We start from the raw sequence: 57,012 nt of genomic DNA, 5'->3' as shown, positions 1-57,012 counted from the left end.
GAGTTGCTGTTGCAGATCGATCAGCAGCCGCTGCGCATTCAACGTGGCACCAACGGGCTGATCTATACCGCGCCGCTCAGCGCGGCCTGGCGTGGCGACGATGAAAGCCTGGCCGCCGCGCTGCGGTTGTCGGGCCCCAGCATTCGACGGTTCAGCGCGGCGCTGGCACTGGACCCGCAAAGCCATCGGCTCTGTCTGGTGCAGTTCCAGTCGTTCCAGGGTACTTCGCCGGTCATCAGCATCATTGAGGCGCTGGTCAACCAGCGTGACGTGTGGGAGTCGATGCTCGAAGCGGCAGCATCGCCTGTAAAACGCCCGGTTCGTCCTCTGTCTCTGGGGAATTCGTATGTTTAAGCAGTGCCTGAAACGTTTTTTCTGGATTTCAGTGTTGTGCGTGCAGGCTAAAGCCGCCACCGCTGGCGTGCCTGAAGAGTGGCGCCAGTCCGCCTATGCGTATGAGGCGTCGCAAACGCCCTTGACCACCGTGTTGTCTGATTTCGCCAGCTCGTACGGGGTGGGTATCGACAGCCGGGGTATCACCGGTGTGGTGGATGCGAAGATCCGCGCGGGCAACGCTCAGGAATTTCTTGATCGTCTGGCGCTGGAACATCAGTTCCAGTGGTTTTTGTACAACGGCAAGCTTTACGTGAGCCCGCAATCGAGCCAGGTGTCCCAGCGCCTTGAAGTGTCGGCTGATGCCGCGCCGGATCTGAAGCAGGCGCTTACCGATATCGGCCTGCTGGACAAGCGTTTCGGCTGGGGCGAGTTGCCGGATGAAGGCGTGGTGCTGGTCAGCGGACCGGCTCGCTATGTGGAACTGATTCGCGGTTTCAGCAAGGAGAAGGTCAAGGCACAGGACAAGCATCAGGTCATGATGTTTTCGTTGCGCTACGCCGCCGTGGCCGATCGCGAGATTCAATACCGCGAGCAGAGCATCACCATTCCGGGTGTCGCGACCCTGCTGGACGGCTTGCTGGAAAGTCAGCGCAGGCCTCCGTTGCCGCAGGACCCGGCCGCCAACATTCGCGCCATGCAGGACATGGCCGAGATGGGCCAGAGCAAGATCATGAACCTGGCCAGCAGCCGCAAGGCCGCACCCGCACGCAGCGGTGAGAGCAAGTCCAACGGCAACCGCCGTGTGGTGGCGGACGTGCGCAACAACGCCGTGCTGATCTACGATGATCCCGAAAAGCGCGACACCTATCAGCAACTGGTACAGCAGCTCGATCAGCCCAGTAATCTGGTGGAAATCGACGCGGTCATCCTCGACATCGATCGCAGTCAGCTGAGCAGCCTGGAATCCCGATGGTCTGCACGTGCAGGCTCGGTCAACTTCGGCAGTTCCTTGCTGACCGGAGGTTCCTCTACCCTGTTCATCAACGATTTCGACCGTTTCTTTGCCGATATACAGGCACTCGAAGGGCAGGGGGTTGCCTCGGTCATTGCCCGACCTTCGGTGCTGACGCTGGAAAACCAGCCAGCGGTGATTGATTTCAGCCGCACCGCTTATATCACCACCACCGGAGAGCGGGTCGCGAACGTTCAGCCAGTGACGGCGGGCACCAGTCTGCGGGTCATTCCAAGAACCATCGCCGGTGAACAGCCCAACCGGTTTCAGTTGATCGTCGATATCGAAGACGGCCAGCTCGAGCGCACCCGCGATAACGATACGCCGGATGTGAAGCGTGGCACGGTCAGTACCCAGGCGGTCATCGGAGAAAACCGTTCGCTGGTCATCGGCGGTTTTCATGTCGACGAGAGTGGAGAGCGCCAGGACAAAGTACCGATTCTCGGAAGCCTGCCTGTGATCGGTGCGCTGTTCACGTCAAAGCGTCATGAAGTCTCTCGACGTGAACGTTTATTCATCCTCACGCCCCGGCTGGTGGGCGATCAGCTCGACCCGTCGCGCTACATCGCCAGAGAAAACCGCCCGCAACTCGACAGAGCCCTTGCGCTGAGCGGCTCTCCCAGTACCCGGCAGCAAAAGAGGGACCTGGTGGGCAAGACATTTTCGGAACTGGCCAATGGACGACTGCCACCTGATGTCAAAGAGTCATCATCTGGCGTGGCGCTGAAGGACCTGTGTAGAGTGGATCAGGGTCTTTCGATCGATGCGTCTCGGGGACAATGGTTCAGAGGCGACACCTTCGATGTCACCGTCGGGGTGGTTCGCAACGACAGTGCCCGTGCCAAGGCTTTTTCACTGGCGTCCTGTGCCGGTGCTCGGACACTTGCAGTAACAATGTTACCCGTAACGGAGTTGCAGCCGGGCCAGTCCACCGAAGTGTTCGTGGCCACCCGATCTGCCGCCTCCACTGCGGTTCCCGCAGCCCCTGTGAGAGTTTCAATATTGCCGCCTTGATGCCGATGTTGATACATGGATATACCGTGCCTGACGGTGCAATCGTTCATATCCGGCACTCGTAATACGCGTTAACGGTCATTTCAATACAGTCCTTTTGTCGGGAGATTCCTAAATGAAGTGGGTGCGTGTGGGTACCTTGTTTGTCGTCGCGGTATTGTTGAGCGCCTGTGCGACAATGCAACCATCTTGTTTTTCCAGTGATTGCCAGCAACTTGGCGCCAACAATTCCAGCCTTAAAGTTTGGTGGTCGCCGGAATTGCGCAACGATTCATCTGAATACAGCCTGGTACATCTGAATGACTGAAACGATTTTGCGCAGTAATGATCAGCGGGATTTCTTCGTCAGTATCGGCCAGCAGCGGCCGAGTACCTGGCAATGGGCTCCGGGGATCGACTTCGTTCATCGCAAGGATAGCGTGGGCTGGGGGCTGTCGCTCATGATCGAGCGCAGAGCCCAACGGCCGGATCTGTTTTCCGACGCGCTCAAGCGTCGATTCGAGAATATCGAGTCTTATGATGGTTACTATATTTGCCTGGACAGCCAGCAACGGTTTGTCGTTTGGCATGAATTGGATCCTGACTATCGGCGTGAGGACGCCCTTCAGGAACTGGTTGGCGAGTTTCTGATGCTGGCAGGGTTCAACAACTGAATTCGGAATATTTGTTCCAGCCGGAACCGGACGCCATTAATTTTCCACTCACTTGTCGCCGCGGTCTGTTTACCGCAATGACTAACTTGAGGATTATTCAATGGCGAACTCCCAACGCGACATGCAACGTTTTATTGCCCGCCTAAGTGCCACACTCGGTACACCGTTAACCCTGCAGAATGGCGTGTGCGCGCTCTACGACGGTCAGCAGCGTCAGGCGGCCGTTATTGAAGTCGCTGCGCACAGCGACCATGTGGTTATTCATAGCCGGCTTGGCCATTTGCGCAAGAGCCCGGAAAACCTGCAACGCCTCCTTGCCACGAACTTCGACACCGCGAAACTGCGCGGCTGCTGGCTCGCCCTTGATCAGCAGGATGTGCGTCTGTGCACCCAGCGTGAGCTGGCGGGTCTTGACGAGGACACTTTCTGTGATCTGGTAAACGGCTTCATTGCCCAGACCCAGCAGACCCGCACCGCTGTGGTTTCCCTGCTCAATTGACCGAAACGTCGGGAACCGCAGTGCGCTGCGGGCCACACAGCGATGAGTGTCATGGCGGTCATACCTGCCCGTGACACCGACGGATCGGCGGAATCGACTGTCGTTTTCCGACACATTCACTGATGGAGCGGGGTAAGCAATGTCTGATTTAACAAGCCTTTCAGGTTCGATGGGCAACCTGTCCAGCCTTCCCGGCGTGGGCGGCACGAGTATGGGCATCGGGGCGTCGCTGGCCGGTGCAGGTCAGGGCGCGCAGGGCGGCCAGTCCGCGCTGCAGGAGCTGGCTGGCATGCTGGCGGAGATGCTGCTGGGTTCCGGTTCCGGTTCCGGGGCAGGCTCAGGTGCAGGCGGTGGACAGTCGGCCGGCAAAAGCGGTCAGGGCGGGCAAAGCGATCTGGACTCGCTGCTGCAGTCGCTTCAGGGCAACGGTCAGGGCGGTGACAAGCAGACCAGGGATTCCGGCGCTGCCGGCGGCGGCGAAAAGGAACTGCTGACTCAGGTCTTGATGGCCCTGTTCGAGAAGATCCTTGGCGGTTCGGATTCTTCATCCGGCGCAGGCAACGGCTCCGGTGGTGGTTCGGGCGGTGCCAGTGGCATTGGCGGTGGCGGAACCGGTGCAAGCAAAGATGCCGGTGCTCTCGGTCAAGGGCAGGGACTCGGCGGCACTCAGGGCGCTGCGGGCGGATCGAGCACTGAGGATCTGGTCAACACGCTGATGCAGAAACTGGGTGGTGGGTCGCTGGATAACGCGATTCAGCCGACTGCCGATGGCGGCGGTGAGGTGTCCCAGAACGGCAAGCTCAAAGAGCTGCTGGAAATGATCGCTCAGTTCATGGACAGCCATCCGGAAACCTTCAATCAGCCGTCTGATGCTGCTGGCAAAGGTGGTGGCGGTGGCGGAACACCTTCCGTAGGCGGTGGCGGTGGCGGTGGCGGAACACCTTCCGTGGGCGGTGGCGGTGGCGGAGATGGTGGCGGTACACCTTCCGTGGGCGGCGGCGGTGGCGGAACACCTTCCATAGGCGGCGGTGGCGGTGGTACGCCTGCACCGACCGGCCCGACGGGAACACCTTCACCCACCGGTCCGACCGGCACAGGCACCAGCGGCTCGGCCACTCCGGTCTCTTTCCCGACGGCCTCGGGCACTCCGACCATCGTCAACGAGACCATCAAAGTGGGGCCTGGCGAGACGTTCGACGGCGGCGGCAAGACCTTCACCGCAGGCAAGGCTCTGGGAGATGGCGGACAGGGCGAGGGACAGAAGCCGATGTTCGAACTGGCTGAGGGCGCCACCCTGAAAAACGTGGTGTTGGGTGACAACGCTGCCGATGGTGTGCATGTCCGTGCTGCCAGCGAAAAAGCCGTGAACGTGGATAACGTGCATTGGACCAACGTCGGCGAGGACGCGCTGACCGTTAAGGGGGAGGGCGGTGCCAAGGTCACCAACCTGAACATCACCAACAGCAGTGCCCAGGGTGCCAATGACAAGGTGTTCCAGCTCAACGCCGATGCGAACGTGAACGTGGACAACTTCAAGGTCAAGGATTTCGGCACCTTCATGCGCACCAATGGCGGGCAGCAGGGTGACTGGAACCTGGACCTGAAAAACATCAGCGCTGAAGACGGCAAGTTCTCCTTCGTGAAAAGTGACAGCGAAGGCTTGAACCTGACCACCAGCGGCATTGATCTGAAGAACGTCGAGAACGCCTACAGCAAGCTGCCAGGCTCGACCAACCACAAGGAGGCTTGAGATGACGGTCACGCGACAACCGCAACCGCTGCAAGTGGCGCAGGACACCCCTGAAGAGCGCTCCTGGGCAGCGCTGGTGCGTGCCGGGGGCTACCTGTCTCCGGCGCAGCGCCAGGCCTTCGAGAAAGCCATCGCACTGGTCACCGACCGGATGCGCGACACCCTTGAAAAGCCGGCCACTCAGGTGGGCGATCGCTTCAGTCTGGATCATTACGTCGACAGCCTTGAACCGGGCTTCAAGCGTGATGCAGGACAAGGCGAACTGCAGGGCGATGCGGCGCTGACAGCGTTCTGGATCGTACGCCTGATGGCAGACCGTCTGCTTGAAGCGGCGGGTGGCAAACCGAACGTGCATTGAAGCGCTGATCGTGGAAAACAAAACGGGCTCCTGTGAGCCCGTTTTTTTATGGGTGGGTTTTGTCGAATCGGCTTCTGGCCTGAATCCGCCAGCAACACTGTCGCGCAGCAAACACCGGACGGTGTGAGGCGGCATGCCGGCGATCTGTCGGGTAGCGGGCGCGGTGTATCTCATGCAACCTGGGGCTGCTGCGCTGCCCATCGCTACCTTGGTGGCCTGCGAGAGTGCCCACGCCCTCCAGGCAGACAGGGCTGGCTTGCAGTTTCAGAAGGTCACGGAGTGTCTGATAAGCGCGGAGAAGTCCGCTTACGAAAAACAGAGGGAGAAACGGCTGTCGTCAGACAGCCGTCGTTGCCGGGCGGGAGGTGTCAGTGGGTGGCGGGCTTCATGAAACGCTCTTTTTCGAACTCCATGTAGATGATCGTTCTGGGGACCGGCGTTGCGTTGACCGCGAAGTGATCCAGCGCGCCGTCGAAGATCGCGCCTGTTCCCGGTTGCTGGTGATAGAACTCGCCTGCCACATTCAGGTACGAGAAGTTCGCTTCGTCCGCAGCACTCAGGGTGATGTGCATCTGCAGCAGACCTTCGTCGGTCAGTTCCGGGTGGCGATGAATGCTCAACAGGGTGTGCGGAGCCAGGCGCGCCAGCGCCAGCACCTTGATGCCCTTGAGCGGTGCGAACAGGGCCAGGGTGCGCGGCAGGGCCGCCTGGGCCGGACCGATAGGCGTGTCCCGGAACAGCAGTGCGTACTGCGTCCAGTCGCTGTTGCCGCCTGCGGCGCCCCAGCCTTTGAGCCAGCCGTAATCACCCCCTTGCCGCAGGTGTTCGCTGATTTCGGTATGAACCTGCTGATGGGACTTGTCGGTACGATCGATGTCGAGCAGCGGCGCGTCCATGGCGGCGACCTCTTGCTGGATCACGGAGCAATTGGCAACCAGATGGGCGAGTGCGGGAAAGTCGTCGAGCGAATAAAAGGCCGTGGTCATTTTCGGTATTCCTTGAGAACGCAAAAGAGAGCTCGTGGTGCAGTCAGGACTGCACCACGAGGGTGTTCAACAGACGTTTGACTGACACCCAGGCGCGTCAGGCCCTGAATTCCATCCCGTCTTTTTTCAAGGCTTGCGCCGTGGCGATAACCTCTTTGGTCGGGCGAGACATCTCACCGTCCACGCTGAAGCTGCTCGGCCTGTTCTGATCTTCCCCGTAGTTGAAGTTGATCTTGGCCAGCGTCTTGTTGACGTTGACTGCCGCCGAGCTGCTGGCGCTCAGCAGAGGCGTCGGGGTCGTGAAACCGTCGGACTGACCCGCCAGCTTGAACACCGTGATGGCCTTGATCCGCAGGTTGTCACGGTCATTGAGCATGCCGATGATTTCCTTTTGGGTGATGCTGCCGTCGCGGGTGCCTTGGTCGACTTTCTGCATCATCTCGTCCTTGGGCTCCAGACGAACCCGTGCCATGGTGCCGGGGCTGGCTTTCATCTGGCCGATCAATGACTTCAGGTTGGGCTCCTCGGCAATCAGTTGGGCAATGTTCTCGGCGTTGCTCGGAGAGTGCAGACTGCCCAGCATGCTCATGATTTTCGAGGCGACACTTTGCTCATCCAGACGCGAAAGGTTGGTGTAGTTGCTTTCATGACGGGCGTTATCGAGCACCGAATGTTTATCGATGGCCGAATCGTGTTTGGTCGTTGCACGGCTCAGGGCCAGCAGCGCAGCTTTTTGCGCGCTGTTATTCGAAGGGCGGTCCTTGAAAAGCGTGTTGAGCCCATCCAGGTGTGCCTGGATTTTCTCTTTCGGTGTTTTGTCTGCGTACTCGGGTTGTTTCGCGTCCGCCAGTCGCGTCAGCTCTTTTTGCGTTGGCTTGTCCTTGAACGCGCCGTCCAGCTGTTTGCTCAGCTTCGTCAGTTCCGCAGTGGTCATGGCCACCCCTTCCTTGGTCTGGAACTTGGTGCGTTTGGTGGTTCTGGAATCGATTGAGGCAGTGATCGTCGCGTTGGGACCAAATGCAGAGGCCTGTGCGCCCGGCTGTGCCACCGCAGCAGGCGTCGGGGCTGCAGCTGAAGGCTGTGTGGTCGTTGCCGGCTGCGCTGCAGCGGTCTGGTTGGTATGGCCAAGGTTGATCTGCGCACGAGCGTAAGCGGTGGCGCCGGCGGAGTTGGCAAGGCGGACTCGGTTATTGGATTTCTCGTCCAGCAGGCCTTTGTCATTTTCCTGGGTCGCCGAGTATTTGGTAAACGTGGCCAGGTTAAGGTTGATGTTGGCACCGATGCCTGCCCGGGCGCCCGCAGTCCACTCTTTTTCATTGGGATCGCTCAGCCCCAGTTCGACGCGAAGCTCAACACCCACGCCCCCGGTTGCATCTGCATTGAAGCGCTTCATCGAGTGGGCTTCGTGAGCCGTTCCGTTCTTGAGCACGTCCAGCGCATTGACCTTGCCGCCGAACAGGTCATCGACAAACTGGTCGATTTTTTCGTCAGGCACGGTGAAGGCTGTGCCGCTGCGCGACATGCCGGTTCCTTGTAAGGTGCCGTCGCCGCCGAGGCGAAGGGCCACAAAACCCCGTTGATCATTGATGTTGTACTCACCGAAGTTGGGCACCAGTCTCTGACCACCGCCCAGGCCCGCGCTGCCGCTGACACCACCTTCGTGGAACATGTAGACCGTCACGCCCTTGTCACCGCGCTCGGCATTGAACGCGTAGTTGCGTGCCACGCCGAGAGAGGCGCTGGGCCAGGGGCCTGCACCCATGTTGGCAAGGCTGATGAACGGGGTCGCCGCAGTGACGCCATAGCTGCGTGAAATGGCAATTTCATCGTCAGGGTGCTCAAGGTGTTTCAGCGCGCTTTTCATTTTGTCGGCCAGATCCGCCTGGCTCGTCGCACCCATCGCCGCACGCATGTTCACACTGGTAGCGTGAGTCGGGTCCTTGAAGCCGTTGAGAAACGACTTGATGCTGTCGTAGCCGTCTTCCATTTGCTTGTGCCCGCTGAACCCCATTTCGGTCACGACCTTGACGGGATTGTCGTTGTACTGCTTGTTGATTGTATTCAGCTCGGTCTTGAGCGCTTTCACATGGGTGGCGTTATCCACTTCAGGATTGCGCGTCTCGGCCTTGTCGATCAGCTTGCCTACCTTGTCCAGCGTCACTACATCCAGCGCCAGGCGTGCCTTGCTCAAGGCGAACTTGTCACTCTGACTGCGCCGGTGATCGGGAGATGTATCGCCGTCCAGGTGCTTGAGCTTCATGCCGTTGTCATTGAGTCGTTTGAGCAGGACGCCGGTCGGGTTTTCGGAGGAGGGTGCAACCTTGCTCAATGCGCCCTGTACATCGGCGACCAGGTCATTCTTGACCGGCTTGGCGTGTGCCGCTTTTGCGATCTGGGCTTCTGTCGGCTTGCGCTCGGGTTTGATGAATTCGCCGTGCAGGTTGAGCACGCCTGTCTTCTGACCCAGTTGCTGGACCACTCCGTGGCTGTGGTTTTCCAGATCATCACGCAGCTTTTCCATATCCTCGACCAACTGTTTGCCTTCCGGGCCCAGATCCAGGCGGGATATACGCTCCTTCAAGGTCTGACCAGGCTGAGGCGCGGGGCTTGACGAGTTCTTGATCTCGGTCAGTTCCTTGAAGACAGGTGCCTCTGCCTGATACACCTCCTGGAGTCCTTCGCGGCCCTTGAACCGATGCTGGATGTTGTAGAGGCCGTTCATGATGGGGCGAGGAATACTCAGGTCGGGCTTCACGATGTGAGCCGGAATGAACTCTCGTACGCTCGACTTGTGACTGAGTGAGGTGTCACTGCGACCCGCCAGGGTGCTGCTGATTTTCAACGTGTTGCCGGTTCCGAAAATCTTGACGTTTTTCGAGCCATCATCCAGTCGTCCGAACAGGTTGTTCAAACCGTTCTCCGGCTCCTTGCGTGGCTCCATCGACTGGAACTTCTTGTCCTTGAGGACGAAGGCGCCCTCGTCAGGTGCCCCATCCTTCAGTTTCACACTGACGGTGTTGTTGTCCTCCTTGCGGATACTGTCCACCGGGCGATTGCCGGGCGTATCGATTTTCTGCCATTTGGCGTCAGGCTTGGGGGCCGATTCCGGTGCCTGCCAGTCGTCCTTGGCCATGAAGTACAACTCGCCCGTGGTGGTCGTGGCGTGCAGGTTGTGATTCTCGTCCAGGGTCAGCGAGGCGACTTCGCCGGACAGGTCCTTGCGGCTCAGTTCGGTCGGCTCGCCAGTCTTGTGGTGGGCCGTCAGGCGGCCTTGATCATCGACGGCGGCAAACTGTTTGTCGTTGAGCATGGCAAAGGCTTTGATGACGCGGTCATCGAGGCCTTCGATGGCATCGCCCATTTCAACCTTGGTCGAGCGGGTTGGCTGGTTGAGGTTGTGGGTGCCGCTCAAGGAAGTCTTGGTGTATTCGGGGCTGACCTTGAGTTCGGAGATCTTGCCGTCCTTGAGGACGTAAGCGCTGCTGTTGGCGCCGCGCTGCAACTGGTCGATGCCTTTGACGCCGGTGTCCTTCCAGCCTTCTGTGGTTGCATCCCATTTCTGCACACGGTTGTCCACCATGCCCACCCGACCGTTGCGGTCCAGGTCGAAGGTGTTTTCCGGCGTTGGCACCTTGCCTTCGGGCAGGCCGCGCCTGTTCTCGACGACCACCACATCCGTCATGTTCCAGCCGCTGCGCAGGCTGGAATTCGCTTCGTCGAGGGTGTGGCTGTGGGTGTCGCCGATATCGTTCTTGATCAGCGCGTGCAACTGACCGTTTTCACCGCTCAAAAAGCCGGTGACCTGCTGGCGCTTGCCCAGTGCCGAGTCTTCAGGCTGATAGTGTTTCTCGGGTTGCAGGTGCAGGATGCCGTCTTCGCTTTTCAGGTCCTTTCGCGCAGCGCTGTAGAGTTGGCCTTCGGCGTCGGCGACGAACAGGCGGTCACGGGTCAGGCCGACATGTTTGGCCTCGGATTTGCCGTCGTTGAGTTCGAGCGTCAGGTGCATGTCCGGCACCTTGCCCATTTCGCCCAGCTGCAGGGTCTGGGTATCCTTGCCCGCAAGCATGGCCACGGTGCCGTCCGGAGAGACCGAGTGCGCCGTCAGCCCTTCAAGCTTCATTTCCGGCTTGTTTTTTTCGGTGCTGGACAGGTTGACCAGCGTATCGCCCGTCCGTCCATAAACCTTGCCATCGCCCTGGGTTGCAAGGTGGCTGAACGTGGTCTCCTTATTGTCTTCGCTGGGGGACCAGGTCGCGGTTGCCGGGTGCAGTTCGTAGAGCTTCTCGTCCTGCAGCCGCAGATGCTTTCCGCTGCTGTCCAGATGGGCACCGCTCAGATGAGCGATATGGGCCTTGTCCGGCAGTGACTGAACGCCGCTGTCGCGGCCGGCAATGTTTACCGAATGGTCTTCGCGTTGCAGTTCCAGGCTATTGGGTTTGCTGCCAGGCGGAACACTCAGTGGTTTGCTGCTGCGAAGCAGCGCCAGAGCAGTGTCGGTCTGGGCTATCTGCACCAGATGCCCTTTGGGCTCGAGCAACACTTGATCACGGTTACTTTCCGAATTTTTGGCCAGATAGCTCCTTCCCGGCTGGGCCAGCCGGTCCTTGAGCAGGTTACCCAGCGCGGAGGGAATGAAGTGATTGAAGTCTGGTCGACCTTTGGCGTCCAGAGATATGAGGTTGATAGCGGGTGTGTTGCGCTCGAGGTTGCCGTTCTCCATCCGGAAGGTCCCGGCGTTGCCGGCGGCACTGCGAGTCAACTGAGATTTTGGAGACGCGTCTTGCGTGCCAGTCGAAGCACGACCTTGTATCGGCGCGGGCGTGCTGCCGCCCGATTGGGGCGGGCTGGACTGATGGTCGGCCCGCGCTGGCGTATTTTCCTGCCCGGGCAGCCAGTCCTTGAACGACAGTTCCCGTTGCAGCGCCGTTGTCGGACGCTCGCTGGCAGTGGAGGACGAACGGGTACCGGGCTGGCGTCGAGCAGAGCTGACATGAGCGATATCGTCGGCATCCAGTGTCGGTGCGACCTGCTCTGGTGCAGCAGCCGACGTCGAAGCGCCTGGTGTCGAGCCGAAGGTGCGCGGGGGTGTATCGACCTGCTGCGTCACCGGGACTTGTGCGGGTTGCTTGCCCAACTGAACGACCGACACCGAGGCGCGCTGAGTCGGCGGCTCGGGGCGCTGCTCCAGCCCGTGTGGATTGTGACCCTGGGAGGTTGCGCCATGAACCTGTCCGGTCACGGGCGCGTTGTTGATTGGAAGCATTGAGGTTCTCCAATGTCATGGCTGGCCAGGACAACCTCGCGATGGATGTCCGGGCTGTAAAAGGAAGGATTCCTTTGCCCTGAGTGGAGTGCGCGCCGAACTGGTTCCGCGTCCTCAGTAATGCGGCATTTCTATCACATCGCCCTTGAGTTGCTCGTCCATTTCCCGCAGCAGACGATACACCTGGGCCACTGCCTGCAGGGTGGCGCGCGGGATGAACTGGCCGACGTTCTCGCGGTACAGCGTTCGCGCCAGCCAGACAAAACGCACCACCGGCACACCTGCCTCGCGGGCGCGCTCGATCAGCTCCCGGGCTTCGGCATCGCGGCCCTTGCAGATGATGCGCGGCAGCGGCGTCTGATCCGGACGATAGAACAGGGCCACGGCAAAATGCGTCGGGTTGACCAGCAACATGTCGGCGTCCTCTACCGGTGCCCTGGCCGGTGCTGCACTGCCGGGCTGGTCGGTGATTTCCCGGGCCAGCGCCTTGCGATGGGACTTCATGTGCGGGTCGCCTTCGGACTCCTTGTATTCCTTGCGGATGTCCTCGTGGCTCATTCGCTGGCCTTTGACGAAAAAGTATTTCTGCAGCGCAAAGTCCAGCGCTGCCAGCACCAGCAGCAACCCCAGGCAGGTTCGTGACAGGTGAGTGAACAGCTCGACCAGCGCCATCCAGTAACTGTCCAGGTCGGTGCGCGCCAGACCGATCAGGTCACCCAGCGCCGGAGGCAGCAGTACGTAGAGCACGCAGGTGATCATGACCGCCTTGCACAGGCTGTTGAACAGGTTGAACAACTGCCGTGAAGAAAACATCTGCTTGAACTGGTTGATCGGATTCAGGCGCTCGAAATCCAGCTTCAGGGAGTCGGTCGCGAACAGCGGACCGAACTGCACCCAGCCACCCGCCAGCCGCATTGCGGCGGCAATCCCTAGCACGGGCAACATGAACAGCAACAGCTCCCAGCCCGCCTTGGTCAGCACTTCGCCAAGCGCCGCGTTGAACGGCCTGTCCAGTTCGGTCAAGGGCAGGGCGATCAAGGCCTTGAGGCGCGACATGCCGCCGTCCACCAGGCCCAGAATCATCTCCATCAGCGCGGCAAAAATGAACAGTTTGGGCACATCCTGACTTTGCCCGACCTGACCCTTCTTGCGCGCGTCGTCGAGCTTTTTCTGGGTGGGTTCTTCGGTTTTTTCGCTCATGGCTCAAGGTCCGGCAGGCAGGGCTTCAGGGGGTGTGCAGCATCAGCGGCAGCAGATGCCGCAGGTCGCTCAGATCGGCGAGGCGACCTTCGCCGAGCAGCGTCAGCATGGGCATGTACAGCACTAGAAAAAACAGACCGGCCAGGCTCTTGGCAGGCATTGCCAGGGTCGACACCTGAAGCTGCGGGCTGTACAGGCTCAGAATCGCCATGCCGAATTCGATCATCAGCAGCAGACCCACCAGCGGCGCGGCGTAGAGCACCATGAAGCGGAAAGTACTGGCCACCAGCTTGAGGTACACCTCGAAACCGGCTGCTCCGGTCACCGGCACCCACTGGGTTGCGGGCCACACCAGGTAGCTGTCCCACATGATCTGCGTCAGGCTGGCATAGCCGCCGCCGAGGATCATCAGCAGGATCAGTACCTGCTTGAGCATGTGGCCCAGCTCCGACGTGTTGTCGCCCAGCGCCGGGTTGATTTGCCCGCCGACCAGCGCGCCGCGCTGGTTGTCGAACAGGCAACCGATCGATTCGAACAGCCAGAACGGCATGGCCAGCAACAGGCCGAGCAACAGGCCGATCACGCTTTCCTTGAGCAGCAGGGCGCAGAGGTCCAGCCAATCAAGTTCATGCCCGGCAAGCCCCATGCGGATTGCCGGCATCGGAATCAGCGCCAGCGCCAGCACGATGGCGTGGCGCAACATGCCTTTGAGTTCGGTGAACGCAAACGCGGGAATCAGAAACAGGCAGGGGTAGAGACGCGCCATGCCGATGGTCAGTGCAATGATCGTTTCACTGAGCTCTTTGAACGCGGGCTCGAACATCTCAGGCCCTCGTCTGGCTGATCATGCTGAAGGACAGGTAGGCCAACTGCATCAACTCGATGCCGATCCAGCGCCCGGTCAGCGCCAGCGCCAGTCCGACGGCGACCAGCTTGATGGCGAACGGCAGGGTCTGATCCTGCAACTGCATCACCGCCTGAAGCAGCGAGGTGATGACGCCGACGACCACGGCCACGATCAGGGGCGGCGCAGACAGCACCACGACCAGCATCATCGCCTGCTTGAACAGCGTCAGGGTTTCCATAGTGCCTCGCACGATCACATGTAGCTGTAGAAGAGTCCGTCGAGCAGGCGCGTCCAGCCATCCACCAGCACGAACAGCAGGATTTTCAGCGGCAGCGAAATGGTCATCGGGGCAACCATCTGCATGCCCAGCGCCAGCAGAATGTTCGAGACAATCAGGTCGATGACGATGAACGGGATGTAGATCAGAAAGCCGATCTGGAAACCGGCCTGCAACTCGGACAGCACAAAGGCGGGTACCACCAGCAACAGGTCGTCGCGGCTGGCCTTGTCGGCCATTTCCTTCGGCCACATGCGCTGGGTGTTTTCCAGCAGGTGGGTCTGGATGTCGGGGTCCAGGTTACGCGTCATGAAGGTGCGCAACGGCTCCACCACATGCTTGCCGGCGCTTTCCATGGCCGCGAATGTGTCCAGGTGCTCGGGCAGCTTTTTGACCCGGTCACCCATTTCGCTGAACACTGGCGCCATGATGAACAGCGTGGCCGCCAGGGCGATGCCGTACAGGGCCATGTTGGGCGGCGCCTGCTGGACGCCAATGGCGTTGCGCGTGATCAGCAGCACCATGGCGATCTTCAGGAACGCGGTGCAGATGATCATCAGCAGGGGCGCCAGTGACAGCGCGCCGAGAAACAGGGCCAGCGTCAGTGGATTGGCATCCTGCAGGTTCACCGCAGCGCTTCCATGCGCGTGATCTGCAGACCCAGGCGACCTTCGACGTCGACCAGTTCGCCGTGCGCCAGAACCCGCTCGCCATGATGCAGCATGGCGTGGCCGGGCGTGCAGCCGTTGAAGGTCAGCACCGAACCCACAGCCAGCGAGCGCAATTGCCCCAGGCTCAGCGAGAGGTTGCCGGCACGTACCGTCAGCGCCATGCTCAAATCGTTGAAGCGCTGCAGATCGTTGTCGTTCGCCTCAGCGCTGTCTGCTTCGTGGGCGCTGTCGTGCTCGTCAATATCGTCCAGATGCAACGGATGATTGTCGGAGGCAGAGAAATGGTCGATCGTGGCGTTCATGGGGATTTGCTCCAGTTCGGTTAGGGTGAAGCACAGGGCATCGGCGTTTGTCTGGGCCAGACTCAAGCGGCACGCGCCCAGTTGCAGCGTGCCCTGGCCGTCCGGTGTGAACAGCGAGTGATCAGGCAACAGCACATCGCCCGGCCGCAGGCTGGCGAGTTGCGACGGGCTCAGGTGCAGATGACTCAGCAGCAGCGGCACGCTGATCGGCCATTGCCACGGCATGGACAAGGATTCGGCCTGCCACTGGCCCCGGTCGAGCAGGTCGAGCAGCGTCTCAGGGGCCGCCGACAGGCGTGCGCTGACCCGCAGGCCGTTGATCCGAGCCTGCAGCAGGCAGTCCAGCCCCGGCGTCGGCGGTGTATCGAGAGGTTGCAGGTCGCCGAACAGGTCTTGCAGCTCCGGGCTGAGGTAGTGGTTGTACAACTGCCAGTACCAGTGATGTTCATCGTTGGCCGGGTCGGCTTGCGGCATCAGGGCCGGGCAACTGGACAGCAGTCCGAGCAGGGCTTCAGCCTCGGTCAGTCGCAAGGCACCGGCCGCGCTGTCCAGCTGGCTTTCATGGCGTGCCTTGTTCGGTGACGCGCTCAAGCGCAGGTCCAGCCAGCCTTGCTGCTGATCCAGTTCGAACGGCAGACTCAGGCCGCTGCCGATCCTTTGCCGGGCGCAGGCCTCGGCGTTGCTGACGGCGCGTAGATCAAGTGCGTGTGCGTTCATGTCACTGGTCTGCCTGTCCGAGAGTGAGGCGGATGCGGCGGCCGAGTCGCTGGCTGAGCCATTCCCGACTGGCCTCGCGATATTCCTGGCAGCGCTGCAGGGCAATGTCCTTGGCAAAACGCAATGCGATGTCCAGCCCGTCGGCGCGCGGCACCACTTGCACGACCACCTTGCCCAGCTCAGGCAGTTCGAAGGTCGCCTCCATCGGCATCTGGTCGTCGGCGTTGAGGTGTTCTTCGATAGGCTCGATCAGCGGGTCCCACAAGGGCGTCACGGGCGAGGGCGGCGTACCGGCATGTCCGCCTTGTCGCTCACCGTCGCGCCACGGATCGGGCAGTGTCTGTTGCAGGTCGCCACCGCCCCAGAAACCGATGTCGCTCGACGAACTCATCATGGCTTCGAACAGTTCACCTTCGTGACGGGTTTCGCTGGGTTCATGCTCGCGACGCTCGAACCGGGTCGTTGTTTGGGGTGTCTCACTGCCGGCATTGCCGGCCGAACGAGGCTTGGGCTCCGGCGGGCGCGGCGGTATCGGTTTGTGCAGGGCAGGCTTTGCGGTCATGAGGCCTCCCGCGCCAGATCGACGAGGAAGTCCAGCTTCTCCACATCGCGCTGACGTTTGCGCAGTTCGCGCTGGCTGTCTTCGGCCCAGAGCTTTTGCTGTTGGTGTTCATGCTGCAGGTCACTGAGCTGCTTTTCACTGCGTTCGATCTGCCGGATCGCCTGGCGCTCGGCGGCCAGCCAGTCGTTCATCTCACTGAGCGGCAGTGCGCGGTGGGCATGCCGTTCGCGCTGTTCGAGGCGAGAGTTGCGGTGATTCTCACGCAGCGCCTCAAGCTCGGCGGTCATGCTCACCAGGCGGGCGTGCAGGGCGTCGAGCACCTGACTCTGGCGTCGCCACGCCTGTTCGGCCAGGGTCAGCCTGTGGCGGCGAATGGGCGCCAGAACGTCCAGCGTTTCGCCAAGGCCATTGAGTTGTGCGTCGTTGGCTGAATCCTGCGAATCATGTTCATCGTGGGACATCGGCAGTTACCTGTATGAGGTGGTCCAGGGTTTCATCGAGCGACACCGGGTCACGCAGCGACTGCTGAAGAAAGCCCATGATCTGGTCACGGGACTGCACGGCAAAATCGGTCAGCGGATCGTTACCCGGCTGGTACTCGCCCAGCTTGATCAGCATTTCTACCTGCTGATAAGCCGCCATCAGTCTGCGTACCTGTGTGGCACCGTGGACCTGTTCGGTTCCCACCACATTGCTCATGGTCCGGCTGAGACTGGTGAGAATGTCCACGGCCGGGTAATGGCCGCGCTCGGCCAGCTTGCGCGAGAGCACGATGTGGCCATCGAGCAACGAGCGCACCTCGTCGGCAATGGGATCGTTCATCGAGTCCTGCTCGATGAGGACCGAATACAGCGCCGTGATTGCCGCATCGTGGGTGCGGCCGGCGCGTTCCACGAGGCGTGGCAGCAGGCTGTAGACCGAGGGTGGCAGGCCGCCGCGTCCGGCCGGTTCGCCGCTGGCCAGACCGATCTCCCGTTGCGCCCGGGCGAAACGGGTCAGGGAGTCGATGATCAGCAGGGTCGATTTGCCCTGCTGGCGAAAGCCTTCGGCAATCGCTGTGGCGGTGAACGCTGCCCGGGCGCGCTCCATGCTGCTGCGGTCCGAGGTAGAACACACCAGCACGGTGCGCTGGCGCAGTTCTTCGTCCAGTTCATGGTCGAGGAATTCGCGCAGTTCACGACCGCGCTCGCCGATCAGGCCGAACACGATGGCCTCGCACGGCGTGTTACGCGCCATCTCCGCCAGCAGGGTGGTCTTGCCGCACCCGGCACCGGCGAAGATACCGACGCGCTGTCCTTCACCCAGCGTCAGCAGGCCGTCAATGGAGCGCAGCCCGGTGGACAGCGGTGCATCGATTCTGGGGCGCTCGGTGGCGGGCGGGGCATCGCGGATCACCGGTTGCGCACCCACAGCGCCGGACAGGGCAAAGGCTGAGGGGCCGTCGCCGCTGAGCGAGCGGCCGAAGCCATCGAGGACCGCGCCCAGAAGAAACTCGCCCACCACCAGACTGTGCGGTTGAAACAGCGGTCTGACCGATGCGCCTATCGCGATGCCGTCCAGCGGTCCCAGCGCAGCCAGTAACGTGTGCTGCCGGTCGAAGCCGACGATTTCCGCCATCACCTCGCTGCCATCGGCACGGCTGATTTCACACAGATCGCCGATTCTCGCCCGGGGCATGTAGCTGTTGAGCAGAATGCCGTTGACGCCAGCGATCCGGCCGCGGATCTGCACTGGCGCACAGTGCGACAAACGCTCGCTCTGGGCCTGACGCCAGGACTCGAGACGTGCCAGCGCTGCGTCCATCACCAGCTCACCTCGACACGACGTTCGCCTTCGAACACCAACTTGTGCTCGTTGATGTCCACAAAGCGCATACCATCGACTTCGTCGCCCAGAAACAGCCGCCGGCCATCACTGGTCAGGATGCTTGCCAAGCGGGTATTGCTGATCTGGATGATGGTGAACGGCAGCTCTGCGGTTGCGGTGGGCAGGGCGTTCAGGACCTGGATCGGGCTGTTGTACTGACGTTCGAAACGTAACAGCATGCGCGAGGTGGACTGCAGCAGATCGTCCTCGTCAAAGTCGCCGTGCAGAAAGAGCTTGCCCTGTTCTTCCGCAATCGTGACCCGCTTCTGCAGTTCGCGCTCGGTGAGCATCTTGAGGAGTACGTTCTTGACCTCGGTGGTGTCCTTGAGTACCACCCGGGATGGTTTCTGCGGCGCGGGCGGTGCAGGCTCTTCGCGCTTGAGCAGCCACATCAACGCGCCCACGAATACCAGCAACGAGGCGACCAGCAGCATTGGCCCCAGCAGTGAGCGGGGGGGCTTGACCGGTTGTGCGTCGCGCTCGGCGCTGAGCATTGAGGACTGCGGCTCGGGTTCCTCTGCCGCCTGAGGGGTTTCTTCTTCATCCTCGACAGGCCATTCGGTGTTGGCGCTGATTACCGACAGCCACACGCCGTTGACGGCGAACGGCGTGCCGGGCTCCAGTTGGCTGATCGCCTCGACCTTGTGGCCTTCGCTGTCGGTCACCGGTCCCTCGCTACTGGCCAGCGACCAGGTCTCGTCGACCAGTCGCAGCATGCAGTGCCGGTCCTTGATGCCCGGATCATAGAGCGCAAGGTCTGCACCACTGGACGAGCCGATGCTCCATTGCTCGCCGTTGAGGGGCAATGCTGCGCCGCGATGCAGCCCGGTCAGGACCCGCAATTCGTAAAGTTTGTCGGTTTCCATGGGTGCTCCGTCAGGCCATCAGGTCGTAGGTTTCTTGCAGGTCAATCCGCCCCAGCACCTGGACCTGAACCGTGGGGATCAGCTCGGCGAAGGACAGCACGGGAACATGGTGAAACTGGTCGGTCAGCAGGCTGCGCAAAGGGCTGCGCAGGTCTTGAGCCACCAGCAGCACGGGTCTGGGGCTGGCTTGCAGCGGGAAGGCTTCGCGCAGTTGCTCGACCAGCGCGTTGCCCAGTTCCGGCTCCAGAGCAAAGTAGGATTCGTTCTGGGTCTGGCGCAGCGAGTCACGCAGCAGTACTTCGGTTTCCGGCGTCACCAGCCAGGTATGCAGCGTGTTTTCTTCACAATGCTGGTGGCAGATCTGGGCCTTGAGGGCGATGCGCACGTGATCGGTCAGAGCATTGAGGTCGCGCTCGTGCTGGCCTTGCTCGATCAGGGTCTCGGCAATCGGCCTGACCGAACGCAAGGACACCAGTTCGGCTGACAGGCGCTGCAGAACAGCGGCAAAACGCGCCAGCGGCAGGGTGCGCTGCAGTTCCTGCGCCAGTTCAGGCTGCTCGCTTTCCAGCCAACTGAGGATGGCCTTGCTCTCCTGCAGGCCGATGAATTGCGGCCCGGTGGCCTGGAAGGCGCGGCTCATGCGTTCCAGAATCAGCTCCAGCGAAGACACCCCGGCGTGCTCCTCCTCTTTGAGCAGCGGATCATCGATGTCCACCCAGACCCAGCGTGTCTCATCACGTTCGACACGGCCCGGCTCACCGGCGTCTTCATCGATTTCCCGATGATCGACAGCCACGCGCGCGGTGGTGAAGGTGGCGCGAATGAATGGCACTTCGTAGACGCAGAAACGGAATTCGTCGGGCTCGAAATGATCGGCGAACTCCATGTCGAACGAGGGCAGTGTCAGGCCAAAGTTGTGCACCAGCGTGTTGCGACGCTGACGAATGCCATGTATCAGCCTGTCGAGCTCTACCGTGCCCTGATGGCTGGAATGGCATTGCAGCAGGTAGGCCCGTGACGGATTGAAACGCCGGATGTCCTCGCGTCCGTTCAGCTCCGGCGCACCTTTGCTGGCTGCACCGATGCTGTCCTGATGCAGCTCTTTCTGGCGTATGCGCCAGAGCTGAATCAGGCCGCTGAACAGACACAGCAGAGCGATACAGGCGAAAACCACAGTCGGCATGCCCGGAATCAGCCCGAAACCCATCATGCCGATGGACGAAAAGACCCATGCCTTGGGCTGGCTGGTGAGCTGCTCGGCAATTTCATGACCGATGTTGGCGTCGGCCGTCTGACTGTCGGGTGCGACGCGGGTAATGATCATGCCCGCTGTCAGCGAGATCAGCAGGGCCGGGATCTGCGCAATCAGACCGTCGCCGATGGTCAGTACCGAATACAGGTGCATGGCATCGCCGGCTTCCATACCGTTCTGCAGCACGCCGATGGAGAAGCCGCCGATCAGGTTGATAAACACGATGACCAGACCGGCAATGGCGTCGCCCTTGACGAATTTCATCGCGCCGTCCATGGCGCCAAACAGCTGGCTTTCCTTGGACAACTGTTCACGGCGGTGCCGGGCCTCGCGCACGTTGATCAGGTTGGCCCGCAGGTCGCTGTCGATGGACATCTGTTTGCCGGGCATCGCGTCCAGCGTGAAGCGCGCAGCCACCTCCGCAACCCGTTCCGAGCCCTTGGTGATGACCAGAAAGTTGACGATGGTCAGAATCAGGAAGATCACCAGACCGACCGCCAGGTTGCCGCCCACCACGAAGCTGCCGAAGGCTTCGACGATGTGTCCGGCGTCCTGTTGCAGCAGAATCAGACGGGTCGTTGCAATCGACAGCGAAAGGCGAAACATGGTGGTCAGCAGCAGCACTGCCGGAAAGGTCGAGAAGGCCAGCGGACGTGGCAGGTACATCGCCAGTACGATCAGCAGCGATGAGATACAGATATTCAGTGCGATCAGCACGTCCACCAGCCAGGTCGGCAAGGGCAGAATCATCATGAAGACGATGGCCATGACCATGACTGCGCCGACGATTTCAGTGCGGCCCATGACCGCCAGTGCCAGGCGGTTGAGCAGGTGAATAATGCCGGTCATCCCGAGATTCTCCCGACATCGTCCATGCCCAGCGCCTTGCGCTCGTGACGCGCCATCTCATCCATCAGGCCCTGCAGAAGACGCAGACCGTTCTGTCGGGTCTTGAGGTCTTTCCAGAGCGTCAGCGGCAAGTTCTGCAGCAATGGGTACAAGCCGTTGAAGAACAGCGGTTGCAGCGTGGGCGTGCGGCCGATAGTTTCCTCGGCCAACAGCGTCAGGTCGCGGGCGAAGAAGCCGTTGCCGCAGAAGCGCAATACCCGCTTGCTCATGGCCAGCGGGGTCATGTTGCTGTCGGGCGCCTTGTGTGCCAGGCGCTGCAACAGCGCCAGACACGTCTTGATCAGGTTGTTCAGCTGTCCGCTGGCACCCAGGCCGCGCAGCATCGCTCGCAGGGCGCCGCCGGGTATCGACGGGGCGAGGGCGGCGATGTCATCGGCCAGTGCCCGTTGCAGGGTGCGCAGGCCGCGTGCGAACTGATCCTCGTTAAAGCGCTCCAGCAGTGACTCCAGCAGACTGGCCAACGGTTGCTGGCCGACGATGGCCTTGTAATACAGCAGGCGCATGGCGCTGCGTTCCTGAGGATCGCTGCTGAACAGGGCGATGGCGCTGGCGGTGTTGAGGCCCGCACGGATCTTGTCGCCGTGGCTCAGGCGCAATTCATCGATCAGCGCCATGGCCTGATCGTGAGTGTCCTCCTTGCCTTCGGTGGCGGACATGCGTACCACCTGTTGCAAAAGCAGGTCGGCCCTTGCCGGGTCGCCGCCAGCCTGGGCAAGCACATCCTTGAGCGAACCCTGCTGCTGCAACTGACTCTGCAGACGCCTGGCCTGTTGTTCCAGGCTGGGTTGGTCGGTGTTGTCCAGCAGGCGATAGAGCTCGGCGAGTTTTTCGACCCGCTCGACCCGTTGCGAACTCGTGCTTTCACGCACATGTCGTTCATCGAGCCCCTTGCTGTTGCGCTCCACACTTTCGCTGAATTTCATCGCCACTTCTTCCATCGAGTCCTGCAATGGATTTTTCGGAACCAGCGATTTGGTTTCAGGCACCGGCGGGCGCGGGATCAGGTCCGGCTCTGGACGGATGTCGATATAGGAATTGATCTTCATGGGCTGCGCTATCGCCTCGGAACAGGTGTGTCCTGAGTGGCGATTGCGGGCAACTGGTTCCTGCACTGCAGACCCACCAAAAGGTGTGCAACAACTGGCACAGCGTTTATGTCGGGAATGCCACATCTGGCACAAAACGGGTTTTCTGAAGAGATAAACGCCTTGTTTATCAATGGGTTGAAAATGTTTAAAGGTTGGTACGTTCGCTGCTCTCCCTTAGTGGCCATTGGTGGCATCACAACTGCGTATCAGGAGATAAACGTGGAAGGGAAAGACATTCAGCGAGACGGAACTGTCATTGGAGTAATTGCGCTGGATCTGGGAGGGCTTGCGAGGACAAGCGAGAAGAAACTCAGGGGATTCATTGGCAAACGAGTGTTCAATCAGGCCGATGTGGATGACCTGATGCAGATGACGTATCTGGAAGCCTGGCGCAACCAGCACAAGTTCATGGGCACCTCACGACCTGAAACCTGGCTGTTCGGCATTGCAGCGAACCTGGTCAGGAACCACTTCAAAACGTTTTACAACCAGCCTCAGCGCATGGAACTGACCGATACCGAAATGGAGAGTTTCGAGCACGGTCATGACCCGAGCATGCTGAGCGATCATCAACGCACATTGGGACGAACCCTGGCGGCCATTGAGGAACTGTCGGTGGATATGCGCGCGGTACTGGATCTGGTCGTCGATGCCGACGTCAGTTACCAGGACGCCGCACGACACCTGGCCGTCCCGATCGGCACCATCCGCTCGCGCCTGGCGCGGGCTCGGGGACAGCTCAAATCCAGTGTGTATTCCAAGGAGGTTCACTGATGAACAGTTTTGTCGACAGGCACTCACTGCAAAGCCTGCCACGCGGTATTCGTGAATCGACCGACGATGATCTGCCGGCAATGATGAGTATTTTCAACGAGACCGCAGCCAGCGGTGCCAATTCTCCCGTGACCCGGCCCATGACATACGAAGAGGTGAAGTTCTACGTCAACCTCTACAAGCGCGATGGCCTGCCGGTGTATGTCTATGAACGGCGGGGTGAGGTGCTGGGCTGGTTGTCGATCAACCGGTTCAGTTGGGGGACGCAGGCGTGTTTCCAGACCGGCGAGACCGCGATCTACGTGCGCGGCGACTACTATGGCAGCGGCATCGGTGTGGTGCTGGGTAAGGCGACCGTGTTGCTCGGGAGACAGGTCGGGCTGGAGAATCTGGTGGCCTGGATCATGGCGGCCAATCTGCCGAGTCAGAAGATTGTGACGGCCATCGGTGCGCGCCTTTGGGCCCGCCTGCCGAACATTGCCCGTTTCGGCGAGCAGCGTGCGGATGTGCTGCTGTTCGGGCTGCCCCTGACCGGCTCGCACACTGTGCCAGTGCAGATTCACGTATCGGAGGCTGTCTGATCCGCTGAGCGACGCAAGGGTCTGCATCAGTGATTTTCAGGGTGCAGACCCCGCATGAAAAAGAACGGCGCCACCCTTTCGGGTCGCGCCGCTTTTTATTGCTGTGAGCTGTCAGCGATCAAGCGATCGGCTGATCACTCCACTCGCCGTTGACCAGGCGACGCAAGCCCAGCGGGTTGGCGTTCTGCAGGGCAGGCGGCAACAGGCTGTCAGCCAGGTTCTGGTAGCAGACCGGACGCAGGAAACGGTCGATGGCCAGTGTGCCCACCGACGTACCGCGTGCATCCGAAGTGGCCGGGTATGGGCCGCCATGGACCATGGCTTCGCACACTTCAACACCGGTCGGGTAGCCGTTGTACAGAATACGGCCGACTTTCTCTTCCAGCAGCGGTTGCAGCCAGCTGTACTGGCTCAGGTCGGCAGGTTCACCGATCAGGGTGGCGGTCAGTTGACCGCGCAGCGCCAGCAGCGCCTCTTTCAATTGCGCATCGTCAGCGACTTCGATGACCAGCGTGGTCGGACCGAAGACTTCTTCCTGCAACAGTTGATCGCCATTGAGCAGCAGGCTGACGTCAGCCTTGAACAGCTGTGCCTGAGCCTGTTTGCCTTCCTGCGGCTTGCCGGCCAGGTGAGTGACACCCGGATGCGACAGCAGGTGCTCGACGCCCTTGCTGTAGCTGCGCAGACCGCCTGCGTTGAGCATGGTCTGTGGTGCCTGGCTGCCCATCTGCTCGGTCAGTTGCTCGAGGAACGACGAGAAGGCAGGGGAGCGCAGACCAATGACTACGCCAGGGTTGGTGCAGAACTGGCCGGCGCCCATCACCACGGACGCTGCGAGCTCCTTGGCAACGGTTTCGCCGCGCGCAGTCAGAGCGCCCGGCAGCAGGATGACCGGGTTGATGCTCGACATCTCGGCGAAGACCGGAATGGGTTGCGGCCGCTCGGCAGCCATTTTGCACAGGGCGTTACCGCCATTGAGCGATCCGGTGAAGCCGACAGCCTGGATGGCCGGATGCTTGACCAGACCTTCGCCCACGCCGTTGCCGAAGATCATGTTGAACACGCCTTTCGGCATGCCTGTGGCTTCAGCCGCACGGATGATGGCGCTGGCGACCAGATCAGCCGTCGCCATGTGGCCGCTGTGGGCCTTGAACACGACCGGGCAACCGGCGGCCAGTGCGGCAGCCGTGTCGCCGCCAGCCGTGGAAAAGGCCAGCGGGAAGTTGCTGGCACCGAACACGGCAACCGGGCCGACGCCGATGCGGTACTGGCGCAGATCAACGCGCGGCAGTGGCTTGCGGTCCGGCAGGGCCTGGTCGATGCGCGCACCGACGAAGTCGCCACGGCGCAGCACTTTGGCGAACAGACGCATCTGGCCGCTGGTACGGCCGCGTTCACCCTGGATGCGCATTTGCGGCAGGGCGGTTTCCTGGCAGACGATGGCGACGAAGTCATCACCCAACTGGTCCAGTTCGTCGGCGATGGCGTCGAGGAATTCGGCGCGGCGAACCGGGCTCAGCTGACGGTATTCAGGGAAGGCGTTTTTGGCAGCCAGAGCTGCAGCGTCGATTTCGCCGTCGGTGGCCTGATGAAAGCTGTAGGGCAGTTCTTCGCCCGTGGTGGCATCCAGACTTTTTTGCAGGCTTTGGCCCAGAGCGCTGCGGCCGCCAGCGATGAAGTTCTGGCCGAGAATGTTAGGCATCGGTATCTCCTGTTGTTTTGAAGGTGGAGGCGGGCGCCGAGTACAGGGCCTTGCGCTCCTTATGGGTTGCCGAGTTGCTTTACGGTGTTCGGGGTTGGCTGGCGTTCATCGAGCAGGCCAGCCCTCCAGTCTCTGGAAAGTCGGCAGTCATCGTACAACTTGAGTCGCTGCCGATGCAACTGCCGGGCAGCGTTTGTGACGGTCCGACGATTGCGCGCAGGACGGCGACTCTTTATCGAACAGGAACGTTTAGATCCCGGAATCATGAGCCGTATTTATGACCCTTTGAGGGTCTGCAATGCTTCAAGCACCTGACGAAGTGCCTTGCTGACCGGTTTGTCCTGACGCAGCACGATACCCAGAGTGCGGCCCAGTCGCGGGCTCAGCGCATGCACCTGCAGGCCGCGGCGATGGTGAACCGCAGCCACCGACATGCGTGGCACGATGCTGTAGCCCAATCCGGCGGCGACCATTTCCTTGATCGCTTCGATGCTGCCCAGCTCCATCACCGGCTTGACGCGAATCCCGGCCTGTAGATACCACTCGTTGATCAACAGCCGCGTACTGCTTCCGGCTTCGAACACCACCAGTGGCAGTTCACTCAGATGCTCGGGTGTCATCGCATCGGGGAGGGGCTGATGGCTGCTGGCGAAAATGGCCACGAATTCGTCATCCAGCAGGGGGGTAACATCAAGGCTGCGGCCTGAGGCGGGCAGAGTGACCAGCGCCAGATCCAGCCGGTTTTCTTCCACAGCCTTGAGAATGCCGTCGGTGTTACCGGTGCTGACCCGCACATCCAGCCGCGCGAAGCGTCGACGCAATGCCTGTAATAACGGCGGCAGTAAATGAATACAGGCCGTGGCGCCGGTGCCGATGGCGACTTGTCCGGCAATACCGTCGGCGTGGCTGGACAGGTCAAGCAATGCGTCCTCGACCACCGCATCAATGCGTGAAATATGCTGCAGCAGGGTCTCGCCCGCCGAGGTGGGTTTCAAGCGTTTGCCCACGCGCTCGATCAGACGCAGGTTGAGTTGATCTTCCAACTGCCGCACTTGCAGACTGACTGCGGGCTGCGTCAGGTGAAGCCGCTCGGCTGCGGCGGAAAAACTGCCATGGGCGATGACCAGTGAGAAAGTATGCAGATGATTCAGGTTCAGGCGGCGCATGACAAAGTATTTCTTATGCTGTGGATGATTAATCATAGCTTTTTTAATGAAGGCGACGAACGCATCATTGCAACCACTCCCTGACACCCTCCAAGAGCCTGCCATGAGCCTGATATTCAACCTGCGCGACGCCTGCGAAGACGACATGCCTGTCATTCAGGCGATTTATGCCGACCACGTCCTGCATGGCATCTCCAGTTTTGAACTGGAACCGCCCAGCGTTGGAGAACTGGCGCGTCGCCGCGCACTGGTCGTTGAGAGCGGCTTGCCGTATCGGGTGGCCGAGCATGCCGGGGAAGTCGTGGGTTATGGCTATGCCACGCTTTATCGGCCTCGTCCGGCGTATCGCTTTACCGTGGAGGACTCTGTTTATGTGCGTAATGGAATGGGCGGCATGGGGATCGGCAGGGCGCTGCTGGGTGATCTGATCTGGCACTGCGAACAGGGTGGCTGGCGGCAGATGGTGGCGGTGATCGGCAACAGCGAAAACGCCGCGTCCATCGGCCTGCACGAAAGCTTCGGATTCCGTCGGGTCGGGGTGTTCGAGTCAGTGGGGTTCAAGCATGGCCGCTGGGTGGACACCGTGCTGATGCAGTGTGCGCTGGGTGATGGTGCCTCGACGTTCCCCGTTGATCGCACGGTCTGACTGGCATGCACGGTCCCGACCTGTCCCGGTTCGCCGTTGTCAGGCTGGGCTTGGCACAGTTGATCATCTGGGGCACCACGTTTTACCTGCCGGGTGCGTTCGGTAACGCTATCGCTGCAGATCTGGGCTGGAGCGGGCAGCGGGTGTTTTCCGGCCTGTCGGTGGCGCTGCTGATAATGGGGTTTGTATCGCCAGCCGTCTCGTGGCTGATCCTGCGCCTGGGGGCTCGTCAGGTGCTGCAACTGGGCAGCATGCTGGCGGCTTTGGGGTGTTGCGTGCTGGCGCTGTGCGAAACCGTGCCGGTCTGGTTTCTCGGCTGGGCCGTGCTGGGCGTCGGCATGCGTCTGTCGCTTTACGACGCTTTGTTTGCAGCGCTGGCCGGGCTGATCGGAGCGCGCTCCCGGCCAATGATGGTACAAATCACCCTGCTGGGCGGTCTGTCGTCAGCCGTGTTCTGGCCCCTGGGTCATGCGTTGCTGGAGACATTCGGCTGGCGCAGCGCGGTGGCGGTTTACGGATGTTTCGCGCTGCTGGGTGGTTTGCTGATGAGCGGACTGCCCGATGCGGCGGCTCCCGTTACCAGGCCCGCCGATGACATGCCCGATACGGAAGTGACGGCGAGCTGGCTGCGCCAGTCGGGTTATGCGCTGTGCATGATATTGATCGGTTTCATGTCAGCGGGGTTGTCCGCCCATTTGCCGGCCTTGCTGGCATCTTTTGGCGTGCCTGTGGCCTGGGTGGCGCTGTGGGGCATCGGCCAGACCTGTGCACGGCTGATCAATCGCGTGATGGGGCAGAACCTGTCGGCCTTGCGCCTGAACGTCTGGGTCGCGGCCGGGATGGCGCTGTGTTTCGTCCTGGCTTTGCACAGTCAGGGGCTTGTGGTGCCGGCGTGTCTGTTTGTGTTCGGTTACGGCGCGATGAACGGGCTGGGCACGCTGTTACGGGCCAGTCTGCCGTTCGAGCTTTTTGCGCATCATCACTATGCGCGGTTGCAGGGCCGCCTGCTGGCGCCCGGTTTTTTGCTTTCCGCTGCCGCGCCCTGGTTTTATGCCTGGGTTCAGGAGGCGACGGGTGATCGGGGCCTGTTATGGCTGTCGCTCGGTATCAGTTGCGTTGCGCTGCTGATGGCGCTGATTCTGCAACGGCACTGCCGTCCCACGCTGTCCGTCCCTATGTGAAATACCATTCATGGTCAATACCGTTGCCAGCTTTTACCTGAATGGTTAGGGTACGCGGCTGTTCAAGAAGGAACCTGATATGACCCAGCATGATCCCAGGGAAACGGTTGCCACGGCACCTCGGCAACGACGTGCACCGAAGGGAGAAAAAAGACGTGAAGAACTGCTCGATGCCGCCTTGCAGGTATTCTCGCTGGAGGGCTACACCGGCGCGTCCGTGGCCAAGGTGGCGGCTATCGTGGGGATTTCCGTTGCCGGATTGCTCCATCACTTTCCGAGCAAGATTTCTCTGCTCATGGGCGTGCTGGAACGACGCGACGAAGTCAACGGGCGCATTGCCGCTGAAGTGCGCACGGACGACAGCCTGACCGGTCTGCTGGGCGGTCTGCGTGCGATCAATCAATCCAACTCGACTGCACCGGGCGTGGTGCGGGCGTTCTCGATTCTCAATGCCGAAAGTCTGCTGGACAACCAGCCTGCCTATGAATGGTTCCAGACCCGCTACGCACGCATACACGCGCACCTGCTGGCGCAGTTCACGGCGTTGGTGGAGCGTGGGGAGGTGAGGGCGGATGTGGATCTGGACATGCTGATCCAGCAGATCCTGTCGATGATGGACGGGTTGCAGATTCAATGGCTGCGCTTTCCCGAGCGGGTGGACCTGGTCGAGACGTTCGATGCCTACATTGCGCAGGTCGATGCAGCAGTAAGGGCTCGTCCTTGAGCCTTGTTCTGTCCCTGATTCAGTCAGTCACTGCGTAAACGCTTACTCGACAGTCTGATCGAACACGCCGCCGGTTTTCACCGGTGGCTTCTCGACGTTCACCGAGTTCAGCGCCGAACGTGGCAGCGGGTTGCTGGTGGTGGTCGAGAGTTCCTGGCGGAACGAGTTGGTCAGCTTGGCGTTCAGGCGAATGTCCTGCGACGAAGCACCCAGAGACAGGTTGAAGGTGTCGGCGTCGACCACCCACTGATTGGTCTTGGTGTCGAAGTAGGCCAGCGAGCGATCATTCAGTTCGATGGTCACGCGCTTGCTTTCACCCGGCTTGAGGAACACCTTCTTGTAGCCTTTGAGTTCCTTGATCGGACGCTCGACTTTCGGGTTCTGCTGACCGACGTACAACTGCGCCACTTCCGAACCGCCCACCTTGCCGGTGTTGGTCAGGTCGAACGACACCTTGATCGGCGTGTTGCCCACCGCAACGCCTGGCGTCACGCTGATGTTGCTGTAGCCGAAGGTGGTGTACGACAGGCCATAGCCGAACGGATACAGCGGCTTGATGCCTTTCTTCTCGTAGCCGCGATAACCCAGCATCAGGTCATCCTTGTAGCTCATTTCGGCCAGCGAGTTCTGGTTGTCGAACTTCGGGAAGGTCTCGAAAATCGGGTTGTCTTCGATGTTGCGTTCGATACTGATCGGCAGCTTGCCCGACGGGTTGACCTTGCCGAACAGGATTTCAGCCAGTGCCTGGCCGCCGTTCTGACCCGGGTAGAACGCGTGCAGAGCGACCGGAACCTGCTCGATCCAGTCGCTCATTTTCAGACCGGTACCGCCGAACATGGTCACGACGGTGTTCGGGTTGACCTTGGCGATGCTCTGGATCAACTGGCTCTGGTACTCAGGCAGATCGAAGCTGTGGTCGAAACCTTCACCTTCGTATTCGCTGCTGTTACCCACTGCCACCACGACAGCGTCGTAGGCCGACAGATCCTGAGGCGCGTTCAGTGACGCCCAGCTCATCTGTACGCCCACCAGGCCGCCCATGGTCGACAGGTAGCCGGCACGGCGCGAGTATTCAAGCTTCACGTCGTAGGACTGACCCGCCTGCAGGTTGATCTTGGCGAATTCCGGGATGGTTGGCGGAATGCTGTTGCCCGGCAGTGGCTTGCCGTCACCGTTGTCGATGATCAGCTTGCCATTGACCCACAGGCGCACGGCACCGTCAGCACGGACCTTGAAGACCTGATCGCCGCTTTCGGTCGGTGTGATCTTGCCGGTGTAGCGGATCGAGGTCGACGAGGTGTCGCCGTTGAGCGAGCCTGCGGTCGAACCTTTGCTGGTGTACGGGTCGGAGCCGGACAGATTGCTTTCGAACGGCAGGTCCTTGTCGTTGGCCCAGTCCAGATCGACATGCTGCTCGGTACGGGTCACGGCAGCATCACCGGACCAGTTGGCATTGCTGAAGTACTCGACCTTCATGCCCTGGATGTCTTTGCCCGCCTGGTCTGTGCTGCTCCAGGTTGTGGTAGTCGGGTCCAGCGACAGGCCGTCGATGAATTCGACCTTGGCGTTCGGCGCCATCTGCTGCAGACCGCTCAGCTCGCTGATGTAATGGCTGGCCATGACATTGGCGCTGCCGAAACCGGTCGGTGGGGCGTACTTGGCCAGGTTGCCGACCACGGCGATGCGCTTGGCTTTCTGCTTGTCCAGCGGCAGCAGGTCGTTCTGGTTCTTCAGCAGCACGATGCCTTCACGGGCAGCGTTCAGTGCAACCTTGTTGCTGGTTGCGCTGTTCATGTTATGCAGGGTCGACGGGGTCTTGCTGTCGAACTTGTACAGGTAGATCTGCTTGAGGATGCGGCGCACCTTGTCGTCGATGGTCGCAGCGCTCAGCTCACCGCTGTCCAGGTAAGGCTTGAGAACATTGCTGTTCATCTGAAAGCCCATCATGTCCAGGTCGGTGCCCGCCTGAGCGGCATCCAGACCATGAACCACTGCGTTGTAGTCGCTCTGCACGAAGCCTTTGTAGCCCCATTCCTTCTTCAGGATCTGGCTGATCAGGTGATCGTTTTCGCAGGCGAATTCGCCGTTCACTTTCTGGAACGCGCACATCATCATCGCGACGTTGCCGTTCTTCGAGGCCGATTCGAACGCAGGCAATGACATTTCGCGCAGTACACGCTCGCTCATGATCTGGTCGAGGTTGAAGCGGTTGCTTTCCTGGTCATTGGCCGCGTAGTGCTTGGCGTTCGCCCATACACCACGAGACTGGATGCCGTTGATCACGCCCGGTGCCAGGCTGGCGCCGAGGAACGGGTCTTCACCGGACAGGTATTCGAACGCACGGCCGCCGTATGGCATGCGGTACAGGTTGACGCCAGGACCGGTGACGAACTGATAGCCGCCGACTGCCGTGTCATAGCCCAGCGCACGGCCCAGGTCGATGGCGCGACGCGGGTTCCAGGTGGCTGCAAGGTTAGGGCCGGACGGATAAACCACGCCCTGAGCGTTGCCTTCACTGGTGTAACGCACGCCAACGCCGCCGTCGGCGCCGTGAATTTGCGGAACGCCGTAATTGGAAAGGGGTTTCACATCCCAGCCGCCCGTACCGCCGATATAGGCCAGCTTTTCTTCCTGGGTCATCTTGTCCAGCGTCTTCTGTGCCGCTTTTTCAGCACGGGCTTCGCGTGCCTGCAGCGTCGAAGCGTCAGCAGCATGCACCTGCGATACTGCCAGCGCCAGCAAGGCCAGTGCGGAATGCGCACCCATCATCTTTCGCTTATTCATACAGCTCTCCAACGACATTTCAATTAAAAGTTTTCCCACAGGCAAGCGCACTATTCAGCGCCTGGCTGTGTTCTTTTCTTTAGGCAACAGTGACCCGTAATCGCGACTGACGCTATTATTACAGCGTGCGATTCGTGGACTTTTTCAATCAAGTTTCACGTTTTAGTTATTGTGTTTTATATTGCGGGGAGTGCCATCACTGAGCTATCATTGATGGCACTTTGAATTCGCAAAGCGTTACAATTAAGTCGAAATTCGGGCGTTAATGTCAAACAAAAGCGTATTTTTCTTGTTTTTGTGGTTTTTTTCTTACACTTCAGGAACTCTTATTAAACCTACTGGTCGATGGGTTTAAGATTTTTAAGGTGCCCTCAGGTCTATCTTACGTTTCCAGTAGTGGCACCGTGGTGTTCTTTCCGATCTTTATCGTTAATGGCCCTTCCTGTTGGAGGGTTTAATGTTTTATCCAGTGGAGTAATTGTTATGAAGTTGTCCAACATGGCAGCAGGTGTAATGGCGGGTCTTGCATTGAGCGGTGCGGTTCTTGCCGCCGAAGCGACGGATACCGATGCAACTTCGGGTGCCACCGATTCGACCGTCATGACCCAGACCACCGATGCAAAAGCGGCGCAAAAGGCGCAGCAGCAGAAGACTCAAACCACAAAAGGTGGTCGTCCACAGAACGCAACGCCTCAGAAACAGTCAAACTGACCGTTTGATGCTTCTGACCACGACCTTTGCAGTGCCTTTTCAAGGCGGGCGAGGGTCGTGAACCTGTCCCTCCGAGTAGTAGATGTTCTCGCCCATGCAGCCAATTCCCGTCGATGCCTCTCGAATACTGATCCCCGATGCAGGACAGGTGTGTGCCTGGCTTACGGAAAATGCAGGCCTCAAGCCTCAGGATCTGGAGCGCGCACAGCGCTTGCAGCAGGAGTCCGAAGGCACGGAGCTGCTTGGGTTGTTGACGCGACTGGGGCTGGTGTCCGAGTTCGAACTGGCACGGGCCTGGGCCGCGTTGCTGAACGCGCCTTTATTGATGGCCGAAGCGCTGCCGCCTATGCTGGACCCGTTGCCCCCGCTGACCGAACGCTTCATGCGGCAGTATCAGGTGGTGCCGGTCGGCTGGAGCGATGACGGCGTACAGGTGCTGAGCGCCAACCCCAGCGTGCTGTATCCGTTTGAAGCGATTGCCTATGCCTGCGACGTGCCAGTGCAGGTGGCCGTCGGTCCACGTAACGAAGTGGAAACCCTGATCGAGCGTTATTACGGCCAGGGTCGTTCGGCGATGGGTACGTTGATCGAGAATCTCGACGACGAAGGTGGCTCGCTGGAGGACATCGAGCACCTCAAGGACCTGGCGTCCGAGGCGCCCGTCATTCGCCTGGTCAACCTGATTCTGCAGCGCGCCGTCGAACAGCGCGCGTCCGACATTCATATCGAACCGTTCGAAAGCCAGCTCAAGGTGCGTTATCGCATTGATGGTGTGCTTCACGAAGCAGAGGCACCGCCGTCCAGTTCGTCTGCTGCAGTGATTTCCCGCGTGAAGATCATGGCCCGGCTGGACATCGCCGAGCGTCGTCTGCCGCAGGACGGGCGGATCATGCTGCGTATTCAAGGCAAGGAACTGGACCTGCGGGTCTCGACCGTGCCGACCAGCTTTGGCGAATCCGTGGTGATGCGTCTGCTGGATCGCCAGACCATCGATTTCGATTTTCCCAGCCTGGGGTTCGACGGTGAGCGCCTCGACCATTTTCTCAACGTGCTTGAACGGCCCCACGGCATTCTCCTGGTCACCGGCCCCACCGGGTCCGGCAAGACCACCACGCTCTACACCGCTCTGTCGCGGCTCAACACTGCCGAGCGCAAGATCATCACCGTTGAAGACCCGGTGGAATACCAGCTCGAAGGCATCAATCAAATTCAGGTCAAACCGGCCATCGGGTTGGACTTTGCCGGCGCGCTGCGCTCCATCGTGCGTCAAGACCCGGACGTGATCATGATCGGTGAGATGCGCGACCTTGAAACCTGTCGCATCGCCATTCAGTCCTCGCTGACCGGTCACCTGGTGCTTTCCACTCTGCACACCAACAGTGCGGCGGCGAGTATCACCCGTCTGCTGGATATGGGCGTCGAAAGCTACCTCATCGCTTCAACCGTCAATGGGATTCTGGCGCAGCGTCTGGTACGTCGCCTTGACCCGGAAACCCGTGAAGCCTTCGAAGCACCGCCTGAGCTGATTGCCGAGCATGGCCTTGAGCGGTTCACCGACGAGCGTCCGATCCGCCTTTATCGGCCGCGATCCGATGCGCCGGGCGGCGGCTATCGTGGCCGTAGTGCGATCACCGAACTGCTGGTGATGAATGAAGAGCTGCGCAGTCTGCTGATGCGCCATGCCGATGCGTCCACGCTGGAAGAGGCGGCTCGTCGCGGTGGTTTGCGCACGTTGCATGAAGAAGGTCTGCGTCAGGCGGTGGCCGGCGTCACCTCGCTGGAAGAAGTGCTGCGCGTCACACGGGGTGAGGGCTCATGAGTCTGTTCAAGTACCGCGCGCTGGATGCGCAGGGCGCGCCGCAGAACGGCACCCTGGAAGCCAGGGATCAGGAGGCCGCAGTCGCCGCCCTGCAAAAGCGCGGTCTGATGGTCCTGCAGGTCGACAATGCAGGTCTCGGCGGCCTGCGTCGTGCGCTGGGCAGCGGTATGCTCAATGGTGCCGCGCTGGTCAGCTTCACCCAGCAACTGGCGACCTTGCTCGGCGCCGGGCAACCGCTGGAACGATCTCTCGGCATTCTGCTCAAACAGCCCGGCCAACCTCAGACCCGAGCCTTGATCGAGCGGATTCGCGAACAGGTCAAGGCTGGCAAGCCATTGTCCGTTGCGCTGGAAGAAGAGGGCAGTCAGTTCTCGCCGCTTTATATCAGTATGGTTCGTGCAGGTGAGGCCGGTGGCGCGCTGGAAAGCACCCTGCGCCAGTTGAGCGATTACCTGGAGCGTAGTCAGTTGCTGCGCGGCGAAGTCATCAACGCGTTGATCTACCCAGCGTTTCTGGTCGTCGGCGTGCTCGGTTCGCTGGCCCTGCTGCTGGCCTACGTGGTGCCGCAGTTCGTTCCTATTTTCAAGGATCTCGGGGTGCCTATCCCGTTGATTACCGAGGTTATCCTGAGCCTGGGACAATTTCTCGGCGATTACGGGCTGGCGGTTTTCGCCGGTCTGATCGTGCTGATCTGGGGGCTGGTGATCAGCATGCGCGATCCCCAGCGCCGTGAGCGTCATGATCGTCGGGTACTGGGCATCCGGGTCATCGGCCCATTGTTGCAACGTATCGAGGCCGCGCGATTGACCCGTACGCTGGGCACGCTGTTGAGCAACGGTGTCGCTCTGCTCCAGGCGCTGGTGATTGCCCGGCAGGTCTGCACGAACCGCGCACTGCAGGCGCAGGTGGCGCAGGCTGCCGAGTCGGTGAAAGGAGGCGGAACGCTGGCGAGCGCTTTTGGCGCGCAGCCGCTGCTTCCCGATCTGGCCCTGCAAATGATCGAAGTCGGCGAACAGGCCGGCGAACTGGACAGCATGCTGCTTAAAGTGGCCGATGTCTTCGACGTCGAAGCCAAGCGTGGCATCGACCGGATGCTTGCCGCACTGGTCCCGGCGCTCACGGTTGTCATGGCAGGCATGGTAGCTGTGATCATGCTGGCGATCATGCTGCCGCTGATGAGCCTGACCAGCAATATCTGAATTCATGAACGAGGAAACCATCCCGATGAACCTTAGCCGTACACGCTTTACCGTTGCACGCCGACAAAGCGGCTTCACCTTGCTGGAAATGCTTGCGGTCATCGTGCTGCTGGGCATCGTGGCGACCATCGTCGTACGCCAGGTAGGCGGTAACGTCGACAAGGGCAAATATGGCGCAGGCAAGGCGCAACTGGCGAGCCTGGGCATGAAGATCGAGAGCTATGCGCTGGACGTCGGCTCGCCGCCCAAGACCTTGCAGCAGTTGACCGACAAGCCTGGCAACGCCGCTGGCTGGAATGGCCCGTATGCCAAGCCTTCGGACCTGAAAGACCCGTTTGGCCATGCCTTCGGCTATCGCTTCCCCGGTCAGCATGGCAGCTTCGACCTGATCTTCTACGGACAGGACGGCCAGCCCGGCGGCGAAGGTTACAGCGCCGACCTGGGCAACTGGGAGTAAATGCCGGTATGAAATCGTCTGTTGCAAGCCGTGGTTTTACCCTGATGGAAATGCTGGTGGTGCTGGTGTTGATGAGCATCGCTGTCGGCCTCGTGGGTTTCGGTCTGCAACAGGGGTTGAGCACCGCCAGTGAACGTCGTGCGGTCGGCGACATGGTCGAGGCATTGCGTGCCACGCGGGTTCGGGCCATCGTGACCGGCCAGCCGGCACGTACTGAATTCGACCTGCGTCATCTGACCTTCAAGGCACCGGGAAAGCGTGAACAGCACTGGCCCGATCATTTGCAGGTGACGATGCAGACGGCTTCCGACCTGGGGTCGGCGGTGGAGTTTTATCCGGATGGTGGCTCCAGCGGCGGCAACCTGATGGTCGCTGACGGCGATCGTCGCTGGCGCATAGACATTGGCTGGCTGACCGGCAGCGTCCAGGTGCGTCCCCTTTAATGAAAGTGTCGCAGTCCGGGTTCACTTTGCTGGAGATGCTTGCCGCGCTGACCGTGATGGCTGTGTGCAGTGGCGTGCTGTTGGTGGCTTTCGGGCAGAGCGCACGCTCCTTGCAACAGGTGTCCCACAGTGATCGGCTGAGTCACGCGGCGCGCACGGTGTTCGATCAGGAAAGCGGCGGCCCGCTTGAAAACGGGACGCGCAAGGGGCGGGTGGCCGGTATCGACTGGAGTCTGGAAATCCGTCAGGTCTCGGGCGGTAACGACCAGGCCAGATTGTTTCGCCTGGACCTGACGCTGCTTGAGCATCAGCGGCGTGTGCAGTTCAGCACGTTGCGGCTGCGCGGCGCCGTGACCGGTGCTGGGTCTTGAAGGCCGGTCAGCGCGGTTTCACGCTGCTGGAAGTTCTGCTGGTGATCAGCCTGTTGGGCGTGTTACTGGTGTTGGTCGCGGGTGCCTTGCTGGGTGCCAATCGCGCGGTGCTCAAGGCCGAGCGCTACACCGTGGGGCTGGATGAGATGCGCGCGGCACAGGCGTTTCTGCGCTCATCCATCAGTCAGGCGCTGCCGCTGGACACCTCCGCTGAAGATGACGCCAAGAGTGGTTTTTTTGAGGGTACGGCGCAGGATCTCAGGTTCGTGGCCACGCTGCCGGGAGAATTGGGTGGTGGCATCCAGTTGCATACTCTCGGGCTGAAAGGACCTGAGGGGGATCGTGACCTGCAGGTGGCGTTCTCCCGGATCAGAACCACATCAAATGGCATCACGCTTGAACCCTGGGGTGAGCCACAGGTGTTATTGCACAACGTGCAATCGTTGAATTTCAGTTACCGTGGCCGGACGCCGAAAGGCAAGCCCACGGGATGGCTGAACGAATGGCCTTGGCCGACCCGCCTGCCCGGTGCGGTGCGCATTGATGCGCAGGTCAAGGGCTCGATTCCCTGGATCAGCGAAGTGGTCGCCCTGCGTCTGGATCTATCGGGTGGGGCGGGCGGGCAGTGAAGCATTTTCATAAGCGCCAGCAGGGCGTGGCGTTACTGGTGGTGTTGTGGGTGCTGGCGGTGCTGAGCCTGCTGCTGGGCGGACTGGCCGGCTGGGTGCAACTGGAAAGCCGTCAGGCGCTGTGGTTGCGGCAGAACACTTATGCGCTGCTCGCGGCGGAAGGTGGCTTGAATATGGCGGTGCAGGGGTTGCTGGACCCTGCGCAGCGCAAACGCTGGGTGGCCGATGGACGGCCAGTGGCGTTGCGCATGGATGACACGCAGTTGCTGGTCAGTATTCGCAGCGAGCGTGGCAAGCTGGACCTCAACAGCGCTCCGGCGGCCGATATTGCTCGTCTGTTGCAGGCCTGTGGGGCGAACCGCAATCTGGCCAGCAGTATCGCCCAGACCGTGGAGGCGCAACGGGATGACGGTCAGGCGCCGCTGCGTGTGGTTGAAGAAATACGACAGTTGCCGGGCATGACGCAGGCGCTGTACACCCGGCTGTTGCCGGAAGTGACGTTATGGAGCGGGCTGGACCGGCCCGATCCTGCTTTTGCCTCGGCGCTGTTGCGCCGGGCACTGAACTTGCCGAACCAGAGCGCGGTGGGAGCCGATGCCGGTGAGGTACTGGCCATCGACAGCCGCGCAGAACGACCGGGCGGCGTAGTCGCCCTGTTACAGACCATTGTGTTATTGAGCCCATCGGAGGGAGGCGCACAGCCCTATCGGGTATTGCGTTGGCAAGAATGAATGCATCCGTTTCAGCACGTCTGGCACCGGTGATCGCTTTGCGCGACCGGGTCGTCCAGCAATGGCGTGGCAGTCTGGGGCAACAGGCCTGGCAATGGTGGAGCGCAGAATTGCGCGCCTGCCTGCCGCCGCGTGTGCGCAGGTGGCTGGTTCGCGAAACTGTCCAGCAGGTGTATGTCTGGCCGTTGGTCGAACCGGTTGCCATCACCGGCGTCAATGCACAGAAGATCCTGCTGTTGCCCTCGTCTCTGGTGCTGGTGCAGACCCTGCAACTGCCCGTTGCAGCGGCGCGCAACCTGTCGACCGTGGTGGGCTACGAACTGGACCGCTTTACGCCGTTCGATGCCAGTCAGTTGTACTTCGTCGCCCGTCAGGAAAGTCGCAATGCCGGCTTCATTCAGGTCCGGCTGGTGGCCGTGCTGCGCCAGCGCCTGGACGCCATTCTGCAAGCGTGCGCTGCGCTTGGTCTGCGGCCCGACACTGTGGACGTCGGCACACCCGAAGCGCGCCTGAGTGTTGACCTGTTGCCGGCACCGCTGCGCCCGCAGCAATCGCATTCAGGTTACCGCCTGCAACGCTGGCTGCTGTGGATCTGCGCCGGGTTGCTGCTGGGCACCATGCTGCTGTGGCTCAACGACCGTCAGCAATTGCTTGAAGAGATGCAGGCCGAGGTCAAGGCACAGAAAGCCCAGGTCAGCGAAGTTCAGCAATTGCGTCAGCAACTGACCAATACCCGTGGCGCCGCCAATTACCTGCTTCGCCGCAAGGCTGCTCAACCGCCTCTGTCGGCATTGCTCAGTGAACTGACTGCCTGCCTGCCGTCAGACACCTGGATCGATCATCTGGAAATCAGCGACAGCGCCGAGGTGGCCTTTGCAGGTCAGAGCGCCAAGGCCAGTGCGCTGATCGCCCGCGTCAAGGACTGCCGCAGCCTGGACAACGCCCAGTTTCAGGGGGTGATCCAGCCGGACAGCAAAACCGGGAAAGACCAGTACTCATTGCGTGCGCATCTGCGTCAGAGCCCGCAGCAGGATCAGTCCGATCAATCGGAATCGCAGGAGAGCGCCGATGCGTCGTCCACTCAATAGCCGTGAGCGGCGGGGTGCGGCGCTGATCATTCTGGCGCTGGTCCTTTATCTGGCCTACTGGCTGCTGATCGACAGCTGGTTCGCCGGCCCTCTTCGCGATATCAGCGAGCAGACCGAACAGTTGCGCGAGCAACAGCAACGCTATGCCGGATTGCTGAAACAGGCTGACATCTTGCGTGCACAACTGGAGCAGGCCCGTAGTGATCCGGCCAGCAGCACCAGTCTGCTGCCGGGCGATGATCCTAGCGCAGTCGCTGCTGACCTGATGCAGCGTGTTGCCGACCTGATCAGCAATCAGGCCAACACCGGCGGTGGCTGCGCGCTGACCCAGCGCATGCCGATTACCCCGGAGCAGGACAGCGCCGAGCCTTACCGGCAGGTCAAGGTCAGCCTGACACTGGAATGCGCCATCGAGCCGCTGACGGCGATCCTGCATGCGCTGGAGTACCAGCGCCCGTTCCTGTTCGTCGATGAAATGAGTCTGCGCCGCGACACCGATGCCCCCGCCACTGGCGGCGCCGGCAAGCTGGTGGCGCACCTGTTGGTACGCGGCTATCTGCAACCGGCTTCAGCCGGGGAGGGCGAGCAATGATTCGCTCATTGCGTCCATTGGAGTGGGCTTTGCTCGGCATCACCGCCGTGCTGACCGCACTGGCGACGCTGATTCTCAGTGGCGCTGCCCATTCGCCGGACTGGCTGCCCGAGCAGGCGCCACGCAACCCGGTTGACCATGCGGCACAGACCCACAGCGCGCCCACTGCGACGCTGGACAGTCTGGCCAATACCTGGAAAACCCCGCTGTTCAGCACCGATCGCAGCCCTGACAAGGCGGTGGGCAAGAGCGATGTACAGGTCGCCAGCCTTTCCGGCCTTACGCTGACCGGTGTCGTTCTCGACGGTACGTTGCGTGTGGCACTGCTCAAGCAGGCCAGTGGTCCGGCACTGAAAGTGAAACAGGGTGACAGGCTGGGTAACGGCTGGACCCTGGAACAGCTCGATCCGATGCAGGCCACCTTCAGCCTCGACGGCCGCACGCAGACCTTGCGCCTGCCTGCGCCGCGTCTGCCGCCACCGTCGACGACACCCCCGATTTCCCTTACCAACGATTCCACCCTGTGATGGGTACCTTTTCTGGAGTTTCCGCCATCGCTACCTTGCGCACCCCCTTGCTTTGTCTCGCCACCGCTGTCGCCCTTGGCGGCTGTGCATCCCGGCAGGACACCCTCGACCCCGACAATGGCATGCTGCAGGAAGCGCTCCAGGGAACCGGTTCACAACGTCCGCCAGTGGATCCGCGCAGCGAGCAGCTGCCGGTACAGGCACAGCCTCAGTCGTCAACGGCCTCGCCGCAACGCCAGATCATTCAAGGCAACCAGCGTTTCATTCGCCAGCCTGCCTCTGCTCCGGCAGCGAAGGCAGGGGAGACGGGCGACATCGTCTTCAACTTCACCAACCAGCCGATTCAGGCGGTGATCAACAGCATCATGGGTGACCTGCTGCACGAAAACTACAGCATTGCTCAGGGTGTGAAGGGTGATGTGAGTTTCTCGACGTCCAAACCGGTCAACAAGCAGCAGGCGCTGTCGATTCTCGAAACCCTGCTGTCCTGGACCGACAACGCCATGATCAAGCAGGGCAATCGCTATGTGATCCTGCCGTCCAACCAGGCCGTTGCGGGCAAGCTGGTTCCGGAAATGCGCGTCGCCCAGCCATCGGCCGGCATGTCGGCGCGGCTGTTCCCGCTGCGCTACATCTCGGCCAACGAAATGCAGAAGCTGCTCAAACCCTTCGCTCGCGAAAACGCCTTCCTGTTGGTTGACCCCGCTCGCAATGTGTTGAGCATGGCCGGTACACCCGATGAGCTGGCCAACTATCAGGACACCATCGACACCTTCGACGTGGACTGGCTCAAAGGCATGTCGGTGGGAGTGTTCGGTCTGCAGCGGGCCTCGGTCGGCGAACTGATGCCTGAGTTGCAGAAAATGTTCGGCCCGGACAGCGGCATGCCGCTGGCAGGCATGGTGCGTTTTCTGCCCATCGAGCGGACCAACTCGGTTGTTGCGATTTCCTCGCAGCCGGAATACCTGCGCGAAGTCGGCGAGTGGATTCACACCATCGACGAGGGCGGCGGCAACGAGCCGCAGATGTACGTCTACGATGTGCGCAACATGAAGGCCACTGACCTGGCCAAATACCTGCGGCAGATCTACGGCACCGGCGCGATCAAGGAAGATTCGGCCGCCAAGGTCGCGCCCGGGCTGCGCACCACGAGTCTGTCGTCGCTCAATGGCACCGGCAGCAACGGCATGAGCAGTTCCAATGGCATGGGCAGCGGCGGCATGAGCGGCGGTGGCATGGGCAACGGCATGAATGGCATGAGCGGCAACGGGGGTGGCTTCGGCAACAGCCAGGGCATGAACAGCCAGAACGGTACCGACGGCGAAAACGCTGAAGAGCAGGGCGGCGCAGAGTCCGACGCGGCCGGCGAAGAGGATGGCGGTTCGGGTGGCAACAGCAAATCCCTGGACGCCAGCACCCGCATCACCGCACAGAAGAGCAGCAACCAGTTGCTGGTCCGCACGCGTCCTGCGCAATGGAAGGAAATCGAGTCGGCGATCAAGCGCCTCGACAACCCGCCACTGCAGGTACAGATCGAAACGCGCATTCTGGAAGTCAAGCTGACCGGCGACCTGGACATGGGCGTTCAGTGGTATCTGGGCCGTCTGGCGGGCAATGCCGGGACCTCCGGCAACGTGACCAACACCGCAGGCAGTCAGGGCGCGCTGGGCGCTGGCGGGGCGGTACTGGCAGGCACCGACTCGCTGTTCTACTCGTTTGTCAGCAATAACCTGCAGGTCGCCCTGCGTGCGCTGGAAACCAATGGCCGCACACAGGTGCTGTCGGCGCCGTCGCTGGTGGTGATGAACAACCAGCAGGCGCAGATCCAGGTCGGCGACAACATCCCGATCAGTCAGACCACGGTCAACACCAACGCTTCAGCCACGACGCTGAGCAGCGTGGAATATGTGCAGACCGGTGTAATTCTCGATGTGGTGCCGCGTATCAATCCGGGTGGTCTGGTGTACATGGACATTCAGCAGCAGGTCAGCGACGCCGACACCGGCTCCACCGACCTTAACGGCAACCCGCGCATTTCGACGCGCTCGGTAGCCACTCAGGTCGCCGCGCAAAGTGGTCAGACCGTGTTGCTGGGCGGCCTCATCAAGCAGGACAACGCCGAGACGGTCAGCTCCGTGCCTTATCTGGGCCGAATTCCGGGTCTGAAATGGCTGTTCGGCAGAACCAGCAGGGCCAAGGACCGCACCGAGCTGATCGTGTTGATCACCCCGCGTGTGATCACCAGCAGCAGCCAGGCGCGTCAGGTTACCGATGACTACCGCCAGCAGATGCAATTGCTCAAGCCCGAAGCCTCGCGAGGCAGCCTCCAGAATTGAGGCTGTGTTAGTTTCTGATTCGTCGTCCACCGAAGACGCTGCCTTCGGGCAGCGTGCACCAGAGGTCATTGACTGATGCTGAAATTTTTCGCCGCTTTGCTGTTTGTCTGCTCTGGACTGGTTCAGGCGCAAGACACGTTACACACGGATCTGCCGCTGGATTACCTGGCTCAGGCCACCATGGACGCGCCCGACAAACCACTCGTGATCTTCATCCACGGCTACGGGAGCAATGCGGCGGATCTGTTCAGCCTCAAGGATCACCTGCCTGCTGCGTACAACTACCTGTCGGTTCAGGCTCCCGTGCAGTTACGGCCAGACAGCTACAAGTGGTTCACCCAAAAGCCCGGCGTGACCGAGTACGACGGCGTGACTGCAGACCTGAAAAGCAGCGCTCAGCGTCTGACGGCATTCATCGGTCAGGCAACGGACAAGTACAAGACCCGGCCTGACAAGGTGTTTCTGGTGGGCTTCAGTCAGGGGGCAATGATGAGTTATGAGGTCGCACTGCGTCAGCCAATGCTGGTCGGCGGAATCGCTGCGCTGAGTGGACGTCTGCTACCGGTGGTGAAGTCCGAACTCAAGCCTGAAGAGGCGCTCAAGACGCTGAAAGTGTTCATCGGTCATGGTGCCGAAGATCGCCAGGTCTCCTACGCCAGTGGTCCTGACGCTGAGAAGACCTTGAAGGCGCTCGGCTTGAAGCCAGAGTTTCATGGCTATGAGGGGCTGGGGCATAACCTGAGCGAGACCGAAGTGGCAGATCTGGCCCAGTGGCTGGAGAAGTCGATTCGCTGACGGCGGAAGGCGGCTTGCCGGCGATTCGATTCCCAGGGCCGACTCATCAGTGACTGGGGATGACGCCATCGCTGGCAAGCCGTCTCCCGCTATTGCCGCCTCTATCCAGCCGCTTATGCGTTGACCAATGACCGAGCCTGTTGTGGCCGCTCGGTCATCAAACGACCTTCTCGATCAGTTGACCTTCACATCCTTGAACTTGAGCACGTTTTCCTTGCTTTCGCGATCACGGAACGTGAGCTTGAGTGCGGGGGACAGTTTGAGTCGGCCCTTGGCGGCCTCGAAGGTCAACGTGACGCGGGTCGGAACGTGACGGATCAACTGAAATGAATCCCAGCGATCGAACTTCGTATCACCGACTCGCATCTGGATCATGTTCAACGCACCGCCTGTTTCGTCGAACAGACTCACCGGGTTCAGGAAGCGGAAATCACGGTCCGGACTCTTGTTCACCAGCTCCAGCGTGCAGGTGGGTGCCTGGCCGTTCTGATCACACTCCAGCAGCTCCAGCGTCAGGTTGTCGACGGTCTCGGCACGCTTGCCGAACACGTTGGCATTGTCGTTTTCAACGAACAGTTTCTGGCTGCGGGCAAACTCCACCGAGGGTTTGGCATACTCGCCACCCAGCTTGAAGAACACCCCGCAAAGGATCAGTGTCAGCAACAGCCAGACGCCCGTTTTCAGGAAACCGGGCAGTTTTCTGGCCATGATCGCGATGCCCAGTCCGCCGCACAGCGTCATGCTGGCGACGATGGTGATGAGGGTCTGCCAATTGATCGAGTCGACATTCAGGCCCAGCACGCTCGGGTCTGGAAAAAGGTAGGTGAAGATGCTCCACAGGACACCGATCATGCTGCCGATACCGAAGGATATCCTGGCAAAAATCGCTGAAATCTTGCGAGCGGCGGGTGAGGGAGCGGGTGGTGCTGCGTCCATTGCTGTTTTGCCTTGTTCGAATGTCGAGAAGTGCGTGCCGATGGCAGATCAACTGCATGGCAGATAGAGGGCCTGGTCGTGAGGCGTTTGTACAATCCGTGTTCAATCGCGCTGCCGGAAGTGCGAGCTTTTTGATGCGGGAAAGAAACAGAAGGGCGAGCGGACCACGCCGTCGCGGCGCGATTATCCGGTAATTCGTGTGCAAAGTGCAGCGTTACATCGTTCAATCATCGAGATAGAGGGCTTCAGGCAGAAGAAGGGCGATTTTGAAAGAACGCGGACAGGCTGTTCTGTCCGCGAAAAAAGGATCTGGCTGCACTCAACCCTGGCTGACCCGTGCCGCTCTTCCGCCAGCTGAGTCTTTGAGGAATGCCAGCAGCGCAACCAGCGGCAGCGCTGTACCGACGATCAGCACCCAGGTCCATCCGCCATGGTCGAACAGTGGGCTTGCCACTGCCGAACCGACCGCGCCACCGAGGAAGATGCTGGTCATGTACAGCGCGTTGAGTCGGCTGCGGCTGGCAGCGTCCAGCGCGTAGACGGTGCGCTGGCCAAGCACCATGCTGGTCTGTACGCAGTAATCCAGTACCACGCCAGTGACGGCGAGGCCGATGACGCTGTAAAGGGGGTGAATCAGCCCCGGCAGGAAGCTCAGCGCGCCGAGCAGCAGTGCGCCCAACGACAGGATTCGGGTGTGGCCCGCGTCAGCCAGCCGGCCGCTGATGGGGGCGGCGATGGCACCGATGGCACCGATCAGCGCAAAAATGGCGATCTGGGTTTGCGACAAGCCATGATTGCGCGACAACTCCAATGGCACCGCCGTCCAGAACAGACTGAACGTCGCGAACATGCAGGCCTGATAGAACGCCCGTTGGCGCAGCACCGGCTGGGTGCGCAGCAGGGTCCACAGGGAAAACAGCAATTGGCCATACGTGGCACGATGATCGGGCACACGTTTGGGCATGGTGGTCGCGAGCACGACGCTGATGCCGATCATCACCACCGCCGCCGAGCCGAACACTGCCCGCCAGCCGAAGTGATCGGCCACCAGGCTTGAGATCGGCCGTGCCAGGAGAATACCCAACAGCAGACCGCCCATGATCCCGCCGACCACCCGGCCTCGCGTTTCCTCGGGTGCGAGATGCGCCGCCAGCGGAATCAGCATCTGCACCGACACCGAGCTGAAGCCCACCAGTAACGAGACCAGCAGAAACAGATTCGGCTGCTCGGCAAATGCCGCGCCCAGCAGGCTCAATGTCGCGACTGCCGTGGTCAGCAGCATCAGCTTGCGGTTTTCCAGCAAGTCACCCAGCGGCACCAGAAAGAACAGACCCAGCGCATAACCAATCTGCGTCAGCGACACGATCAGACTCGCCGCCGTGCTGGACAGGCCGATGTCCGGCGCGATCAGTTCGATGATTGGCTGGGCGTAGTAGATATTGGCGACGATAGCGCCGCAGCAGAACGCAAACAACATCACCAGACCGCGGGTCATGGTGGGGTTGCCGTGGGAAGTTTGGGCGGAATGGGGCATCACGGGTCTCGCTCGTGCAATCGGGCTTCACGCACGCTTTACCGTGCCCGGGCCGTTCAGAATGGAATGCTGAGCAGGCTAACGGTTTTGCAAGACATTAAGTAGGCGTGCCGAGGTGATACAAGATATTTCTAGGAGTGATGATGGGTGGATTGTGCTTTATCAGATGTCATCTGTTTTCGGCCTGATCCCATAACAAACCAGATACAGCGCAGGTAAAAAGAACAGCGTCAGCAGGGTCGCGATAGCGATGCCGCCGATCATGGCGATGGCCATGGGTCCCCAGAACACTTCTCGGGCAATCGGTATCATGCCCAGGCTGGCGGCGGCGGCCGTCAGCAGGATGGGCCGGCATCGATGCTCTGTAGCCTTGATGACCGACGCCCAAGGGCTTTCACCGGCGGCCATGAATTCGTCGATCTGGGTCACCAGAATCACCGAATTACGGATGATGATGCCGATCAGCGCCAGCACGCCGAGAATCGCCACGAAGCCCAGCGGATAGCCGGAAATCAGCAGTGCGGCGACGACACCGATCAATCCTAATGGCACCACGCTGACCACCAGCAGCAGCTTTTTCACACTGTGCAACTGGATCATCAGAAAGCTTATGACCAGCAGCAGCATCAACGGTACGACCTTCAGGATCGGACCCTGTGAGCGGGCGCTGGCTTCGACGGCGCCGCCGGTGGCCACCGAATAGCGCACGGGCAGGCCGGCGGTGAACGCATCGACGTCGGGTTTGAGCTGTTTGACCAGGGCCGCCGGTTGCAGCTTGCCGAGCACGCTGGCTTTCAGGGTAATGGTCGGCAGGCGGTCGCGACGCCAGACCAGCGGTTGCTCCTGCTCATAGCTGAGGGTGGCGAATGACAGCAGCGGTACAGTCGAGCCATTCGGCGTCGGGATCTGCAGGCTGCCAAGGGTCTGGATCGAGCTGCGCTCATCACTTTCGGCGCGCCCCACAAGGTCGACCAGATAGGTGTCGTCGCGCACCTGAGTGATGGTCGTGCCGCTGACCAGACTGTTGAGAATCTGCGCGACGTCCTCGGATGACAGGCCGAACTGACGCACTTTGTCCTGCGCAATGTCGATTTTCAGCACCTTGCCCGGTTCGTTCCAGTCGTAGATCACCTGGCCGATATTGGGGTGGGTGTCGAGCAGGGCGGCCAGCGTCATGGCCTGGCTGCGCACCTGTTCAATGTCCGGTCCGCTGATCCGGTATTGAATCGGCCAACCTACAGGCGGCCCCATGTTCAGTGGCTGCACGTAGCCGCCGACACCTACGTAGTCATCACGAAAGCGTTGGCGCAGCCGCTCGATCAACCGGTCGCGGGTTTCGCCACCTCGGCTGACGACGACCATCTGGCCGTAGAACGGGTTGCTCAGTTGCTGATCCAGCGGCAGGTAGAAACGCACTGCGCCCTTGCCGACGTAGGAACTCCAGTGCAGCACGTCCGGGTCGTCTTTCAGGGTGGACTCGAAGCGGTCCATGGTCTGGCGGGTGCCTTCGATCGAGCCGTTCTGCGGCAGGTAGAAGTCGACGAGGATTTCCGGCCGGTCCGAATCCGGGAAGAACTGGTTCTGCAGCAGTTTGCCGGCGAACAGCGAGCCCATGAACATCAGCGTGGTGATGCCGATTACCCACCAGCGATGTTCCAGCGCCTTGACCAACGACCGGCTGAAACCCCGCATCCAGCGTCCCGGAGCCGCATGCACGGCGGTCACCTTGAGCAGGTGTACGCCGATCAGCGGCGCGAACAACACCGCCACCAGCCAGGACAGCAGCAGCGCCACCGCGATCACGGCGAACATGGTGAACACGTATTCGCCCGCCGAGCTGTGGTTTAGACCGATCGGTACAAAACCCGCGACGGTCACCAATGTGCCGGTCAGCATGGGAAAAGCGGTCGAGGTGTAGGCGAAGGTTGCGGCCTGCTCCCGGCTGTCGCCATGCTCCAGGCGGGTCACCATCATTTCCACGGTGATCATGGCGTCATCCACCAGCAGTCCCAGGGCGATGATCAGGGCGCCGAGGGAAATGCGCTGCATGGTGATGCCGCTGTACTCCATGAACACGAAGACCAGTGCCAGCACCAGCGGGATCGAACAGGCCACGACCAGGCCGGCACGTATGCCCAGGCTGATGAAGCTGACGACCAGTACGATCAGGATCGCTTCGAACAAGGCGCGGGTGAAGCCGCCGATGGCTTTTTCGACCACGTCGGCCTGACTCGACACCAGGTGCACGTCGATACCCAGCGGCAATTCGGTGGTCAGTTCTTCGATGCGCTGCTGCAACTGCGTGCCGAAGGCCTGAATGTTGCCGCCCTGTTTCATCGCCACCGCCAGGCCGATGGCAGGCTGACCGTTGAAACGGAACAGAGAAGAGGGCGGGTCGGCGTAACGGCGCTCGACCGTGGCCAGATCGCTGAGGCGAAAGAAACGGTCGCCCAAGCGCAGGTTGACCGCCAGAAGGTCTTCCTCGCTGGTGAACTGGCCGCTGGCCCTGACCGCGATGCGCTCGGGGCCCGCTTCCATGACGCCTGCCGGTGTGACCGAGTTCTGGGCCTGGAGGCTTTGCAGCACCTGACGCTGGTCGATTCCCAGTGCAGCCAGTTTGCGAATGGAAAAGTTCAGATAGATGACTTCTCGCTGAGCGCCGAGCAGCTCGATCTTGCCCAGATTGGGCACGCTGCGGATATCGGCCCGTACCTGCTCGACGTAGTCGCGTAACTGGCGAAACGACAGGCCATCGGTCGTGAAGGCGTAGATGCTGCCGAACACATCACCGAACTCGTCATTGAACGCCGGACCCTGAATGCCGGCGGGCAGTTCGCCGCGCACGTCGCTGATCTTCTTGCGCACCTGATACCAGGCCTCGGGAATGTCTGCGCTGCGGGTTTCGCTCTTGAGAAACACGAACAGGGTGGATTCGCCAGCCAGCGTGTAGCTTTTCACGTAGTCCAGCGCGTCGATTTCCTCGAGCTTTTTCTCCAGGCGATCCGTTACCTGTTGCAAGGTGTCATTCAGGGTCGCGCCAGGCCAGCGTGCCTGAATCACCATGGTCTTGATGGCGAAGGATGGATCTTCCTCACGGCCCAGATTCAGGAACGACCAACTGCCCATCAGCAGCGAAACGAACATCATGTACCAGACCAGCGTGCGATGCCTGAGGCCCCAGGACGACAGATTGAAGCGCTCCCTCACAAACCGACCTCTCGTTGCATGCGAATCTTCTGGCCGGACTGCATGGTGTTGACGCCCGCGGTGACGACCTTGTCGCCGACCTGCAATTCGCCCTCGACCTGAACTGTCGAGCCGTTGCGCGCCAGCACCTGAATCACACGTGGGCTCAAGGTCGACGTCCGCGTGTCGATTACCCATACCTGTGCGTTGCCGTCGCGTTGCACGACAGCGCTGCCAGGCAGTCGATGGGATGTTGGCGCCGAACCGCTGATCTCGACGCTGACGGTCGAGCCGATCCGAAATAGATCCGGTGTATGGTTCAGAGTCAGCCGTACCCGTTGAGTACGGGTGGTGGCATCGATTTGCGGAGACAGTTGACGAATCTGTGCTGTGACCGAAACCTGAGCGTTCAAGGGTGACGACACCCGGAACTGCGCGTGGTCAGTCAGCGAAGCGACCAGACCGACCGGGAGATCGACCACCGCTTCGCGGCTCTCGGGATGCGCCAGGCTGACCACCGGTTCTCCGGCAGCCATCACTTGGCCGACCTCGGCACGCCAGTCGGTCACCAGTCCGTCGAACTCCGCCAGCAGACGGGTGTAAGACAGGTGGTCGCGGGCTTGCTGCAACGCGATGTCGGCGCGCTGCTGCAAGGCTTCCTGATTGCGCAGGTCGCTGCTCAATTGATCGAGCCGCGCCCGTGAGCCGACGCCGCGCTCGAACAATTGCTGGTAGCGCAACTGCTCGTCACGAACCTGTTGCCACGAAGCGTGTGCCTTGCTGAGTTCCGCTTGCCGGGCGTGCAGCTGATTCTGTTGCTCGCTGGGTTCCAGAGTGGCCAGCAGATCGCCCTTGCGCACGGCCTTGCCGACCTCGGTCTGACGGGTGGCGATACGCCCGGCGACTCTAAACCCCAGCGGGACTTCGTACTGCGGTTGAATGCTGCCCGCGAAACGGCCATGCAACGCGTGGTGTGGCTCGACAATTTCAGTGAACAGTACCGGTCGCTCGATCACTTCACGAACCGGTTTGTCGCGGCAGCCGGGCAGGGCGATCAACGCTGCGCAGGCCAGCCAACTGCAGGTCAGGATTCGAGGCTGGCGGGAGTGGATGCTCATCGCTGTCTTTCCAAGGCAGTGATCTGTGAGGCAGCGACTGCAAGGCCATCCTCGCCTTCGGTCTGCCCGACCACTTCGACCTTCTGCCCCGCGTAGAGAAATTGCAGGCCCTGAGAGACCACCTGGTCGCCTTCGGACAGTCCTTCTGCGACAAGCACCTGACCCTGTTCGTATCGCAGCACCCTGATCTGTTGCAACGAGACCAGAGACTGGTCATCCACTCGCCAGACTGCGGGCTGCCCCTGCGAGCGTGTCAGCGCCGACCACGGCAGGACGAAAGCGCGTTGTGCATGATTGTCGAGTCGGGCGCTTACCACTGATCCGAGACCCGGAGCGGGAGAGGTGTCCGGCAGTACGGCGCGCACGCGTAACGTGCCGCTGGTGGTGGAAACGATAGGGGTGATTTCGCGGATCCTGCCGATCAGCTCGATATCGGGCTGGCCGACCGGGCTGATCGCGACCCGGTCTCCGATCCGGTCGGTGCCGAGCAGCGATTCATAAGCGGCGAACACCGCTTCGCGTTCGCCATCGTGTGCCAGGCTGAAAACCGGCGCGGCAGCCTGCACCACCTGACCCTCTTCGGCCTGCCGTGCGGTGATCACACCGTCTGCGACGGCAAGCAGTTCGGTATAGCCGACCTGCTCACGGGCAGTGGCCTGCTGCGCCTTGAAAGACGCCAGATCACCACGCGCGCTTTCCAGACTGGAGCGCGCCTGCTGGTACTCGCTGAGGTTGGTGTAACCCTTGGGCAACAAGCGTTGCTGGCGCTGATAATTCTGCTCGGCAAGATGCAGCCGGGACTCCCTCACTGCAACTTCGGCGCTGGCGGACTCAAGACCTGTGCGCTGCTCGCGCGGGTCCAGTTTGGCCAGCACCTGATTGACGTGCACCCGATCACCCACATCCACGAATCGCTTTACCAGCTTGCCCGATACTCGAAAGGACTGGTCGGTAACCTTGCGTGCCTGAATATCGCCGCTGAGCACCACCTGTGTGGCGATGTCCTGCGCTTGAACCGTCTGGACCGATACCCGCACAGGCAGTTTTTCCGGTGCTTTGCCGGCAGAGCAGGCTCCCAGTGCAAGTGTCAGTGTGAAGGTGCAGCCAACGGTCAGCCAGCGCTGAAAAGGAGGGATCCGGGTCGGTCGGCCTGTTTCACACGCATGGCCGAGCCGACGCACAACATCTGCACAGAAATACATCATCAATGAGTCGCCACTGCCCGAAAAAAGAAACGTTCATCCATGAACCACTGCGCCACGGGACGTGGCGCGGGCGTCTCAGGCCATTGCAGTCGCGCTGGGCCATTCCTCGTTGCAGGCTTCGGTTCCCAGAAAGGCAAGCACATTGCGTTGCGAATGGTGCCACGCGGCTTTACTTTCCAGATCCAGAAAGTGCCCGGTATCGGGAACTACATCGAAGGTGCTGCGAGGGATGTAGTTGGCGAAAGTGCGCGCATCGTCAACAGTGGTGTATTCATCTTTCTCGCCATTAACGAACAGAACCGGGATCTTGATCGAAGAAAAGCGCTCGACGTAGTTACTGGCGCTTAGTTGGCGAATCTGACTGATGTGAAAGTCGATCTGGCCATATTCGTGCTCGGCGAGGCTGATCAGATGCTTGTAGTTGTACAGCTTGAACAGGCGCGGCAAGTATTTGCCGACCGTGTCGTTGAGCAGGGAGCCTATCTTGCGTTTTTCGCGAGCAGCCAGATACACCTGAGCCTTGTCGATGTAATCAAGCATGGGCTCATTCAGCACGGGCGAGAACGAACTGATAATGGCTTTTTCGACCGAGGCCGGGCATTCCGACAGCGCCAGGAGGGCCGAAACACCGCCCCAGGACACGGAAAGCAGGTAGTTGACCTGAAAGCGGTCAATGAGCTCAAGCAGGATGCCGACTTCGTCTTCCTTGGTCACGATCATGTCGTCGGCGTTGTGTGCCCGCGACTGGCCGGAGAACGGAAGATCAAACAAGACAATGTTGTAGTGGGGTTGAAGGTACTTGACGGTTTGCCCGAAAGAGCCGGTGGTCGACAATGCGCCATTGACCAGCATGATGGTCTTTACATGGCTGCCTTTCCAGTAAGTTTCGGTGTAAACCTTGTAATCGCCCACGCTTAAAATAGTTGATTGTGCGCCCATAACAGCCTCCCAGCCGATGTCGATCCTACGAAAAGTATTCCAGCATTCTCTGCCTCGGCGACCATGCCAAAGCCCCGCCCGGTTCAGGGCGAAATCCGATGAGTTCTTGTTTTGGGTGCATCTTGAGTCCGTCTTGCGGTGACCATAGATAACGCAGTGTTGGTATACCGACAAGATGCTGACGCCACAAAAATGCCGATTGGTTCACGTTCTTCTATCGGGCGAGCGCGGGAATACTTGATGGTGAAACAGGGTTATTCGGGGAAAAGACGCAGATCGAGGCGGAAAAGCGAAAGTATTGAAGGGAACTTGTGAGCGCTGAAACGGTCAAGCGACGTTCATTTCTGAAACATAATGTTACATATTAGTGCTTGGCAAGCCGCGCCAGATTATTATCGAAATGCCCGAAAGGCCTGCGCCAGAGGCTTTAACCTCGTCAAAAAGCAGGCACGGACACTGGTTCGCGCCTTTTTTCAGACCAGTGGACGTGCCGTGCGACAGATCAGTTTCAGGTTCGCGCCGCCGTATGGACTGGTGCCGATCTGCAGAGTAAAGCCATGCAGATTGACGATGGCAGCCACTACGGAAAGCCCCAGACCGAAGCCGCTGTGCTGATTGCCCGCTTCACTGCGGTAAAAGCGCTGAAACACTGCGGCTCGCTCGGTGACCGGAATCCCCGGGCCTGAATCCTGTATGTCGATGCAAGGGCTCTTGCCTTCCTTGTCCGCGTAAGCACTGACCACCACTGTTCCGCCGGCTGGCGTGAACTTGATGGCATTGCTCAACAAGTTGGCCAGGGCCTCGAACAGCAAGGCGCGATCACCGACGAGCGTCGGCAGTGTGTCTTCCAGTTTGAGGAGCAGGGTTATCTGGTCCTCTTCGGCCAGCGGCAGGTAAAAGTCGTGGAGTTCCTGCAACAGCGGACGCAGTTCAAGCTCGACAAAGGCAGAGCGTCTTTGGCGGTCTTCCAGTTCCGAGATGCGCAGCAGGCCGCGAAAACGCGCCATCAGCGTATCCGCTTCACCGATCACCTGCGCAATCTGCAGGGCGCAGGGCGATTCGTACTTGGCCTGTTGCTGGATGCGATAAAGCTGGGCGCGAAGGCGAGTCAGCGGCGTGCGCAGGTCGTGGGCGATGTTGTCGCAGACGCCTTTGACCTCGTTCATGAGCTTTTCGATGCGGTCGAGCATGGCGTTGACGATGACCGCCAGCATGTCGAGTTCGTCGCGTCTGCTGGACACGGGCAGGCGTCCGGCCATGTCTCCGGCAATGATCGACTCCGCACTGAGCTGGATGGCGCGGATGCGCCGGAGCGGACGTTGACGCAGCAAATGCCAGCCTGCGACGCCGGGAATGATCGTCAACGAGATGCCCCAGAGCAGGGCATGCAGAATGAGTGTACTGACCGCGAACAATGAACCGTTCTCGCGCACCAGCACCAGCCAGCGGCCGTCTACGGTATGCGACACGATTGCGTCGCAACTGTCTTTGGGGAGGCCCGGGTCTTCGGAATCGATACAACTGCTCAGTTCATGTATCTGACCGTCAATCGGCAGCACTTTTGGAATGTGCGTAATCGGTCCGGCGATGTGCCGGAACTGGTCATCGAACAGGCCGTAGGCATCTACGGCTCGGGTATCGAAGGTCATGCTGGTGGACAGCGCGTCGACCAGCGCCTGCCCCTCGAAGCGTGTGAACAATTGCTGGCGGTGGGTCAGCGAACGACGTGCGAGGTTGTCCAGGTAACCGTTGACCTCCCAGTACAGAACCCCCAGCAGGATGGCGCTCCAGGCCACGAACAGTGAGCTGTAGAGCGCCAGCAGCCTGCTCGAAGAGGAGCGCCAACCGTTAGACGGGTTCGGCAATGACATAACCTGAACCTCGCACGGTTTGTATCAGCGGTGCGATGCCAGGCTGGTCGATCTTTTTGCGAAGGCGACCGATGTGTACATCGATCAGGTTGGTGCCGGGATCAAAGTGGTAACCCCAGACTTCCTGGAAAATCATCATGCGCGTGATGATCTGTCCGCTGTTGCGCATCAGAAACTCGAGCAGTTTGAATTCGGTCGGCAACAGCACAAGCGGCTCTCCACCCCGACAGGCTTCACGGGTAATCAGGTTCAGTTCGAGGTCGGCCACCTGCAGAACCGTCTTCGCGGCGCTGACCGGGTTGCTGCGACGCAGCAGCACTTCGACGCGTGCCGCCATTTCATCGGACGCAAACGGTTTGGGCAGATAGTCATCGCCTCCGGCCCGCAGTCCGCGAACGCGCTCGTCCACGTCGGACAGCGCGCTGATCATGAGGATCGGCGTGGCGATTCCCTGGGCGCGCAACTGGGTGACGATGGTCAGTCCATCAATCTCCGGCAGCATGCGGTCCAGGGTAATCAAGTCGTAGTCGCCACTCACTGCACGCGCCAGACCGTCACGTCCGTTGTCCACCCAGTCCACTTCCAGTCCGTGGCTGCTGAGTTCCGCGACTATTTCCTTTGCGGTGATGGCATCATCTTCGATTGCCAGAATTCGGGTCATGGTCCCTGCCTGAATAAGTACGTTCAAAGGCCTAGTCTGCCCCTAAATGGCGGCGAAGTTCCTGAAAGAAAGTTTAATGACGGGGATCATATGTCTTTCGGCACTTCGACATCCTCTTCCCTGAGCTTCTGTGCTTCGGCCAGGCGCTTTTCTTCCGCCCGACGTTTCCTGTCCCGTTCAAGTTTGGCGCTGGTGTCTTTCTCGCTGCGAATCTGCGCGTGGCTGATCAGGGCGAAGATGAAGCTGCCGCCAATGATGTTGCCCGCCAGTGTCGGTCCGGCAAACGTGAACCAGAAATCCTTCCAGCCCAGTTCGCCTGCGAACACCAGATAGGACACTTCGGCCGAGCCCACGACGATGTGCGTGAAGTCGCCGAGCGCCATCAGGTAGGTGATCAGCACGATGATCGCGATCTTGGCATTTTCCATCGAGGCGATCATCCAGACCATGGTCGCAATCATCCAGCCGGACACGATGCCTTTGGAGAACATCTGACCGACATCGTTTTCCATGACCTTGCGGCCTATTTCCAGAAACGCGTGATCGGTCTTGGCGTCGAAGATCGGCAGGTTGAGCATGACGTAAGCCACCAGCAGAGTACCCACCAGATTGCCGCTCAGCACCACGCCCCAGAGGCGCAAAAGCCGCCAGATATTGGCCAGGTTCGGCTTGCTCATGATTGGCAGTACGGCAGTGATGGTGTTCTCGGTGAACAGTTGCTGGCGGGCCAGAATCACCGCGAGGAAGCCTGCGGAGTAACCCAGACTGGTGATCACGTGACTGCCAGGGATGCCTTCGAGGCGTGACATGAGCAACCCCATCGCCATCAGCGACAGGCCCATGGTCAGGCCGGCCGCCAGAGCCGACCACCACAGGGCCGCGACGCTGCGCTCCAGCTCGTGGTCGCCCTGCATCCGTATGGTTTCATGCAGTACCGCCGCGCGAGGCGGCTGGTTCTCATCGATCTCGCGCTCTTCTTCGGCTGACAGGCCGGGGGTCTTGCCGTCTACTTCGTGGTCCATACCGTTTCCTGATGCGTTGCTGATGCGCTGGAGATGAGGACGCAGGCTGCGCCGGTCCGATGGTTGAGACAGGCGCCGCACGCCGTCGTTCGCTGCCCGCCTGCGGTATCGGCAAATGTATGAGCCAGTTCTCACAGAGCCCCAGCAGTGCGCATTCAGATCGCTGGATGTCTTTTTTGATAATTTGTATCAGGCGCTAATAAGAATCTGTACTATTCGCAAAAATCCTGCCGGGTCCCAAGAGGCCTGGTTTATTGCCAAGGGCTGCACATCGATGCGTCGTACCTTTCTGTCTCTTTGCGTCATTCAAGCAATCTCCCCACTTGCCTGTGCCGATCAGGTGACTGCCAGTCATTCCTCGATCGAACTGCAGAACATCGATATCCAGAGCGCCACGGATACCGAAACCGCGCAAGGGCCTGTTCAGGGCTATCGGGCAACCCGGTCTGCCAGTGCGACCCGCACCGATACTCCACTGCATGAAACACCGCAATCGATCAGTGTCGTGACCCGTGAGGCCGTTGAAGACATTGGCGCCACGCGCCTGCAGGATGCGCTGGATTACGCGGGCGGCGTGGGTCGTGCCAACAACTTCGGCGGTCAGGGGTTGACCACGTTTACCGTACGCGGCTTCACCACGGGCGAGTTCTATCGCAACGGCTTTCCGATCAACCGCGGTTATCCGAACATGCCGGATGCCAATACCATCGAGCGTCTGGAGGTGCTGCGCGGTCCTGCCACTACGCTTTATGGGCGTGGCGATCCGGGCGGTACGTTCAACGTGGTTTCAAAGCAGCCGCTGGCCGAGCGCTCGGTCACGCTGGGCAGTCAGCTCAATGATCAGGGCATGAAGCGT

The 57,012-nt window shown here is 60.6% G+C and carries 51 protein-coding genes (2 of these 51 running past the window's edge); 26 read left to right on the top strand and 25 right to left on the bottom strand.

Annotated elements, in window-relative coordinates:
- The 7 genes from KDX39_RS15440 to KDX39_RS15410 form a co-directional block, all read left to right on the top strand.
- Positions 1-354 carry the 3' portion of a type III secretion system chaperone gene (locus tag KDX39_RS15440; protein WP_210041791.1) on the top strand. It extends 57 nt beyond the left edge of the window, so the window shows 354 of its 411 coding nt (coding positions 58-411); its start codon lies beyond the left edge, outside the window; the stop codon is at positions 352-354.
- Positions 347-2,362 (top strand): type III secretion system outer membrane ring subunit SctC, encoded by a 2,016-nt coding sequence (gene sctC / locus KDX39_RS15435; RefSeq protein ID WP_231660957.1) that lies wholly within the window; start codon positions 347-349, stop codon positions 2,360-2,362. Before KDX39_RS15440 ends, sctC begins: the two co-directional genes overlap by 8 nt.
- A gap of 115 nt (positions 2,363-2,477) precedes the next feature.
- The gene (locus KDX39_RS15430; RefSeq protein ID WP_143518954.1) at positions 2,478-2,669 is read left to right on the top strand and encodes a hypothetical protein; all 192 of its coding nucleotides are present in this window, start codon (positions 2,478-2,480) and stop codon (positions 2,667-2,669) included.
- Positions 2,662-3,015, top strand: a complete 354-nt coding sequence (locus tag KDX39_RS15425) for a hypothetical protein (RefSeq protein ID WP_004884755.1) — start codon at positions 2,662-2,664, stop codon at positions 3,013-3,015. The genes KDX39_RS15430 and KDX39_RS15425 overlap by 8 nt, the downstream gene beginning before the upstream one ends.
- 100 nt (positions 3,016-3,115) lie before the next feature.
- Positions 3,116-3,514, top strand: a complete 399-nt coding sequence (locus KDX39_RS15420) for a type III secretion system chaperone (RefSeq protein ID WP_099227967.1) — start codon at positions 3,116-3,118, stop codon at positions 3,512-3,514.
- 139 nt (positions 3,515-3,653) lie between these two features.
- Positions 3,654-5,264, top strand: coding sequence for a pectate lyase (locus tag KDX39_RS15415; RefSeq protein WP_231660956.1), 1,611 nt, complete (start codon positions 3,654-3,656; stop codon positions 5,262-5,264).
- 1 nt (position 5,265) lies between these two features.
- Complete coding sequence (locus KDX39_RS15410; protein ID WP_210075340.1) at positions 5,266-5,622, top strand: HrpW-specific chaperone; 357 nt, start codon at positions 5,266-5,268, stop codon at positions 5,620-5,622.
- Positions 5,623-5,990: 368 nt separating this feature from the next.
- Here the strand turns inward: KDX39_RS15410 and KDX39_RS15405 are convergent, their stop codons facing one another.
- The 13 genes from KDX39_RS15405 to sctW form a co-directional block, all read right to left on the bottom strand.
- Positions 5,991-6,608: an aspartyl/asparaginyl beta-hydroxylase domain-containing protein gene (locus KDX39_RS15405; RefSeq protein ID WP_210075338.1), complete on the bottom strand. Its 618-nt coding sequence runs from the start codon at positions 6,606-6,608 to the stop codon at positions 5,991-5,993.
- 97 nt (positions 6,609-6,705) lie between these two features.
- Positions 6,706-11,871 (bottom strand): AvrE-family type 3 secretion system effector, encoded by a 5,166-nt coding sequence (locus KDX39_RS15400; protein ID WP_231660955.1) that lies wholly within the window; start codon positions 11,869-11,871, stop codon positions 6,706-6,708.
- 114 nt (positions 11,872-11,985) lie between these two features.
- Positions 11,986-13,071 carry a type III secretion system export apparatus subunit SctU gene (gene sctU, locus KDX39_RS15395; protein WP_099227962.1) on the bottom strand — a complete coding sequence of 362 codons (1,086 nt, stop codon included), beginning with the start codon at positions 13,069-13,071 and terminating at the stop codon, positions 11,986-11,988.
- Between the two features lie 25 nt (positions 13,072-13,096).
- Positions 13,097-13,894: a type III secretion system export apparatus subunit SctT gene (sctT, locus tag KDX39_RS15390; RefSeq protein WP_210070926.1), complete on the bottom strand. Its 798-nt coding sequence runs from the start codon at positions 13,892-13,894 to the stop codon at positions 13,097-13,099.
- A gap of 1 nt (position 13,895) precedes the next feature.
- Positions 13,896-14,156 carry a type III secretion system export apparatus subunit SctS gene (gene sctS, locus KDX39_RS15385; protein WP_004885167.1) on the bottom strand — a complete coding sequence of 87 codons (261 nt, stop codon included), beginning with the start codon at positions 14,154-14,156 and terminating at the stop codon, positions 13,896-13,898.
- 14 nt (positions 14,157-14,170) lie between these two features.
- The gene (sctR, locus tag KDX39_RS15380; protein WP_004885168.1) at positions 14,171-14,824 is read right to left on the bottom strand and encodes a type III secretion system export apparatus subunit SctR; all 654 of its coding nucleotides are present in this window, start codon (positions 14,822-14,824) and stop codon (positions 14,171-14,173) included.
- A complete protein-coding gene (locus KDX39_RS15375; protein ID WP_210041785.1) occupies positions 14,821-15,885 on the bottom strand; it encodes a FliM/FliN family flagellar motor switch protein in 1,065 nt (354 codons plus the stop codon). The genes sctR and KDX39_RS15375 overlap by 4 nt, the downstream gene beginning before the upstream one ends.
- 1 nt (position 15,886) lies before the next feature.
- The gene (locus KDX39_RS15370) at positions 15,887-16,447 is read right to left on the bottom strand and encodes a type III secretion system HrpP C-terminal domain-containing protein (RefSeq protein WP_231660954.1); all 561 of its coding nucleotides are present in this window, start codon (positions 16,445-16,447) and stop codon (positions 15,887-15,889) included.
- On the bottom strand, positions 16,444-16,908 hold the full coding sequence (locus tag KDX39_RS15365) for a type III secretion protein (protein WP_210075330.1): 465 nt from the start codon (positions 16,906-16,908) through the stop codon (positions 16,444-16,446). Before KDX39_RS15365 ends, KDX39_RS15370 begins: the two co-directional genes overlap by 4 nt.
- Positions 16,895-18,250: a FliI/YscN family ATPase gene (locus tag KDX39_RS15360; RefSeq protein ID WP_184323355.1), complete on the bottom strand. Its 1,356-nt coding sequence runs from the start codon at positions 18,248-18,250 to the stop codon at positions 16,895-16,897. The genes KDX39_RS15365 and KDX39_RS15360 overlap by 14 nt, the downstream gene beginning before the upstream one ends.
- A complete protein-coding gene (locus tag KDX39_RS15355; RefSeq protein ID WP_231660953.1) occupies positions 18,250-19,179 on the bottom strand; it encodes an FHA domain-containing protein in 930 nt (309 codons plus the stop codon). Before KDX39_RS15355 ends, KDX39_RS15360 begins: the two co-directional genes overlap by 1 nt.
- Before the next feature lie 10 nt (positions 19,180-19,189).
- Positions 19,190-21,280 carry a type III secretion system export apparatus subunit SctV gene (sctV, locus tag KDX39_RS15350; RefSeq protein ID WP_210075327.1) on the bottom strand — a complete coding sequence of 697 codons (2,091 nt, stop codon included), beginning with the start codon at positions 21,278-21,280 and terminating at the stop codon, positions 19,190-19,192.
- Positions 21,277-22,386 carry a type III secretion system gatekeeper subunit SctW gene (sctW, locus tag KDX39_RS15345; RefSeq protein WP_231660952.1) on the bottom strand — a complete coding sequence of 370 codons (1,110 nt, stop codon included), beginning with the start codon at positions 22,384-22,386 and terminating at the stop codon, positions 21,277-21,279. Before sctW ends, sctV begins: the two co-directional genes overlap by 4 nt.
- Before the next feature lie 261 nt (positions 22,387-22,647).
- On the opposite strand from sctW, the gene KDX39_RS15340 reads away from it, so the two are divergent.
- Together KDX39_RS15340 and KDX39_RS15335 are read left to right on the top strand one after the other, a co-directional pair.
- Positions 22,648-23,202, top strand: coding sequence for an RNA polymerase sigma factor (locus KDX39_RS15340; RefSeq protein WP_029242882.1), 555 nt, complete (start codon positions 22,648-22,650; stop codon positions 23,200-23,202).
- Positions 23,202-23,783, top strand: a complete 582-nt coding sequence (locus KDX39_RS15335; RefSeq protein WP_231660951.1) for a GNAT family N-acetyltransferase — start codon at positions 23,202-23,204, stop codon at positions 23,781-23,783. Before KDX39_RS15340 ends, KDX39_RS15335 begins: the two co-directional genes overlap by 1 nt.
- Positions 23,784-23,901: 118 nt before the next feature.
- Here KDX39_RS15335 and KDX39_RS15330 read toward each other — a convergent pair whose 3' ends face one another.
- The gene (locus KDX39_RS15330; RefSeq protein WP_099227952.1) at positions 23,902-25,485 is read right to left on the bottom strand and encodes an aldehyde dehydrogenase (NADP(+)); all 1,584 of its coding nucleotides are present in this window, start codon (positions 25,483-25,485) and stop codon (positions 23,902-23,904) included.
- Between the two features lie 275 nt (positions 25,486-25,760).
- Positions 25,761-26,651 (bottom strand): LysR family transcriptional regulator, encoded by an 891-nt coding sequence (locus tag KDX39_RS15325; protein WP_231660950.1) that lies wholly within the window; start codon positions 26,649-26,651, stop codon positions 25,761-25,763.
- A 103-nt stretch (positions 26,652-26,754) separates the two neighbouring features.
- Here KDX39_RS15325 and KDX39_RS15320 point away from each other — a divergent pair, with 103 nt between their 5' ends.
- The 3 genes from KDX39_RS15320 to KDX39_RS15310 all read left to right on the top strand — a co-directional run bounded on the left by KDX39_RS15320 (position 26,755) and on the right by KDX39_RS15310 (position 29,202).
- The gene (locus KDX39_RS15320; RefSeq protein WP_231660949.1) at positions 26,755-27,297 is read left to right on the top strand and encodes a GNAT family N-acetyltransferase; all 543 of its coding nucleotides are present in this window, start codon (positions 26,755-26,757) and stop codon (positions 27,295-27,297) included.
- Positions 27,298-27,302: 5 nt separating this feature from the next.
- A complete protein-coding gene (locus tag KDX39_RS15315; RefSeq protein WP_231660948.1) occupies positions 27,303-28,478 on the top strand; it encodes an MFS transporter in 1,176 nt (391 codons plus the stop codon).
- 79 nt (positions 28,479-28,557) lie between these two features.
- Positions 28,558-29,202: a TetR/AcrR family transcriptional regulator gene (locus KDX39_RS15310; protein WP_099227949.1), complete on the top strand. Its 645-nt coding sequence runs from the start codon at positions 28,558-28,560 to the stop codon at positions 29,200-29,202.
- Positions 29,203-29,244: 42 nt separating this feature from the next.
- Here KDX39_RS15310 and KDX39_RS15305 read toward each other — a convergent pair whose 3' ends face one another.
- Positions 29,245-31,986 carry a beta-glucosidase gene (locus tag KDX39_RS15305; RefSeq protein ID WP_231660947.1) on the bottom strand — a complete coding sequence of 914 codons (2,742 nt, stop codon included), beginning with the start codon at positions 31,984-31,986 and terminating at the stop codon, positions 29,245-29,247.
- Between the two features lie 483 nt (positions 31,987-32,469).
- Here KDX39_RS15305 and KDX39_RS15300 point away from each other — a divergent pair, with 483 nt between their 5' ends.
- The 13 genes from KDX39_RS15300 to KDX39_RS15240 all read left to right on the top strand — a co-directional run bounded on the left by KDX39_RS15300 (position 32,470) and on the right by KDX39_RS15240 (position 43,684).
- Positions 32,470-32,697, top strand: a complete 228-nt coding sequence (locus KDX39_RS15300) for a hypothetical protein (RefSeq protein ID WP_231660946.1) — start codon at positions 32,470-32,472, stop codon at positions 32,695-32,697.
- Between the two features lie 94 nt (positions 32,698-32,791).
- Positions 32,792-34,516: a type II secretion system ATPase GspE gene (gspE, locus tag KDX39_RS15295; RefSeq protein ID WP_231660945.1), complete on the top strand. Its 1,725-nt coding sequence runs from the start codon at positions 32,792-32,794 to the stop codon at positions 34,514-34,516.
- Positions 34,513-35,715, top strand: a complete 1,203-nt coding sequence (gene gspF, locus KDX39_RS15290; RefSeq protein ID WP_231660944.1) for a type II secretion system inner membrane protein GspF — start codon at positions 34,513-34,515, stop codon at positions 35,713-35,715. Before gspE ends, gspF begins: the two co-directional genes overlap by 4 nt.
- A gap of 25 nt (positions 35,716-35,740) precedes the next feature.
- The gene (gene gspG / locus KDX39_RS15285; protein WP_099228044.1) at positions 35,741-36,172 is read left to right on the top strand and encodes a type II secretion system major pseudopilin GspG; all 432 of its coding nucleotides are present in this window, start codon (positions 35,741-35,743) and stop codon (positions 36,170-36,172) included.
- A gap of 8 nt (positions 36,173-36,180) precedes the next feature.
- The gene (locus KDX39_RS15280; protein WP_257109335.1) at positions 36,181-36,615 is read left to right on the top strand and encodes a prepilin-type N-terminal cleavage/methylation domain-containing protein; all 435 of its coding nucleotides are present in this window, start codon (positions 36,181-36,183) and stop codon (positions 36,613-36,615) included.
- Positions 36,615-36,986 (top strand): type II secretion system protein, encoded by a 372-nt coding sequence (locus tag KDX39_RS15275; RefSeq protein WP_231660943.1) that lies wholly within the window; start codon positions 36,615-36,617, stop codon positions 36,984-36,986. The genes KDX39_RS15280 and KDX39_RS15275 overlap by 1 nt, the downstream gene beginning before the upstream one ends.
- Positions 36,983-37,615: a prepilin-type N-terminal cleavage/methylation domain-containing protein gene (locus KDX39_RS15270; RefSeq protein WP_231660942.1), complete on the top strand. Its 633-nt coding sequence runs from the start codon at positions 36,983-36,985 to the stop codon at positions 37,613-37,615. The genes KDX39_RS15275 and KDX39_RS15270 overlap by 4 nt, the downstream gene beginning before the upstream one ends.
- Entirely contained in the window at positions 37,612-38,346 is a 735-nt protein-coding gene (locus tag KDX39_RS15265; RefSeq protein WP_184323369.1) for a type II secretion system protein GspK, read from the top strand. Before KDX39_RS15270 ends, KDX39_RS15265 begins: the two co-directional genes overlap by 4 nt.
- A complete protein-coding gene (locus KDX39_RS15260) occupies positions 38,343-39,434 on the top strand; it encodes a type II secretion system protein GspL (RefSeq protein WP_231660941.1) in 1,092 nt (363 codons plus the stop codon). The genes KDX39_RS15265 and KDX39_RS15260 overlap by 4 nt, the downstream gene beginning before the upstream one ends.
- Positions 39,415-40,026 carry a type II secretion system protein GspM gene (gene gspM, locus KDX39_RS15255; RefSeq protein ID WP_231660940.1) on the top strand — a complete coding sequence of 204 codons (612 nt, stop codon included), beginning with the start codon at positions 39,415-39,417 and terminating at the stop codon, positions 40,024-40,026. The genes KDX39_RS15260 and gspM overlap by 20 nt, the downstream gene beginning before the upstream one ends.
- Entirely contained in the window at positions 40,023-40,553 is a 531-nt protein-coding gene (locus KDX39_RS15250; RefSeq protein ID WP_231660939.1) for a general secretion pathway protein GspN, read from the top strand. The genes gspM and KDX39_RS15250 overlap by 4 nt, the downstream gene beginning before the upstream one ends.
- Complete coding sequence (gene gspD, locus KDX39_RS15245; RefSeq protein ID WP_231660938.1) at positions 40,553-42,889, top strand: type II secretion system secretin GspD; 2,337 nt, start codon at positions 40,553-40,555, stop codon at positions 42,887-42,889. The genes KDX39_RS15250 and gspD overlap by 1 nt, the downstream gene beginning before the upstream one ends.
- A 75-nt stretch (positions 42,890-42,964) precedes the next feature.
- Positions 42,965-43,684, top strand: coding sequence for an alpha/beta hydrolase (locus tag KDX39_RS15240; RefSeq protein ID WP_231660937.1), 720 nt, complete (start codon positions 42,965-42,967; stop codon positions 43,682-43,684).
- Between the two features lie 174 nt (positions 43,685-43,858).
- On the opposite strand, the gene KDX39_RS15235 is transcribed toward KDX39_RS15240, so the two are convergent.
- The 9 genes from KDX39_RS15235 to KDX39_RS15195 all read right to left on the bottom strand — a co-directional run bounded on the left by KDX39_RS15235 (position 43,859) and on the right by KDX39_RS15195 (position 56,156).
- Positions 43,859-44,620, bottom strand: a complete 762-nt coding sequence (locus KDX39_RS15235) for a hypothetical protein (RefSeq protein WP_184323374.1) — start codon at positions 44,618-44,620, stop codon at positions 43,859-43,861.
- A 319-nt stretch (positions 44,621-44,939) separates the two neighbouring features.
- Complete coding sequence (locus KDX39_RS15230) at positions 44,940-46,154, bottom strand: MFS transporter (protein ID WP_231660936.1); 1,215 nt, start codon at positions 46,152-46,154, stop codon at positions 44,940-44,942.
- A 162-nt stretch (positions 46,155-46,316) separates the two neighbouring features.
- Positions 46,317-49,361 carry an efflux RND transporter permease subunit gene (locus KDX39_RS15225; protein WP_231660935.1) on the bottom strand — a complete coding sequence of 1,015 codons (3,045 nt, stop codon included), beginning with the start codon at positions 49,359-49,361 and terminating at the stop codon, positions 46,317-46,319.
- Positions 49,358-50,458 carry an efflux RND transporter periplasmic adaptor subunit gene (locus KDX39_RS15220; RefSeq protein WP_231660934.1) on the bottom strand — a complete coding sequence of 367 codons (1,101 nt, stop codon included), beginning with the start codon at positions 50,456-50,458 and terminating at the stop codon, positions 49,358-49,360. Before KDX39_RS15220 ends, KDX39_RS15225 begins: the two co-directional genes overlap by 4 nt.
- Entirely contained in the window at positions 50,455-51,663 is a 1,209-nt protein-coding gene (locus KDX39_RS15215) for an efflux RND transporter periplasmic adaptor subunit (protein ID WP_231660933.1), read from the bottom strand. Before KDX39_RS15215 ends, KDX39_RS15220 begins: the two co-directional genes overlap by 4 nt.
- A gap of 75 nt (positions 51,664-51,738) precedes the next feature.
- The gene (locus KDX39_RS15210; protein ID WP_210070910.1) at positions 51,739-52,602 is read right to left on the bottom strand and encodes an alpha/beta fold hydrolase; all 864 of its coding nucleotides are present in this window, start codon (positions 52,600-52,602) and stop codon (positions 51,739-51,741) included.
- Positions 52,603-53,075: 473 nt separating this feature from the next.
- The gene (locus KDX39_RS15205) at positions 53,076-54,473 is read right to left on the bottom strand and encodes a sensor histidine kinase (RefSeq protein ID WP_231660932.1); all 1,398 of its coding nucleotides are present in this window, start codon (positions 54,471-54,473) and stop codon (positions 53,076-53,078) included.
- Entirely contained in the window at positions 54,451-55,134 is a 684-nt protein-coding gene (locus KDX39_RS15200) for a response regulator transcription factor (RefSeq protein WP_029242861.1), read from the bottom strand. Before KDX39_RS15200 ends, KDX39_RS15205 begins: the two co-directional genes overlap by 23 nt.
- Before the next feature lie 86 nt (positions 55,135-55,220).
- A complete protein-coding gene (locus KDX39_RS15195) occupies positions 55,221-56,156 on the bottom strand; it encodes a formate/nitrite transporter family protein (protein WP_231660931.1) in 936 nt (311 codons plus the stop codon).
- 274 nt (positions 56,157-56,430) lie between these two features.
- Between KDX39_RS15195 and KDX39_RS15190 the strand changes: the two genes are divergently transcribed.
- Positions 56,431-57,012: the 5' portion of a TonB-dependent siderophore receptor gene (locus tag KDX39_RS15190; RefSeq protein ID WP_231660930.1), read on the top strand. The gene runs 1,542 nt beyond the window's last position; 582 of the gene's 2,124 nt are visible here — the first part of the coding sequence; the start codon lies at positions 56,431-56,433; its stop codon lies beyond the right edge, outside the window.

The sequence above is a fragment of the Pseudomonas sp. CDFA 610 genome (genome assembly GCF_021147865.1).
GTDB classification, from domain to species: domain Bacteria; phylum Pseudomonadota; class Gammaproteobacteria; order Pseudomonadales; family Pseudomonadaceae; genus Aquipseudomonas; species Aquipseudomonas alliivorans.
This window is presented reverse-complemented; position numbering and strand designations above follow the sequence as displayed.

What these genes read in the sequence shown, in the direction of transcription:
- sctC (WP_231660957.1), top strand. Translation starts at nt 347, where the DNA reads ATGTTTAAGCAGTGCCTGAAACGTTTTTTCTGGATTTCAGTGTTGTGC.
- KDX39_RS15430 (WP_143518954.1), top strand. Translation starts at nt 2,478, where the DNA reads ATGAAGTGGGTGCGTGTGGGTACCTTGTTTGTCGTCGCGGTATTGTTG.
- KDX39_RS15425 (WP_004884755.1), top strand. Translation starts at nt 2,662, where the DNA reads ATGACTGAAACGATTTTGCGCAGTAATGATCAGCGGGATTTCTTCGTC.
- KDX39_RS15420 (WP_099227967.1), top strand. Translation starts at nt 3,116, where the DNA reads ATGGCGAACTCCCAACGCGACATGCAACGTTTTATTGCCCGCCTAAGT.
- KDX39_RS15415 (WP_231660956.1), top strand. Translation starts at nt 3,654, where the DNA reads ATGTCTGATTTAACAAGCCTTTCAGGTTCGATGGGCAACCTGTCCAGC.
- KDX39_RS15410 (WP_210075340.1), top strand. Translation starts at nt 5,266, where the DNA reads ATGACGGTCACGCGACAACCGCAACCGCTGCAAGTGGCGCAGGACACC.
- KDX39_RS15405 (WP_210075338.1), bottom strand. Translation starts at nt 6,608, where the DNA reads ATGACCACGGCCTTTTATTCGCTCGACGACTTTCCCGCACTCGCCCAT.
- KDX39_RS15400 (WP_231660955.1), bottom strand. Translation starts at nt 11,871, where the DNA reads ATGCTTCCAATCAACAACGCGCCCGTGACCGGACAGGTTCATGGCGCA.
- sctU (WP_099227962.1), bottom strand. Translation starts at nt 13,071, where the DNA reads ATGAGCGAAAAAACCGAAGAACCCACCCAGAAAAAGCTCGACGACGCG.
- sctT (WP_210070926.1), bottom strand. Translation starts at nt 13,894, where the DNA reads ATGTTCGAGCCCGCGTTCAAAGAGCTCAGTGAAACGATCATTGCACTG.
- sctS (WP_004885167.1), bottom strand. Translation starts at nt 14,156, where the DNA reads ATGGAAACCCTGACGCTGTTCAAGCAGGCGATGATGCTGGTCGTGGTG.
- KDX39_RS15375 (WP_210041785.1), bottom strand. Translation starts at nt 15,885, where the DNA reads ATGAACGCACACGCACTTGATCTACGCGCCGTCAGCAACGCCGAGGCC.
- KDX39_RS15370 (WP_231660954.1), bottom strand. Translation starts at nt 16,447, where the DNA reads ATGACCGCAAAGCCTGCCCTGCACAAACCGATACCGCCGCGCCCGCCG.
- KDX39_RS15365 (WP_210075330.1), bottom strand. Translation starts at nt 16,908, where the DNA reads ATGTCCCACGATGAACATGATTCGCAGGATTCAGCCAACGACGCACAA.
- KDX39_RS15360 (WP_184323355.1), bottom strand. Translation starts at nt 18,250, where the DNA reads ATGGACGCAGCGCTGGCACGTCTCGAGTCCTGGCGTCAGGCCCAGAGC.
- KDX39_RS15355 (WP_231660953.1), bottom strand. Translation starts at nt 19,179, where the DNA reads ATGGAAACCGACAAACTTTACGAATTGCGGGTCCTGACCGGGCTGCAT.
- sctV (WP_210075327.1), bottom strand. Translation starts at nt 21,280, where the DNA reads ATGACCGGCATTATTCACCTGCTCAACCGCCTGGCACTGGCGGTCATG.
- sctW (WP_231660952.1), bottom strand. Translation starts at nt 22,386, where the DNA reads ATGAAGATCAATTCCTATATCGACATCCGTCCAGAGCCGGACCTGATC.
- KDX39_RS15335 (WP_231660951.1), top strand. Translation starts at nt 23,202, where the DNA reads ATGAACAGTTTTGTCGACAGGCACTCACTGCAAAGCCTGCCACGCGGT.
- KDX39_RS15330 (WP_099227952.1), bottom strand. Translation starts at nt 25,485, where the DNA reads ATGCCTAACATTCTCGGCCAGAACTTCATCGCTGGCGGCCGCAGCGCT.
- KDX39_RS15325 (WP_231660950.1), bottom strand. Translation starts at nt 26,651, where the DNA reads ATGCGCCGCCTGAACCTGAATCATCTGCATACTTTCTCACTGGTCATC.
- KDX39_RS15320 (WP_231660949.1), top strand. Translation starts at nt 26,755, where the DNA reads ATGAGCCTGATATTCAACCTGCGCGACGCCTGCGAAGACGACATGCCT.
- KDX39_RS15315 (WP_231660948.1), top strand. Translation starts at nt 27,303, where the DNA reads ATGCACGGTCCCGACCTGTCCCGGTTCGCCGTTGTCAGGCTGGGCTTG.
- KDX39_RS15310 (WP_099227949.1), top strand. Translation starts at nt 28,558, where the DNA reads ATGACCCAGCATGATCCCAGGGAAACGGTTGCCACGGCACCTCGGCAA.
- KDX39_RS15305 (WP_231660947.1), bottom strand. Translation starts at nt 31,986, where the DNA reads ATGAATAAGCGAAAGATGATGGGTGCGCATTCCGCACTGGCCTTGCTG.
- KDX39_RS15300 (WP_231660946.1), top strand. Translation starts at nt 32,470, where the DNA reads ATGAAGTTGTCCAACATGGCAGCAGGTGTAATGGCGGGTCTTGCATTG.
- gspE (WP_231660945.1), top strand. Translation starts at nt 32,792, where the DNA reads ATGCAGCCAATTCCCGTCGATGCCTCTCGAATACTGATCCCCGATGCA.
- gspF (WP_231660944.1), top strand. Translation starts at nt 34,513, where the DNA reads ATGAGTCTGTTCAAGTACCGCGCGCTGGATGCGCAGGGCGCGCCGCAG.
- gspG (WP_099228044.1), top strand. Translation starts at nt 35,741, where the DNA reads ATGAACCTTAGCCGTACACGCTTTACCGTTGCACGCCGACAAAGCGGC.
- KDX39_RS15280 (WP_257109335.1), top strand. Translation starts at nt 36,181, where the DNA reads ATGAAATCGTCTGTTGCAAGCCGTGGTTTTACCCTGATGGAAATGCTG.
- KDX39_RS15275 (WP_231660943.1), top strand. Translation starts at nt 36,615, where the DNA reads ATGAAAGTGTCGCAGTCCGGGTTCACTTTGCTGGAGATGCTTGCCGCG.
- KDX39_RS15260 (WP_231660941.1), top strand. Translation starts at nt 38,343, where the DNA reads ATGAATGCATCCGTTTCAGCACGTCTGGCACCGGTGATCGCTTTGCGC.
- gspM (WP_231660940.1), top strand. Translation starts at nt 39,415, where the DNA reads ATGCGTCGTCCACTCAATAGCCGTGAGCGGCGGGGTGCGGCGCTGATC.
- KDX39_RS15250 (WP_231660939.1), top strand. Translation starts at nt 40,023, where the DNA reads ATGATTCGCTCATTGCGTCCATTGGAGTGGGCTTTGCTCGGCATCACC.
- gspD (WP_231660938.1), top strand. Translation starts at nt 40,553, where the DNA reads ATGGGTACCTTTTCTGGAGTTTCCGCCATCGCTACCTTGCGCACCCCC.
- KDX39_RS15240 (WP_231660937.1), top strand. Translation starts at nt 42,965, where the DNA reads ATGCTGAAATTTTTCGCCGCTTTGCTGTTTGTCTGCTCTGGACTGGTT.
- KDX39_RS15235 (WP_184323374.1), bottom strand. Translation starts at nt 44,620, where the DNA reads ATGGACGCAGCACCACCCGCTCCCTCACCCGCCGCTCGCAAGATTTCA.
- KDX39_RS15230 (WP_231660936.1), bottom strand. Translation starts at nt 46,154, where the DNA reads ATGCCCCATTCCGCCCAAACTTCCCACGGCAACCCCACCATGACCCGC.
- KDX39_RS15220 (WP_231660934.1), bottom strand. Translation starts at nt 50,458, where the DNA reads ATGAGCATCCACTCCCGCCAGCCTCGAATCCTGACCTGCAGTTGGCTG.
- KDX39_RS15215 (WP_231660933.1), bottom strand. Translation starts at nt 51,663, where the DNA reads ATGATGTATTTCTGTGCAGATGTTGTGCGTCGGCTCGGCCATGCGTGT.
- KDX39_RS15210 (WP_210070910.1), bottom strand. Translation starts at nt 52,602, where the DNA reads ATGGGCGCACAATCAACTATTTTAAGCGTGGGCGATTACAAGGTTTAC.
- KDX39_RS15205 (WP_231660932.1), bottom strand. Translation starts at nt 54,473, where the DNA reads ATGTCATTGCCGAACCCGTCTAACGGTTGGCGCTCCTCTTCGAGCAGG.
- KDX39_RS15200 (WP_029242861.1), bottom strand. Translation starts at nt 55,134, where the DNA reads ATGACCCGAATTCTGGCAATCGAAGATGATGCCATCACCGCAAAGGAA.
- KDX39_RS15195 (WP_231660931.1), bottom strand. Translation starts at nt 56,156, where the DNA reads ATGGACCACGAAGTAGACGGCAAGACCCCCGGCCTGTCAGCCGAAGAA.